This window comes from Lactobacillus sp. UMNPBX19, assembly GCF_002553805.1.
Lineage (GTDB): Bacteria > Bacillota > Bacilli > Lactobacillales > Lactobacillaceae > Lactobacillus.
On the sequence record NZ_PCYR01000002.1, the window covers coordinates 57,672 to 115,342 of the forward strand.

General features: G+C 34.6%; 54 protein-coding genes, 2 tRNA genes, 8 pseudogenes and 2 riboswitches (2 of these 66 cut by a window edge). Of the genes and pseudogenes, 24 read left to right on the forward strand and 40 right to left on the reverse strand.

Features of this window, described 5'->3' with window-relative positions; translation table 11 throughout:
* A protein-coding gene (locus CP370_RS01100) for a CAP domain-containing protein (protein WP_087713384.1) crosses the window boundary here: on the forward strand, window positions 1-1,075 show its 3' portion. 452 nt of this gene lie to the left of the window's left edge; only the last 1,075 of its 1,527 coding nucleotides appear in the window; its start codon lies off the left edge, out of view; the stop codon is at window positions 1,073-1,075.
* A gap of 24 nt (window positions 1,076-1,099) precedes the next feature.
* Here CP370_RS01100 and CP370_RS01105 read toward each other — a convergent pair.
* The 15 genes and pseudogenes from CP370_RS01105 to CP370_RS01175 all read right to left on the reverse strand — a co-directional run bounded on the left by CP370_RS01105 (window position 1,100) and on the right by CP370_RS01175 (window position 14,779).
* Window positions 1,100-1,956, reverse strand: a pseudogene (locus CP370_RS01105) (IS982 family transposase).
* Between the two features lie 80 nt (window positions 1,957-2,036).
* Window positions 2,037-2,330 (reverse strand): annotated as a pseudogene (locus tag CP370_RS01110) (ROK family protein); the annotation flags it as partial.
* A 114-nt stretch (window positions 2,331-2,444) separates the two neighbouring features.
* Complete coding sequence (locus CP370_RS01115) at window positions 2,445-3,803, reverse strand: MATE family efflux transporter (protein ID WP_012845486.1); 1,359 nt, start codon at window positions 3,801-3,803, stop codon at window positions 2,445-2,447.
* Window positions 3,804-3,882: 79 nt separating this feature from the next.
* Window positions 3,883-5,223: an MATE family efflux transporter gene (locus CP370_RS01120; protein ID WP_012845485.1), complete on the reverse strand. Its 1,341-nt coding sequence runs from the start codon at window positions 5,221-5,223 to the stop codon at window positions 3,883-3,885.
* Between the two features lie 126 nt (window positions 5,224-5,349).
* A pseudogene (locus tag CP370_RS01125) lies at window positions 5,350-5,646 on the reverse strand (helveticin J family class III bacteriocin); the annotation flags it as partial.
* A 22-nt stretch (window positions 5,647-5,668) separates the two neighbouring features.
* The gene (locus CP370_RS01130; protein ID WP_012845484.1) at window positions 5,669-6,526 is read right to left on the reverse strand and encodes an IS982 family transposase; all 858 of its coding nucleotides are present in this window, start codon (window positions 6,524-6,526) and stop codon (window positions 5,669-5,671) included.
* 374 nt (window positions 6,527-6,900) lie between these two features.
* Window positions 6,901-7,740 (reverse strand): hypothetical protein, encoded by an 840-nt coding sequence (locus CP370_RS01135; protein WP_087713385.1) that lies wholly within the window; start codon window positions 7,738-7,740, stop codon window positions 6,901-6,903.
* A 21-nt stretch (window positions 7,741-7,761) separates the two neighbouring features.
* Window positions 7,762-8,421 (reverse strand): TetR/AcrR family transcriptional regulator, encoded by a 660-nt coding sequence (locus CP370_RS01140; RefSeq protein WP_087284390.1) that lies wholly within the window; start codon window positions 8,419-8,421, stop codon window positions 7,762-7,764.
* 165 nt (window positions 8,422-8,586) lie between these two features.
* Window positions 8,587-9,936 (reverse strand): amino acid permease, encoded by a 1,350-nt coding sequence (locus CP370_RS01145; RefSeq protein WP_087713386.1) that lies wholly within the window; start codon window positions 9,934-9,936, stop codon window positions 8,587-8,589.
* 146 nt (window positions 9,937-10,082) lie between these two features.
* Complete coding sequence (locus CP370_RS01150; RefSeq protein ID WP_087713467.1) at window positions 10,083-11,264, reverse strand: CPBP family intramembrane glutamic endopeptidase; 1,182 nt, start codon at window positions 11,262-11,264, stop codon at window positions 10,083-10,085.
* A 92-nt stretch (window positions 11,265-11,356) separates the two neighbouring features.
* Window positions 11,357-11,581, reverse strand: coding sequence for a 5'-nucleotidase (locus CP370_RS01155; RefSeq protein ID WP_087713387.1), 225 nt, complete (start codon window positions 11,579-11,581; stop codon window positions 11,357-11,359).
* Between the two features lie 159 nt (window positions 11,582-11,740).
* Window positions 11,741-12,730 (reverse strand): ribose-phosphate pyrophosphokinase, encoded by a 990-nt coding sequence (locus CP370_RS01160; protein WP_004896145.1) that lies wholly within the window; start codon window positions 12,728-12,730, stop codon window positions 11,741-11,743.
* A gap of 82 nt (window positions 12,731-12,812) precedes the next feature.
* Window positions 12,813-13,175: a hypothetical protein gene (locus CP370_RS01165; RefSeq protein ID WP_004896146.1), complete on the reverse strand. Its 363-nt coding sequence runs from the start codon at window positions 13,173-13,175 to the stop codon at window positions 12,813-12,815.
* 86 nt (window positions 13,176-13,261) lie between these two features.
* Window positions 13,262-13,924, reverse strand: coding sequence for an alpha/beta fold hydrolase (locus tag CP370_RS01170; RefSeq protein ID WP_087284378.1), 663 nt, complete (start codon window positions 13,922-13,924; stop codon window positions 13,262-13,264).
* Between the two features lie 24 nt (window positions 13,925-13,948).
* Entirely contained in the window at window positions 13,949-14,779 is an 831-nt protein-coding gene (locus tag CP370_RS01175; protein ID WP_087713388.1) for a glycosyltransferase family 2 protein, read from the reverse strand.
* Between the two features lie 122 nt (window positions 14,780-14,901).
* Here CP370_RS01175 and CP370_RS01180 point away from each other — a divergent pair, with 122 nt between their 5' ends.
* A complete protein-coding gene (locus CP370_RS01180) occupies window positions 14,902-15,870 on the forward strand; it encodes a DUF1002 domain-containing protein (protein ID WP_011161330.1) in 969 nt (322 codons plus the stop codon).
* A gap of 169 nt (window positions 15,871-16,039) precedes the next feature.
* Here CP370_RS01180 and CP370_RS09820 read toward each other — a convergent pair whose 3' ends face one another.
* Window positions 16,040-16,204 (reverse strand): hypothetical protein, encoded by a 165-nt coding sequence (locus CP370_RS09820; protein WP_180707145.1) that lies wholly within the window; start codon window positions 16,202-16,204, stop codon window positions 16,040-16,042.
* A gap of 83 nt (window positions 16,205-16,287) precedes the next feature.
* Window positions 16,288-17,019, reverse strand: a complete 732-nt coding sequence (locus CP370_RS01185; RefSeq protein ID WP_011161329.1) for a ribonuclease H family protein — start codon at window positions 17,017-17,019, stop codon at window positions 16,288-16,290.
* Window positions 17,020-17,107: 88 nt separating this feature from the next.
* On the opposite strand from CP370_RS01185, the gene CP370_RS01190 reads away from it, so the two are divergent.
* Genes CP370_RS01190 through cls form a run of 3 tightly spaced genes read left to right on the forward strand, consistent with a single transcriptional unit; the run spans window position 17,108 to window position 20,239 of the window.
* On the forward strand, window positions 17,108-18,034 hold the full coding sequence (locus tag CP370_RS01190) for an alpha/beta hydrolase (protein WP_087713389.1): 927 nt from the start codon (window positions 17,108-17,110) through the stop codon (window positions 18,032-18,034).
* A 23-nt stretch (window positions 18,035-18,057) separates the two neighbouring features.
* Window positions 18,058-18,765, forward strand: a complete 708-nt coding sequence (locus CP370_RS01195; protein ID WP_012845474.1) for a zinc metallopeptidase — start codon at window positions 18,058-18,060, stop codon at window positions 18,763-18,765.
* A 4-nt stretch (window positions 18,766-18,769) separates the two neighbouring features.
* Window positions 18,770-20,239, forward strand: coding sequence for a cardiolipin synthase (cls, locus tag CP370_RS01200; protein WP_087713390.1), 1,470 nt, complete (start codon window positions 18,770-18,772; stop codon window positions 20,237-20,239).
* Window positions 20,240-20,306: 67 nt separating this feature from the next.
* On the opposite strand, the gene CP370_RS01205 is transcribed toward cls, so the two are convergent.
* Window positions 20,307-20,783, reverse strand: coding sequence for a hypothetical protein (locus CP370_RS01205; protein WP_004898523.1), 477 nt, complete (start codon window positions 20,781-20,783; stop codon window positions 20,307-20,309).
* 126 nt (window positions 20,784-20,909) lie between these two features.
* On the opposite strand from CP370_RS01205, the gene CP370_RS01210 reads away from it, so the two are divergent.
* The 3 genes from CP370_RS01210 (at window position 20,910) to CP370_RS01220 (ending at window position 23,039) form a co-directional block, all read left to right on the forward strand.
* Window positions 20,910-21,623, forward strand: coding sequence for an NAD-dependent protein deacylase (locus tag CP370_RS01210; protein ID WP_087713391.1), 714 nt, complete (start codon window positions 20,910-20,912; stop codon window positions 21,621-21,623).
* Between the two features lie 116 nt (window positions 21,624-21,739).
* Window positions 21,740-22,270 (forward strand): methylated-DNA--[protein]-cysteine S-methyltransferase, encoded by a 531-nt coding sequence (locus tag CP370_RS01215; RefSeq protein ID WP_087713392.1) that lies wholly within the window; start codon window positions 21,740-21,742, stop codon window positions 22,268-22,270.
* The gene (locus CP370_RS01220) at window positions 22,257-23,039 is read left to right on the forward strand and encodes a TerC family protein (protein ID WP_087713393.1); all 783 of its coding nucleotides are present in this window, start codon (window positions 22,257-22,259) and stop codon (window positions 23,037-23,039) included. Before CP370_RS01215 ends, CP370_RS01220 begins: the two co-directional genes overlap by 14 nt.
* On the opposite strand, the gene CP370_RS01225 is transcribed toward CP370_RS01220, so the two are convergent.
* A complete protein-coding gene (locus CP370_RS01225; protein WP_087713394.1) occupies window positions 23,036-23,398 on the reverse strand; it encodes a DUF488 domain-containing protein in 363 nt (120 codons plus the stop codon). The two genes, CP370_RS01220 and CP370_RS01225, sit on opposite strands and share 4 nt — an antisense overlap.
* A 75-nt stretch (window positions 23,399-23,473) precedes the next feature.
* Here CP370_RS01225 and CP370_RS01230 point away from each other — a divergent pair, with 75 nt between their 5' ends.
* From CP370_RS01230 to CP370_RS09915, 4 genes and pseudogenes are all read left to right on the forward strand, one after another.
* Complete coding sequence (locus tag CP370_RS01230) at window positions 23,474-24,100, forward strand: DNA-3-methyladenine glycosylase (RefSeq protein ID WP_087713395.1); 627 nt, start codon at window positions 23,474-23,476, stop codon at window positions 24,098-24,100.
* 47 nt (window positions 24,101-24,147) lie between these two features.
* Window positions 24,148-24,321, forward strand: a riboswitch (Lysine riboswitch).
* Window positions 24,322-24,435: 114 nt separating this feature from the next.
* Window positions 24,436-26,049, forward strand: a complete 1,614-nt coding sequence (locus tag CP370_RS01235; protein ID WP_012845467.1) for an ABC transporter substrate-binding protein/permease — start codon at window positions 24,436-24,438, stop codon at window positions 26,047-26,049.
* Window positions 26,039-26,797 (forward strand): amino acid ABC transporter ATP-binding protein, encoded by a 759-nt coding sequence (locus CP370_RS01240; RefSeq protein WP_012845466.1) that lies wholly within the window; start codon window positions 26,039-26,041, stop codon window positions 26,795-26,797. Before CP370_RS01235 ends, CP370_RS01240 begins: the two co-directional genes overlap by 11 nt.
* A gap of 251 nt (window positions 26,798-27,048) precedes the next feature.
* Window positions 27,049-27,315, forward strand: a pseudogene (locus CP370_RS09915) (hypothetical protein).
* Between the two features lie 81 nt (window positions 27,316-27,396).
* Here CP370_RS09915 and CP370_RS01250 read toward each other — a convergent pair.
* The 8 genes and pseudogenes from CP370_RS01250 to CP370_RS01280 form a co-directional block, all read right to left on the reverse strand.
* Window positions 27,397-28,326 carry an HNH endonuclease signature motif containing protein gene (locus tag CP370_RS01250; RefSeq protein WP_087713396.1) on the reverse strand — a complete coding sequence of 310 codons (930 nt, stop codon included), beginning with the start codon at window positions 28,324-28,326 and terminating at the stop codon, window positions 27,397-27,399.
* Between the two features lies 1 nt (window position 28,327).
* Window positions 28,328-28,972, reverse strand: a complete 645-nt coding sequence (locus CP370_RS01255) for a YfbR-like 5'-deoxynucleotidase (protein ID WP_004896187.1) — start codon at window positions 28,970-28,972, stop codon at window positions 28,328-28,330.
* Window positions 28,973-29,086: 114 nt separating this feature from the next.
* A pseudogene (locus tag CP370_RS01260) lies at window positions 29,087-30,212 on the reverse strand (glycosyl hydrolase family 8).
* A 9-nt stretch (window positions 30,213-30,221) separates the two neighbouring features.
* Complete coding sequence (locus tag CP370_RS01265; RefSeq protein ID WP_012845460.1) at window positions 30,222-31,529, reverse strand: glycosyltransferase family 2 protein; 1,308 nt, start codon at window positions 31,527-31,529, stop codon at window positions 30,222-30,224.
* Window positions 31,519-31,665, reverse strand: coding sequence for a hypothetical protein (locus CP370_RS09825; protein WP_004896191.1), 147 nt, complete (start codon window positions 31,663-31,665; stop codon window positions 31,519-31,521). Before CP370_RS09825 ends, CP370_RS01265 begins: the two co-directional genes overlap by 11 nt.
* Complete coding sequence (locus CP370_RS01270; protein WP_087713397.1) at window positions 31,662-32,522, reverse strand: hypothetical protein; 861 nt, start codon at window positions 32,520-32,522, stop codon at window positions 31,662-31,664. Before CP370_RS01270 ends, CP370_RS09825 begins: the two co-directional genes overlap by 4 nt.
* Window positions 32,523-32,705: 183 nt before the next feature.
* Entirely contained in the window at window positions 32,706-32,846 is a 141-nt protein-coding gene (locus tag CP370_RS01275) for a hypothetical protein (RefSeq protein WP_003649666.1), read from the reverse strand.
* A gap of 78 nt (window positions 32,847-32,924) precedes the next feature.
* Window positions 32,925-33,335 (reverse strand): iron-sulfur cluster biosynthesis family protein, encoded by a 411-nt coding sequence (locus CP370_RS01280; protein WP_087713398.1) that lies wholly within the window; start codon window positions 33,333-33,335, stop codon window positions 32,925-32,927.
* Between the two features lie 176 nt (window positions 33,336-33,511).
* Here CP370_RS01280 and CP370_RS01285 point away from each other — a divergent pair, with 176 nt between their 5' ends.
* The 3 genes from CP370_RS01285 to htpX all read left to right on the forward strand — a co-directional run bounded on the left by CP370_RS01285 (window position 33,512) and on the right by htpX (window position 36,191).
* A complete protein-coding gene (locus CP370_RS01285; RefSeq protein ID WP_087713399.1) occupies window positions 33,512-34,618 on the forward strand; it encodes an SLC13 family permease in 1,107 nt (368 codons plus the stop codon).
* 116 nt (window positions 34,619-34,734) lie between these two features.
* Window positions 34,735-35,292: a LemA family protein gene (locus CP370_RS01290; protein ID WP_012845456.1), complete on the forward strand. Its 558-nt coding sequence runs from the start codon at window positions 34,735-34,737 to the stop codon at window positions 35,290-35,292.
* A gap of 8 nt (window positions 35,293-35,300) precedes the next feature.
* The gene (gene htpX, locus CP370_RS01295) at window positions 35,301-36,191 is read left to right on the forward strand and encodes a zinc metalloprotease HtpX (RefSeq protein WP_087713400.1); all 891 of its coding nucleotides are present in this window, start codon (window positions 35,301-35,303) and stop codon (window positions 36,189-36,191) included.
* A 34-nt stretch (window positions 36,192-36,225) separates the two neighbouring features.
* Here htpX and CP370_RS01300 read toward each other — a convergent pair whose 3' ends face one another.
* Entirely contained in the window at window positions 36,226-37,152 is a 927-nt protein-coding gene (locus CP370_RS01300) for an AraC family transcriptional regulator (RefSeq protein WP_087713401.1), read from the reverse strand.
* A 95-nt stretch (window positions 37,153-37,247) separates the two neighbouring features.
* A riboswitch (TPP riboswitch) is annotated at window positions 37,248-37,338 on the forward strand.
* Between the two features lie 51 nt (window positions 37,339-37,389).
* Between CP370_RS01300 and CP370_RS01305 the strand changes: the two genes are divergently transcribed.
* Genes CP370_RS01305 through CP370_RS01315 form a run of 3 tightly spaced genes read left to right on the forward strand, consistent with a single transcriptional unit; the run spans window position 37,390 to window position 39,939 of the window.
* A complete protein-coding gene (locus CP370_RS01305; RefSeq protein ID WP_087284331.1) occupies window positions 37,390-37,953 on the forward strand; it encodes an ECF transporter S component in 564 nt (187 codons plus the stop codon).
* Window positions 37,928-39,274 carry an ATP-binding cassette domain-containing protein gene (locus tag CP370_RS01310; RefSeq protein ID WP_087713402.1) on the forward strand — a complete coding sequence of 449 codons (1,347 nt, stop codon included), beginning with the start codon at window positions 37,928-37,930 and terminating at the stop codon, window positions 39,272-39,274. Before CP370_RS01305 ends, CP370_RS01310 begins: the two co-directional genes overlap by 26 nt.
* An 11-nt stretch (window positions 39,275-39,285) precedes the next feature.
* Window positions 39,286-39,939, forward strand: a complete 654-nt coding sequence (locus CP370_RS01315) for an energy-coupling factor transporter transmembrane protein EcfT (protein WP_087713403.1) — start codon at window positions 39,286-39,288, stop codon at window positions 39,937-39,939.
* Here CP370_RS01315 and rlmH read toward each other — a convergent pair whose 3' ends face one another.
* The 7 genes from rlmH to yycF all read right to left on the reverse strand — a co-directional run bounded on the left by rlmH (window position 39,940) and on the right by yycF (window position 47,777).
* Window positions 39,940-40,419, reverse strand: coding sequence for a 23S rRNA (pseudouridine(1915)-N(3))-methyltransferase RlmH (gene rlmH / locus CP370_RS01320; RefSeq protein WP_004896221.1), 480 nt, complete (start codon window positions 40,417-40,419; stop codon window positions 39,940-39,942). It abuts the gene before it with no gap.
* A gap of 510 nt (window positions 40,420-40,929) precedes the next feature.
* On the reverse strand, window positions 40,930-42,150 hold the full coding sequence (locus tag CP370_RS01325; RefSeq protein WP_087284322.1) for a S1C family serine protease: 1,221 nt from the start codon (window positions 42,148-42,150) through the stop codon (window positions 40,930-40,932).
* A gap of 83 nt (window positions 42,151-42,233) precedes the next feature.
* Window positions 42,234-43,031 carry an MBL fold metallo-hydrolase gene (locus tag CP370_RS01330; RefSeq protein ID WP_012845449.1) on the reverse strand — a complete coding sequence of 266 codons (798 nt, stop codon included), beginning with the start codon at window positions 43,029-43,031 and terminating at the stop codon, window positions 42,234-42,236.
* A gap of 5 nt (window positions 43,032-43,036) precedes the next feature.
* Window positions 43,037-43,864, reverse strand: a complete 828-nt coding sequence (locus CP370_RS01335) for a two-component system regulatory protein YycI (RefSeq protein ID WP_087713404.1) — start codon at window positions 43,862-43,864, stop codon at window positions 43,037-43,039.
* Window positions 43,854-45,182 carry a two-component system activity regulator YycH gene (yycH, locus tag CP370_RS01340; protein WP_087713405.1) on the reverse strand — a complete coding sequence of 443 codons (1,329 nt, stop codon included), beginning with the start codon at window positions 45,180-45,182 and terminating at the stop codon, window positions 43,854-43,856. Before yycH ends, CP370_RS01335 begins: the two co-directional genes overlap by 11 nt.
* Window positions 45,172-47,022 (reverse strand): cell wall metabolism sensor histidine kinase WalK, encoded by a 1,851-nt coding sequence (walK, locus tag CP370_RS01345; protein ID WP_087713468.1) that lies wholly within the window; start codon window positions 47,020-47,022, stop codon window positions 45,172-45,174. The genes yycH and walK overlap by 11 nt, the downstream gene beginning before the upstream one ends.
* 47 nt (window positions 47,023-47,069) lie before the next feature.
* Window positions 47,070-47,777: a response regulator YycF gene (gene yycF / locus CP370_RS01350; RefSeq protein WP_004896231.1), complete on the reverse strand. Its 708-nt coding sequence runs from the start codon at window positions 47,775-47,777 to the stop codon at window positions 47,070-47,072.
* Between the two features lie 125 nt (window positions 47,778-47,902).
* Between yycF and CP370_RS01355 the strand changes: the two genes are divergently transcribed.
* The 6 genes and pseudogenes from CP370_RS01355 to bsh all read left to right on the forward strand — a co-directional run bounded on the left by CP370_RS01355 (window position 47,903) and on the right by bsh (window position 52,198).
* Window positions 47,903-47,975 (forward strand) — tRNA-Lys (locus CP370_RS01355).
* 136 nt (window positions 47,976-48,111) lie between these two features.
* A tRNA-Lys gene (locus tag CP370_RS01360) sits at window positions 48,112-48,184 on the forward strand.
* Window positions 48,185-48,251: 67 nt separating this feature from the next.
* Window positions 48,252-48,938: pseudogene (locus CP370_RS10255) on the forward strand (1-acyl-sn-glycerol-3-phosphate acyltransferase); the annotation flags it as partial.
* A pseudogene (locus CP370_RS10260) lies at window positions 48,921-49,640 on the forward strand (lysophospholipid acyltransferase family protein); the annotation flags it as partial. The pseudogenes CP370_RS10255 and CP370_RS10260, both read left to right, overlap by 18 nt.
* A gap of 235 nt (window positions 49,641-49,875) precedes the next feature.
* Window positions 49,876-51,233 (forward strand): annotated as a pseudogene (locus CP370_RS01370) (conjugated bile salt MFS transporter).
* Between the two features lie 14 nt (window positions 51,234-51,247).
* Window positions 51,248-52,198: a choloylglycine hydrolase gene (gene bsh, locus CP370_RS01375; protein ID WP_087713406.1), complete on the forward strand. Its 951-nt coding sequence runs from the start codon at window positions 51,248-51,250 to the stop codon at window positions 52,196-52,198.
* Window positions 52,199-52,351: 153 nt separating this feature from the next.
* On the opposite strand, the gene CP370_RS01380 is transcribed toward bsh, so the two are convergent.
* The 5 genes from CP370_RS01380 to CP370_RS01400 form a co-directional block, all read right to left on the reverse strand.
* A complete protein-coding gene (locus tag CP370_RS01380; protein ID WP_004898440.1) occupies window positions 52,352-53,266 on the reverse strand; it encodes a prolyl aminopeptidase in 915 nt (304 codons plus the stop codon).
* Between the two features lie 32 nt (window positions 53,267-53,298).
* Window positions 53,299-54,021: a bifunctional demethylmenaquinone methyltransferase/2-methoxy-6-polyprenyl-1,4-benzoquinol methylase UbiE gene (ubiE, locus tag CP370_RS01385; protein ID WP_087713407.1), complete on the reverse strand. Its 723-nt coding sequence runs from the start codon at window positions 54,019-54,021 to the stop codon at window positions 53,299-53,301.
* 61 nt (window positions 54,022-54,082) lie between these two features.
* Window positions 54,083-55,447: a branched-chain amino acid transport system II carrier protein gene (brnQ, locus tag CP370_RS01390; RefSeq protein ID WP_087713408.1), complete on the reverse strand. Its 1,365-nt coding sequence runs from the start codon at window positions 55,445-55,447 to the stop codon at window positions 54,083-54,085.
* Window positions 55,448-55,538: 91 nt separating this feature from the next.
* Complete coding sequence (locus CP370_RS01395) at window positions 55,539-57,389, reverse strand: flavocytochrome c (protein WP_087713409.1); 1,851 nt, start codon at window positions 57,387-57,389, stop codon at window positions 55,539-55,541.
* A 131-nt stretch (window positions 57,390-57,520) separates the two neighbouring features.
* On the reverse strand, window positions 57,521-57,671 hold the end of the coding sequence (locus tag CP370_RS01400) for a LysR family transcriptional regulator (protein ID WP_012845438.1). Its footprint extends 776 nt past the window's final position; only the last 151 of its 927 coding nucleotides appear in the window; the start codon falls outside the window, past its right edge; it ends in the stop codon at window positions 57,521-57,523.

Here is a 57,671-nt window from a genome sequence, read left to right on the forward strand (position 1 = left end):
CGTCTCTGCAAGTTCAAACCTTAACTTTAATGTAAGTAATCAATCTGCTGGGGACGTAATTACAGATTTATTAACTGATACCTATAATCTTGATGGTTCAGACACAGGACACCGCGCATGGCTTTTATCTAGTCGACTTACAACTACAGGTATTGGCGCCGCTTATGGGGAAAATAATTATCGCTATTCTGTTCAACAAGTTGCCTATCCAAGTGATGGCTATAAAGCAGCTGCAAAAAGTACAGTTGCTTATCCAAATAGTGGCGTTTTTCCAATCGAATTACTTCAGGGAAATAATATTGCTTGGTCACTCTACTTATCTGACAAAACCATTTCTGGTATTCCCAAAATTACAATTACTGATCTCGATACCGGTCAAACAAGTCAAGCAACAAAAGTTAATAACTTTAGTAACAAAGGATACGGTTATTTCGACACTATTCTGACCTATTTTCCTGGAGATATTAAGTTAGTCTCAGGACATGAATATAACGTAAATATTTCTAATGTCTATCAGTACAGCTTTAAGCTTTTTAATCAAGTAGCGGCCAATCAACCAAAATTAGAAGTTTCGGAAGATAGCACTAAGACTAAAAACAAGGTTAAAAATTCATCTACTATCTCATCGTCTCAAAATATTAAAGAGGCTACTGATAAAACAACCCGCAATATCTTAAAACAAGCTGATGATCCTTCTTCAAATACAACTATTAAATCTGCTCTCTTACTTCAGGCAGAAGAGTTACGTGATTCTTTAAATAAAAATCGTCGCATGAACCCGATAATTTTTGGTCGTTCTTATCAAGACGGTTACTCTTACTACAATTTAGGTGAAGATCAATGGTTCCATAATTTCTATGTTTACAGTAATCCAGACCTAACTGCCGGCGTAGTAAATATTGATAAGAGTTCTCTTGATACTCATATTTACACTAGCCCTTATCCTAGTTTACAAAAAACAACTTCTAATCACGTTACCCCTGGAAAAAGCTATGCTTATTGTCAATCTATTACAACCAACCATACAACTTGGTATTATCTTGGTAAAAAGCAATGGATTAGGCAATTTAATTAATAAACTAATACTTTACGCGTGGTGCTAGTTAAATCGTTCTAGGCAATATGCCATGTTGTAAGCTAATATGGCGACTTCAAGCCGTTCTTGAAATCCGGTTAAACTTCTAGCTCGATTATTCTCGGCATTATAGTATGTTAACAACGAAAAATCACTCTCTATTGTTCTTCTAAGTGCCATCAAATAATGGTTATTATGCTTTTTAGCGTTCTTCATATTCTTTCGACAAGGTGTCCAAAGTATATAGCCCATCTTTTTAAGTTGGTGATGTAGATCTTTGCCTACATAGCCTTCGTCACCCAGAAGATAACGATTTTTAGGCTGAGCATTGACAAGCAATTCTATTGTTTCTCTGGCATCATTAACTGAAGCTTTAGTAATTGCATAATCAAGTAAATACCCATCATCACTAACAATCGCGTGAACTTTAAATCCATAATAGAATGTCTTTTTGGTCGCTTTATAACCTATATTGGCATAATCACTAAAGATCTTGGCTTGACAATTACGAACGGGCCGACAGACCGGAACAGGAAAGCTATCAATGATTAAAATATCACCTGACAAATCTACTTCTTCATTTAAGACATGACGAATTCGGTAGATTAATGGTAAAAGCATTCGAGTTCTGCGATTAAAGCGAGAGTGAGATAAATTAACTAAATGATCACAAAATCTTCTTTGAGATTCAATTCCTAGAGAAGCCTGCCAATAAGCATAGCTAAAATAGAGCTATCAGATACTTTGCACTGAGCAATATTTCGCCGATGCTTGATTTCATCAGAAGCGTAAAGCTTATACCAAGTTCGACAAATTATGTTCAAACGGCTAAAACTAACTTGTAAATGATGAGAAAAACGCTTAAGCTTAGGATAGTTCAATCTAGTCAGACTCTTTTCTATGATTATGTTTACAAGTCGAGTCTAACAAGATTGGACTTTTTTAGTAACTAAAACGATTTAACTAGCACCACGCGTAGATCCTTATATATTTCTGAAAAATCAATCCCATCAAGAAATGGCAATGCGCCACCGAAATGAATCTTCGTGTATTCAATTTTACCTGGTGCACAAAAAGCTAGACCCTTGATATCTTTTTCAGCGTAATTTTTAACTACTTGATCAACTGTCGTCAAGAACTTTTCTTTTTCATGTGGTGATTTTGTTTTGCCCTTTTCAATAATATTGCCGGCATTGTCTAACAAAGCATATTTTAAGTTAGTCCCACCAATATCAATACTTAGATAATTTTTCATCTCATATGTATTCGCTTTCATTATCATTACCACAATTGTACTCAAAGCTCAAAAAGCAAACAAGCCAAATATTGATCATAATTTGGCTTGTTTGACATTATTTAGTTTAAAATTTTACGCTTCTTTTCTAGTTTGTTGGCTGATTAAAGCAAAATCAAGATGACGATAAGCATTCAATAAAACTATGGTACTTAAGAACCAAGTAGCCGGATAAATCCAGTTGGCCATCCGAATATCCTGGAAAAATGGCTTGGTACCTAATAAAACTGCTAACCTTACTACAACCCAGCAAAGCATCATTGCTAACATTGGGATCGTCGCTTTCCCTGCACCACGCATTACTGAAGCAATTAAATGCGTAATCGCAACCAAGAAAAAGAAGAAACCACAAACTCTTGCACGCCCAACACCAAAGGCGACGACCGAAGGCGTCGGATCAAATAGCGCGATCAGTTGCGGCGCAAAGGTAAATACGCTTAAGCCGATTATTTCCGCAATCAGCACTGCCAAAATCACTCCAAACCGAACACCCTCTTTAATTCGCTTAATTTTTCCGGCACCAAGGTTTTGCGCCACAAACGTCGTCAAAGCTAAAGTGAAACTAGTTACTGGTAGAAAAGCAAAACCCTCAACGCGAGTATAGGCCCCGATTCCTGCAACTGCATGTGCACCAAACATGTTGATATATGATTGAATAACCACATTAGACACGGAAATTAACGAATTCTGTAATCCTGATGGTAAACCATAATCAATCGTCAGCTTCAACATCGGCCGATATATTTTAAGATGGCGCAGATCTACCCGACTTGGACCTTTTAGCTTACGCAATTTATTATAAGCAAGACAAGCAGAAAATGTTTGTGCTATTACTGTAGCCAAAGCTGAAAAGCCAACGCTTAAATGAAGCCAATAGATAAAAATAATGTCAAAAGCAATATTTACTACTGATGAGGCAATTAGGTAATACAAAGGACCCTTACTATCACCATTGGCTTGAAGGATACTAATAAAAGTGTTGTACATAACAAAGCCCATTGATCCCAAAAAGTATACTCGTAAGAATTCTACTGATTCAGGCATAATGCTTTTTGGCGTTCCCATTAATATCAGAATTTGTGGAGTCAACACTACACCAATGATTATCAACAAAAAGCCACAAATAAAGCCCACAGCAACCACTGTAGCCACTGCTTCGCGTGTGTGTTGATCAATTTTAGCACCAATACATTGTGCTATTACTACTCCTGCACCCATCGCTAGTCCTTGGAATAACCCGATTAGCAACATGATCAAACTTCCAGACGATGAAACTGCAGCTAAAGCATTCGACCCAATTACATTACCAACTACCAACGAATCGGCAGCACTATACATTTGTTGGAATAAATTTCCCAAAAATAGTGGAATTGCAAATTTAATTATCTGACTTCGATATGAGCCTTCAGTCATTACAATCGCGTCATTATCCACCTAATTCCCCCTTACTTATCCAAACCGTTAAATAAATATCATCTTAACTTATAATTTAATTAAATCACAGGGAAAACAACTATACAAACAGTGACTTGGTTCTCCAAGTACCATGATGCCACCGGTAGATCATCAACATTGCGCGCAAACTTTCATCGATCGCATATGCAATCCATACACCTACTAACCCCATATGAAAGACAATTGCCAATAAATATGAAAATGGCAAGCTAATTAGCCATAGCACAGTTAAACTACATGCAAGCGGAAATCTAACATCCCCACTCGCATTTAATGATCCTACCAAAGTCATATTAACCGCTCTTGCTGCTTCAAGAATAATTTCGACCAAGAAAACCCAGCGTGCCAATTCAATGATTTCAGGTTTATTTGTATAAATATGCATAATTGGCGTAATAAAAATAAAGGTCACGATTGAAATTGAAGTTGAAATTCCCACATTTTGTACCATTGACCGAAAGCCTCTTTGATATGCTCCTTCGAAATCTTTTGCGCCAACAGTACGACCAATAACAATTTGATTTCCTTGACATAAGGCTGAAGCCGTTAAAAATACAAATTGGGTAATCGCTGAAACATACGATTTGGTAATCAATACATTAGTTCCTAAAGTAGCAACAATCATTGTGACTACCACTTGAGCCCCAGAATAAGAGACTGATTCACCTGATGAAGGTAATCCTAACTTAAGAATTTGTTTTAAAAATGGTATCGAAAACCGTTTGAAGTTAACTTTTAACACATTGAACTTCACATATCGCTTAACTAAATAAATTGCTACAATCCCCGCACAAAATTGGCCAAAGATACCTGAGATTGCAATCCCTCTAACGCCAAAATTAGGTAAGCCGAATGGTGAGAACAGCACCAAATAATTCCCACAAACCGCAAGAATATTAGCGATAGTTGGCACAATCAAAGCTTGCAAGGTTAAACCATGCGTTCTCAAGCAAGCTAACATGACAGAATTTAACGCCAAAATAATCGTTCCTGTTCCATACAGCTGCATATAAGGGATCGCAATTGCAATTACATCATCTGGAATGTTCAAGAAGCGTAACAGAGGGTATGGCAAAAGAATAAAAATAGCTCCTAAAAGCAGACCAATTCCAATTGCTCCAAAGATTGCTGTATTCATTACCTTAGGAATCTCTTTGTGTTTTTTGGCACCAAGAAATTGCGCAATCATGATTTGTGTACCTACCGTTACAAACCCATAAACATTATATGAAAAGCCAAGAAATTGGTTGCAGGCACCAACAGCAGCTACAGCCACTTCATCAAAGTGAGAAATCATCCATACATTGACGTTTCCCACCATCACATTGAAGAGAAATTCAATAAAAATTGGCCAGCTTAGAATGATTAATTCTTTGTCTGATCGGTTTAAAAACTTCATGGCAATACCTAACCTTTCAAAATAAAATTGAAACCGTTTTATTCGATTTGTACATATTTTATTCTATACACATAAAAGGTAAAGACAAAAGCTATACTTTTTTCAATTAATCTTGATATCTGAAATTTAGTCCCAAGCTAATTCATAAACCTTATTTGAAACAGTTTTATTTTTACCGTTAACATTAGCATGGTATGCAACAATTAAGTAACCGTGATTCTCATCAATGATTTGGATACTTTCAACTTCACTATGTTCACCTGAAATATCTAATCCACCAAATGCACTTAAATTTACATTTTCCCATTGAGATTGGTCATTACGAGCATAAAATGGAATCTTTACAATTTCCTTGTGATAGTATGACCATGAACCATTACTTAAACTTGGTGATTTTTGACTAGTAATATAAATATTACCAGAATTATCTAGATCACGCGTGGTGCTAGTTAAATCGTTCTAGACAATATGCCATATTATAAGCTAAAATAGCTATTTCTAGCCGCTGTTGAAAGCCTACTGGACTTCTTGCTCGATTATTCTCAGCGTTGTAATAACTAAGCAAAGAAAAGTCGCTTTCAATGCTTCTTCTAATTGCCATCAATTGATGATCATTATGCCTTCTAGCTCCTTGCATAGTTTTACGATATGGCATCCAAAGCACATATCCCATGCGCTTTAGATTAGTAGCTAGATTTTTGCCTAAATAACCTTCATCTCCTAAAAGATAATGGTTGGCTGGATGAGCATTGATCATCAATTCTACTGTCTCTTTGGCATCATGTACTGACGCTTTAGTAACTGCATAGTTAAGCAGATAGCCATCATCGCTTACTATTGCGTGGACCTTGAAGCCATAATAATAGACTTTCTTGGTTGCTTTATAACCAATATCAGCTACGCCCCGAAAGATCTTGACACGATAATTGCGAACAGGCTGGCAAACTGGCACTGGGAAACTATCAATAATCAAAAATTCTCCAGCTGTCTTTACTTCTTGATTCCAAGCCTGACGGATACAACGAATTAGAGGCAAGAGCATCCGAGCTCGCCGATTAAAGCGAGAATGAGACAAGCCAACAAAGAATTTACAAAATCTTCGTTGAGACTCAATCCCAATTTCAGTTTGCCAAATGAGCATCGCTAAGATAGAACTATCAGGAAGCTTGGTCTGATCAACATTTTTACGATGTTTAAGTCCATCAGGCGCATAAAGCTTATATAGCGAGCGACAAATTACATTTAACCGATTAAAACTAACTTGTAAATGGTGAGAAAAACGCTTAAGCTTGAGATAGTTCAATTAGATCAGACTCTTTTCTATTTAAATTACTTACAACTTGAGTCTAGTCTAATTGGACTTTTTTATTAACTAAAACGATTTAACTAGCACCACGCGTATACTTTAAAAGATCTTATAAAGTAACTAATTTGCAATTTAAGAATAATTAATGGTTTCAACTTGATTTAAAGCTTAATTACTGTAAAAATAAGTATTGAGAAATGGTTGAGGACCCTTACAAGAGCCATTATGGCTGTTGCATATTACAATTATTTTATACCCTAACTACTTTACACTTACTTTAATACAATTAAGATCATCCAATCCAGCGCCATTTCCCAAAAAAAGGTCTCAGGTTTTAACCTGAGACCTTTTTTTGTGTGCTTATTAAAATTTTATTCAGCGCTAGTAATTTGCCAAGTAATAGTACTAATTACAAACAAAACTACACCAACAATTACTAATTCCAAGAAAATGCCACTAGCTACTTCTAAAAAATAACCAATATTTAAAATAAAACTTTCAACATCAAAAATTGTTGGAATAAATGCTAGTAATCCAAAGATCACAATCATACAAATTGCTGCTCTCATCCCTCCAGCAGCAACCATCTGAATTAAACGTCGAGTTGAAACAATTTCGTGCAATCTTTTAATTTGCTGATAAGCTAAGATACCTACAAAAATAATTATCAAAATGCTCAAAACTAACAACACTATTTCAACGTTTGCCATTAAGGTGGCATTTGCTAAGCCAAAACTCGTTATAATTGCATATAGACCACTATTTTTATTCTTCCTAAGCTTTTCTTGTACTGATTTGGCTTCCATGGAAGAATTATCATCTATTTTTGTTAATATAATTTTTCTAATTTGACCAGCTAAACTTGAATTTTCAGCTCTAAATAGATGGATGCCCAAAGTATAATCAATCATCGCATCTGCAATTGGTCTTGTTTGTTCAACGGTAAGAAGATTATTAGTGCTATTATTACTACTTCTATCAGCACCAATTGCCGCAGCGAAATTATCAAATTTATGATTAATATATCGTTCAGCTACTACTCCGTTGCTTTCCTTTGCAATTTGACTCTTCATAAAAATTGGATTCATAAAAGTTACTAAGCCAAAAAATAAGACCACAATTGTAAAGATTGCAATTCCAAAGGATCTTTTATCATGCACAGTTTGAGCTTGATCAATTCTACGTAACTCACTGCGTGTGCGTACTGCCATTTCCTAGACCTTCCTTAAAAATTAATTGTCAAACATCTCATTAATTGTTTGGGTCAAAGTAGCTAGTTCATATTTTTGTAAAGCAGATTTTGCCTCATCAATTGTTTGATCTATCTTAGACTCATCCATTGATAGAAATGTTGACATAAAAGTTTTTACCATTATATCAGAAATTTGATCTGCATCTAAATCCAATTCAGCACGTTTTATGTATAAACTTCCGCCAGCTGTGACAATAAAATTTAAGCCAATCTGAACCTGACGGTCACTTCCAAGCTCATGCTTAACCCCTTCATTTCTAAGCCAATCGTCAAGAATTTGACTCCAGCAATCTAAGGAATCACTATCACTTAAAATACTTTTAACTACACGCTCTACTCCTTCATCTTGAATACCTTGTTCTAAAATTAAATAAATAAAAATTTTCATTTTAGAATATGTATTTAATTCTTTAAAATCAGTCGCATTTAAACTCTTTAACACAGCGGTCATAAAGTTGGTAACAATTTCTGTAATTAACAAATTTTTATGTGGGTAGTAAGATTGGAGCAATGATTTAGAAATCCCCGACTTATCTGCAATCATTTGCAGCGATACATTCTCCATCCCTCTCTTTTTCAGAAGGATAAAAGTATTGCGTAATATTTCATGCCGTCTTACTAAATTTTTTTGTCTTGCCATATCTTTTTCCTCGTACTATTTATTCTATTCCTATACAGTATAGCGTTTTCATAGTGTTAATTACAATTATTATACCAAGTCCTATTACTAATAACGAATTAGGATTTATTTTTTTAAATTAATCCTATATAAAAAACTGACGCCTTGTCCGTCAGTTTCTTCTCACTATTTACTTTTTCTTCTCGCTAAAAGAGTATAACTTAAGGCTAAAGCCAGAATAAAAATAATTGAAATAATTAATGGTAGTCTAGTTGCTGGAATTAGGGCCAATATTACTAAAATTACTAAATAGAAAATTATTGTAATCCAGCTCGTTATCGGAAAACCGGGCATTCTAAACTTGCCAAGTTGTACCTTATTTTCTGCTCGATACTTCAAGTGAGTCCACATAATGATTATCCAAACCATAATAAAGTTAATTGTTGAAACACTAGAAATAATATCAAAAACTTGAGCCGGCATAATATAGTTAAGAATTACTACAATGAATAGAATCAAAGATGAAAATGTTAAGGCATTATTCGGAACAGCCTTTTTACTTAACTTGCCGAATCTCTTAGGTGCATTATTTCCGCGAGATAGAGCATATAAGGATCGACTAGTTGAAAAAATTGCACTATTTGTCGCTGACATTGCTGCTGTTAAAACAACAAAGTTCAAAATTCCGGCAGCTGCTGGAATACCAATTGCTCCAAAAACTTGTACAAACGGACTTGTTGTAGTAACAATCTTATTCCATGGATAAACTGCCATAATAGCAATCATTGAGCCAACATAAAATAATCCAATTCTAACTGGCAAAGTATTTATTGCCTTGGGAATATCTTTATCAGGATTAGCTGTTTCACCAGCTGTCAAGCCCACAATTTCAATTCCTACAAATGCAAAAACTACCATCTGGAATGACTTCAGAAAGCCCCAGGATCCTGTTGGAAAAAAGCCACCATAGTTTACCAAGTTACTTAGCGAAACGGTTCTAGAATCGATTTTAGTATGCATAATTAAAAGAATTAGCCCCGTAATGATCAAAGCTAAGATAGCTAAAACTTTAATCATGGAAAACCAACTCTCAAGCTCTCCAAATAGACCCACATTAACCATGTTAACTAACATTAACAAAATCACAATTACTAGTGGTCCTACCCATTGAGGCAAATCTTTAAACCAATATTTCAAATAAATTCCCGTTGCAGTTAAGTCAGCCATCGCTAAACTAAGCCAGCATAGCCAGTAAGTCCATCCCGCAACAAATTCCATTCTATTTCCAAGATATTTTTTTACTGATTCAATAAATGAGTGTTGCTCAGGATCTTCTAAAATTAATTCTCCTAAAGCTCTCATCATAAAAAAGCTAATAATACCAACGATCAAATAAGATAAGATAATTGATGGACCAGCACTTTGAATAGCTGTACCAGACCCTAAAAATAATCCAGTACCGATCGCTCCACCAATTGCAATCATTGTTACATGACGGCTCTTAAGTGACCTTTTTAGCTTCTCCTTTTCATCCATTTTGTAGTAGTCCCCCCTTAAAGACAAAAATGCCCCTAGTATTTAACATATACTAGAGACATTTCTTTTTATGAAATTAAAATTCTTGTATAGTCAATTAATTGGCTATTTTATTTGTTTGTATTATAACTTGCATGAGGAAATTGTCAAATTAGGCTTTGGTTTTTAATTAAAATTTGAACGTTATGATTGATTAAATCTTTATTCCTGATAAAAAGCAAAACCGCTAAAATTAACCAACAAGCTAAAGACAATATTGTTTGTTCAAAAAAACTTAAAATAGCAGAATTTCCAATTATTCCTATGGATGTTATAGAAAAAGCCACTACATCTATGAATGCATGGAGCAACATCGTTAACCATAACTTCCCGGTATAGAGTAATAAAACTGCCAAAAAGCACCCGACACCAAAGGCACTAACAATTTGATATCCTACATCTTTTATAGGAGTCTCATAAGGCGGTCTACTTAAAACATTTAAAATGTGAAGTGACGCAAAAATTAAGCTACTAATTATAATTGCCCATTCAATACGTCTTCTACTCTTCCTAAAAATAGCTAAAAGAAGCAGAAGATTAATGTATCGTTCATTTTCTTCAATTATTCCTGCTCGCCCACAACTGAAAAATAATTCCCAAATATTTTCAATTCTGTAAGATTTTGATGGATTAATCAAAGAAAGGTCCCAATTCCAGAAAACTTCACTCCATGAACGCGCCAAATAACTAAAGACAGAGAATAGACTAATCCAAATAGCCAAAACTACAGCTATTATTAATACAATTACGTTTCTTTTATTAGAAAAATTAAAAGGTAAATTAAAATGAAATCTATATCCCCACTCCCTAATTACAACGTATACATAAATAAAGACTGGTAATCCATAAATTATTGCTGAATTATTTAATCCATATAAAAGTGTATTTGGTTCTAAATTTTCCAATTTAGCCGGACTCGATCCAGCTATTACAGTGGTAAACCAAATAGTTGCAAGCAATTGAAAAAGTGGATTTTTTATTACTCCATATGCTTCTTTTGTGACGGGAATGATTACAACTAATAGTCCAGCAAGATAGAGAATATAGATAATTACGCTCATGTTAGGTAAAATTTCAATTAATAAACGCATAGAATAAGTAAGTTGATCAACAAAAATTACCGGAAGAAAAATAATACTTATCAATTGAAATATTTTTTTATTTTTTCTTACTAATAACGCGAGAATTAAAATTACTAAGTATACTTCAAAGTAAATATCATGATATCTAAAAATTAGAAGTAGAGCTAGTACAAGATTGATATAAAGCTGGATTTTTAAAACATTCATTTTCGTCACGAATATCACCTGAATTTTTAGTAAGTAAGAAATAAAGAGGAAAACTTGTGAATTTCCCTCTTTATTTCTCAAGAATATAATATTTATGGGTGACGCCAAGAACCATCGTCAAAGCCTCTACTATATCCTCCACCGCCTCCAATATAACTTTGTGCAGGTCCTAAAATCGTATTTTGCCAACTACCAGCAACAGACTTTACTTCTACTCTACTTACTTGGGCTGCTGAAGCTTTAGTTGCACTTAAACCTAGTGCACATATGCCCAGTCCTACAACACCTACGGCAGTAATAACTCTTGTTAGTTTCATTTTATTACCTCCTATATTTAAATTTTATTAAATTTGTTTTAATTATATTAGCTTTTACTTTAATAATCAATCTATTTTTTCATTTTTATATCAAAAAACGACTGATATCAGCTATAAACTAAGATCAGTCGTTTTTTTAATATTAAATTTTAATGTGAATTAGCCTTGAATTCTGTTTTGTTCATCAAAAATTTGGTGAATTGACTTATCGTTGTAAATGTAATCAATACCTTTAGCAAGTAAACGTGCTACAGATAAACGAACCATTCTATCTGGGTACTTCTTGTGCTTAATAGTATCAGTTACTACGATTTGTTCTACTGGCAATTCGTTCAATACATCGATCGCATTTTGAGAAAGTAGTGCGTGAGTTGCAGCAACATAAACCTTCTTAGCACCGGCAGCTAAGACTGATCTAGTTGAAGAAGCAACTCTAGAACCAGTATCAATCAAGTCATCAACGATAATGACTGTCTTGTCTTTAACGTCTCCAATCATATCATGAGCTTCTGCGTCATAACGTGCACCGCGTTGATCAACAATAGCAATTGGAGCATCGAAGTATGAACCAAAAGTACGTGCAAGTTTTGCACCAGAGTGATCAGGAGAAACAACTACTACATCATCATTTTCCTTACTTGCAATACCATTATCTAAGAAGTATTGAGCTAAAATTGGCATCGCATGTAAGTGATCAACTGGGATATTGTAGAAACCTTGAATTTGAGATGCATGTAAATCAACTGCAATTAAATCATCAATATCAGTCAATTGAAGCAAGTTAGCCAATAATTTTGCAGTAATTGGTTCACGTGAACGATTCTTAGTATCTTGACGAGAATATGCCATATAAGGAATTACTACGTTAACAGAGTGAGCAGATGCACGATGTAAAGCATCCAATACAATCATTAATTCCATGAAGTTTTCATTCACAGGATCTTGAATAGATTGAATTACGTAGACATCACAACCTCTAACACTTTCTGTAATGTTTACTTGAATTTCTCCATCACTAAAGTGTTGAACAGCAGTTTCAAGTAATGGCTTATCTAAAGCAGCCGCAATTCTTTCTGCTAGAGCTTGGTTTCCACCAAGTCCGATTAATTTCATTGGGTGCAACATTTCGTGCAATTCTTCTTTTTTCATTAATTTGCCCTTCCTTGTAAAATTAACAGCTATTCTTATTATAACGAAAAATTCCTATTTTGCTCTACTTTTCAGCTGTAGATTATAAATGATTATTTTCAGCTGCCTTAATTTGATCTAAACGACCAACAACATAAGTATAAAAATCTTCTGCATCTTGTGGGTTTGTATTTTCAAAAGCACGTAAAATAATGGCTAGCTCGTCTTTCCCCATTTGATGTAAGGTGGCAGTTTGATAAAGCATGGGATTATCTCCTTTAGGTACTAATTTTAGAAAGCCGTTAATTAATAGATGTGCTTTTTTATAAACTACTGCTTGCAGACTATGAATATCTAACACTACTTCACGCTTACCTAAAAATAAAGGTCCTGTATGCTTCACAGTAATCTTATCTCCCTCTACTACCATTTCTCCATTCATTCCCTGCACTACTATTTCTTTCATAATCCTTATCCTCTGACTCGTTAATTTATACTTTATATATTAATTCTATCTGATTTAAGTACAAAAAGAAAAAGAGGACTAGTAAACTAGTCCTCTTTACAAAAATCTTTAATTAAATCTAATAATTTTAAGCTATGAACAACATAACTGTAGTGAGTTTGACGCGGCATTAAGACTAAGCGACAATTAGGTAATAATTGACTATACCAACGAACATGTTCGACTTTAACCCAATCTCTTTCTCCAACTACACATAGAGTAGGAGTTTTTATTCGCTTTAGTGTTTCAACAGGGATATGACTTTCTCTTAAAGCAACCTTACTATCTCGATCCCCTTTAAAAAATCCACGAATTGTATTAGCAGCAATATGTTTTGCGTTCACACCATTTCCATTAACATAAGTACCTGCAACTATTACTTTAAAAACTAATTCTGGAGCTTGCGCAGCTAAAGAAAGGGCTACTAAACCACCGGAGCCAAAACCTAAGATATATGGCTTATCTAACTTAAGTGCGTTAATAAAGACCCGTAAGTCTTCTACTTCTGTTTGATAGTGTTCACTAGCCTCTCCTTCACTTAGTCCATGACCACGCATGTCAGGAACTACCACAGTATAATATAAAGAAAGGGGCGCAACTAGCTTATCAAAGATCCCACCGTCTTGATGATGTCCATGCAATAAAATTAAGGGATGTCCTTTACCTAATTTTTGATAGTAAATTTTTACCCCATTAACTTTTACTTTCATATTGATTCCTTTAGTTGTAAGTTCTTATAAATCTTGATGGTCAAAATCGCTTAAAGATGCCTTTTTGACGATTTTTTTACTTTCCTTTTGAGTCTCACGCTCTACCATCAAACTTTTAATAATTTGGCGCCAAACCCGATAATTTGCTCTAAAATTATCAGGTATTTTCTTTGGATTAAGGTCGTGAACCATGCTATCTGCTCGCTGCCAATAATGATAATAAGGCGTTGAGCTATAGTAAAAGCCATTAGTCAAAGACACATATTTAACATTGAAAATCTGATCTTCCATGAATGCCAGATCTTCTACAAATCGCAAGTGATACTTTTTAATGATGCTAATTTTGTATCCCTTATTCCAGGTATAACCCTTAACAGGGGACCCAAATACATTAGTCATCTTTAAATAAGCCTCTCTTTTGTCAATTAGCCCACCACTTTGCTTGTTTCCTACAGGATGACTCTCATGACGTTTTTCTGAATCAATCCAAAAACCACAAGAAACAATATCAACATCTGGATGCTCACCAAAGGCTCTGACAAAGTAGGCAGTATAGCCTGAATCTACCCAATCATCTCCATCATGAAAAGTAAAATATGGTGTAGTTACGTGAGTCATTCCAACATTTCTAGCGTCAGAAAGCCCTCCATTTTTCTTATTAATAATATCAAAATAAAGAAACCGATCCCGGTATGACTCGGCTATTTCACGAGTTCTATCCTTTGATCCGTCATTAACAATTAGTAATTTAAAATTTCTATCTTTTTGTTTAGCTAAAGCGTCAAGTGCCCGACCTAAATACTTTTCCATATTGTAGACGGGCATAATTACCGTTAACATTGGCTGGCGTAACACGGCGTCTGCCTCCTTTTGCTTATGATTATAACATCTTAATACTTATTTACATAATTCAGTTAACTATTTAGGTTATAATATAGCTATCAAATGAGTATATTTCATAAGGAGAAAATTTTATTATGAAAAAAATACTGACTACACTTGTTGCTATCTTATCAAGTGGAATCTTAGGGCTAAGTGCCATTACTAATACTAAAACTGCTAAAGCCGATGATAATGACACTCCTGTTGTAACATTAGGTACATCCCTGACTGCCTCTCAAAAACAAGGCACGATTGATACCTTAACCCAATCATTAAATGGCGCTAATTATACTACCATTACCATTACTGGATCCGATCTTGTAAAATACCTTAATCCGTCTGGTTATGACTTTACTGATAACTCCGGCGTTTGGTCTAGTGCCATGGTTCAAAAGACTAGCTCTGGTAGTGGTATTAATGTTCATATTTTACCTTATAACGGTCATAATAACATTACAACTATTACAGCTAACCAATATAAAAATGCAGCCCTAACTGCCGGAATATCTGATGCAGATATTTATGTAACTTCTGCTACTCCCATTGATGGATCAGGTGCTTTAGCCGGTGTTTATGCAGCCTATGCCAAAAATGGTGATTCTTTGAACCAAAAGCAAATTAATGCGGCACAAACTGAAATGAACACTTTGAGCAAAATTACTAGCCAAAATAAAGGTAAAGACGGCTACTCGGATGCTCAATTAAATAATGCAGTTGCTGGTGCTAAAAAAGAAATGGCTAAGCAAGGTCAAAATATTTCTGATAGCCAAGTTAGAGATATTGTTAACAATCAAATTAACATTAACCACCTTGGTGACACTATTACTAACAATCAAAAAGAACAAATTATCAATGTTCTAATCAAAGTTAAAAATTCCGGTGCCTTAAAGGATAAGAATTTCCAACAACAAGCTAGCCAATTAACTGATCAAATTCAATCAGGGGCTAAAAACATTTTTTCTAAATTTAATACTCCAGAAACTAGAAATTGGTTCCAAAAACTAATCGATTCTATCGTTAGCTGGTTCAGAGGTATCTTTGGCGGTGCAATTATCTTAAACTAAAACCTAAGAAAAAAAGACGACTACTTTGTAGTCGTCTCCGTCGTCAAAACTAGTACCTGCGTGCGTTCTAGTCTTTCACTTATTATTATAGCAACTACTAAAAAAAGTGCATCAAAAAAGTCTGCAAAATTGCAGACTTTTTTTATTTAGCAAGCGGATTTTTTAATAATTAGTTTGTTTCAGTTGACTCAGTAGTCTCAGTCGAATTTTCAGTACTATCATCAGATTCTTCGTCTTCAACTACATCTTCGCCACTATTACTGTTTTTATCTATAAGCTTCTTGGTTACAGCAGCTGCTGCACCAATACCAACTACTTTAAAGAACTTTTTCATAATATCACCTCATTTAAATTGGTTTATGCGCTTTCACTTCTGATTATAGTCTCTCTTAGTGATATTACGAATTTTTGAACTTTCTATTTCATTTGATCCATATATTTATTGAGCTCGTGATCAACGAAATTATTTCCTTGATTGTCAGCATGTCCCTTGGTCCAGCTAAATTCACTGTCAGAAAAGTGTCCCAATAAACTATCTAGTTTCTTCCATTCAGAAGCATTAATCAAAGGCCCATTTGATCTCTTCCAGCCACGCTTCTTCCAGCCCTCAATCCAGTGTTTATTGATTCCATTTAAAACATATTGTGAATCTAAAACAAACAATAAGTGCTTGTCATTGAATTTTAGCTCAATTAATTTTTCCAGTGCATTGATTAGTCCGAGTAGCTCCATTTTATTATTTGTGGCACCAAATTCTCCCCCAGAACCATATGTACGTCCATTATCCCATTCAATTAAATAAGCCCAAGCTGCTTTATCGGTCTCATTGACATGACCGCCTTTATGAACACCAGTATTTCGAGATCCTCCATCAGTGTAAATAGTGGCAAAATAGTCAGCCGAAGTCTTAGAGTTGGCTTGAGATGCTCCACTAGCTGACTTAATTTTTTTAATTGCATTACTTAAAGAATCTTCTTTAACAATATCAGGTTGTGTTTCCTTGTTCCAATCTAGATATTCAGTTGCATCAGTGATTTTTTCAAAAGATTTATACTCTGCACCAGAGAATCCATCTACTTGCTTTTTAGCATCTTCCCATGTTCGATAAACACCTGGTGTGCGGCCATTTTTTACTGCGTAGTATTTCATAATTATTCCCTTCTTCATTTGCTCTAACCTATAAAATGTTAGAATAATTTTAACGCTAAAATTACAAAGAAAGAAGGGAGGAAATAGAGTGTTTTTTATCCAGAAAAAATATAGTGAAGAAGTCGAAAAAAATAATAAGCATAAAAACAAAGAGCCTAGCATTGCTCGAATGACTTTTTTAGGTTTAATGGCTACTTTTACCCCTACTCGCTGGCTCCTACGGATGCACAAAAGAAAAGTTGAAGACAGCTCGACTACTGAAGAAGTAGATTCAACAATGGAGCAGATACCTGTTTTTTATGTGCATGGTTTTCGCGGAGGAGATTATACGACAAATAAAATGGTTCAAGCTGCCTGTGAGGCAAAAGGCACTGATAAGTTTCTTAAAGCTACAATTGATCCATTTGGTAATTTCATCTTAGAAGGAACTTGGACAGCAGATAAGCAGCCCATTGTGCAACTTATTTTTAAGGATCGAATTGCTGGTGTTTATGCTAGTTCTTATTATCTTCGAGCAACTCTTTCTTATTTAAGTAAAAGATATCATTTTAAAAAATATAGTGCTGTCGCCCATTCCTTAGGAGCTCCTTCAGTAATCAAAGCGGAAATGAAAACTAGCTTAAGAAAAAATTTTCCACATCTAGATCACTGTGCCTTGATTGCAGGACCTTTTGATGGAGTAATGTATTTGGGTGATTTGCCTAACGTCAATCGTCTTAATGAAAAAGGGCGACCCATTTTAATGAGTCTGTCCTATATGGGGATGCTTTTTAATCAGAGACGTTTTAACCCCAATATTTCAGTTTTAAATATTTATGGAAATATTTTAGATGAAACTAATACGGATCGGTTTATTTCTGTTGTTTCTGCTAAATCGATTCGCTACATTCTCGCTCCTGTTGCTCATGCCTTTCAAGAAGTAGAAGTGAGGGGAGATGCCGCTGAGCACAGTGTTTTACACGATAATCCTTTTGTAATTAATATTATTAACAAGTTTTTGAAGTTAAGTGATTAATTTTATAAAGAAAGAAAATAATTATGTACTATATGCCATTTTTTTATGACCCATATTTTTGGATGATTATTCTAGGTGTAGCAATTTCAGGCTGGGCCTCAATGAATGTTAATTCAACTTTTAATCGTTATGATCAAGTTCGAAATCAAGGAAACTATACTGGTAAAGCCGCTGCCCGTTATATTCTTGATCAAGCTGGTCTATACGAAGTAGAAATTCGTGAAGTTGCCGGCAAGTTGACTGATAACTACAATCCCACCAATAAAGTTCTAAGTCTTTCACAATCAGTCTATAATTCCTCTTCAATTGCGGCGGTTGGCGTTGCAGCGCACGAAGTTGGCCATGCCTTGCAAGACGCTAGTGATTATGCCCCAATGAGAATGCGTTCCGCATTAGTGCCAATTGTTTCTCTTGGTTCCAATTTATCAATGCCACTAATTCTTTTAGGATTAGTCTTAGGAATGAACCAAACCCTAATTAAAATTGGTATTTGGTGCTTTGCCTTAGTTCTGCTTTTCCAAGTAGTAACATTACCGGTTGAATTTAATGCTTCTCATCGTGCTTTGCGGATGCTAAATAATGGGGCTATTTTATCCCCACAAGAAATGCCAATGGCCCGTAAAGTCTTATTTGCAGCAGCTTTAACATATGTCGCAGCCGTTTTAACAAGCATGTTACAATTGTTTAGACTTCTACTCATTTTTGGAGGCCATAACAACGATAATAATTAATTAGTTGGGAGGGATACCTATTTTTTCGAATGAATTTTGGGCACTTCTTTGGGCTGTCAACACAATCTTAACCTTCTATGTTGTATTCCACCGAAAAAGATCTGTCGCTACTTCTTGGGCATGGTTAATTATTTTACTAATTTTTCCAATTTTAGGCTTTATTTTATATGGTTTTATTGGACGTGGATTATCACAAGAAAATCTTTTTGCCATTAACAATCAAAACCATATTGGTTTAAACAAAGTAAATAAGATGATCCCACGTGTTCCTAAATCCACTGGATCAACAGACACTTCTAAAGAAGCCAAAATTTTAATTGATTACTTTAACTTTAAACACGATTCCCCCCTTTCTAAAAACAACAAAATTAGTTTTTATACTGATGGCGAAAAGAAGTTTGAAGCTCTTTTTAAAGACATCGAACAAGCTCAAGAAACAGTTAATGTTGAATATTATTCCTTCATGAATGATGATTTAGGTAATAAATTTCTTAATTTATTAATCAAAAAAGCTCGCGAAGGTGTTAAGGTAAGACTTATCTATGATCCTTGGGGTTCTTCTGGAGCTTCAAAGACTTGGTTTAAACCTTTAACTGATTTGGGCGGTGAAGTTGTAGCCTTTATCACATCTCAAAACATGATTAAAAAGTATCGGATGAATTATCACCTTCACCGTAAAATTGTCGTTATAGATGGGCGAATATCTTGGACGGGCGGCTTTAATGTTGGCGACCAATATGTCAGTAAAAGCAAAAAATTTGGTTACTGGCGTGACACTCATCTTAGAATAGTGGGCTCTGCCTCTCTCCTCCTGCAAGAGCGTTTTGTAATGGATTGGAATGCTTCAATTACTGATAAAAATCAGACAATTTCATTTAATGAAAAACTATTTCCAAAAATTGAAGAAAATCAGCTAACAGAAGATGATGTTGCAACTCAAATTGTTTCAGATGGTCCTGATACTTCTACGCCATATTTACGTAATGGCATGATTAGAATGATGATGATGGCTAGAAAAACACTCTGGATTCAAACACCCTATCTTGTTCCAGACGATCCAATGATTGCCACTTGGGTTATTGCGGCTCATTCAGGCGTTGACGTGCGTATCATGATTCCTTCAATGCCTGATCATCCCTTTATTTACCGCGCTACACAGTGGTACGCAAATTACCTGCTCCATGAAGGAATAAAGATCTACGTTTATGACAATGGTTTTATTCACGCAAAAACCGTCATGGTTGATGATCGCTTTGCTGCAGTTGGATCAATGAATCAAGACTTTCGGTCATATAGCTTAAACTTTGAGACTGATGCAGTCTTCTACGATAAAAATATTACCCGGGAATTAAATCATATTTTTGAAAAAGATTTAGCTAAATGTACAGAATTGACTTTAGAAATTACCGATAATTGGTCGCGTTATCTTCGATTTAAACAAGCTTTTTCTAGATTACTTTCTCCCATTCTATAAAATAAAAAGGATAGATCCTCCTTACTCGCAATATGAGTACTTAGAGATCTACCCTTTTTTATTAAATTTACATCATTGATTGGACTTCTATTCCAACATTTGAGCCGAGATATTTTCTGATATTAACAATCACATCACTAACCTGCTGTGAGAATCTAAGATAGTAAGCCTGACGATTATTAGTTTGAAAGATGGCCATTACAGTTGGCTTTTTAGGATTGGGAACTGTAATTAATGTAACGTGAGCAATATCGCTATACTTAACTGTTCGCTTAAAATATCCACTTACAACTAGACGCTTCTTAGCTAGCCCACTAACACCATCAATTATGCTCATTAGTAAAAATGTAGCAATAAAAACATTCATAAGAACTGTTGGATCAGTGAAATAATCTAAATAAAAACCGATTAGTAAAAAAATTAGAGCCCAGATAACTGAGGAACTTCTAAAGCGGGCCTTATAATCAATGTTTGCTTGCCAATACCAGCTATAAAAAATATAGCCAATCAGCAAAATATCAAAAGAAATATATAAAAGTGACATAATTTTCCTTCTAAAAGTATTTATTAACGTTAAAAATCTTACTTTAATTATAACAAATACCACTTTTTCTCTCAGCATTCTATAATTGACTTAGCTGAAAATTAATAATAGTAGGAGGTTTTAATTATGAATGTAGATAAGCAAATTGCTGCACTTCAAGCTGATCTTAATGCAGCTAATCATATTACCTACTTAACGGGTGCAGGCGTTTCAACTCCGTCGCATATCCCTGACTATCGTTCAAAAAATGGAATTTACAATGGGATTTCGGAAAGCCCAGAACAAATTTTAAGTGAAGAAACTCTTTTTCATCAACCAGCTAAATTCCATCACTTCGTAATGGGAAATATGTATTTTCCAGATGCAAAACCTAATATTATTCATCAAAAAATTGCTGCTAGTTGCAATAAAAATGGAACTTTAATTACTCAAAATGTAGATGGTTTAGATAAAAAAGCTGGCAATAAACACGTCATAGAATTTCACGGTGATCTTTATAATATCTACTGTACTAAATGTCATGAAAAAATTTCATATGACAACTACAAAAAATCATATCTTCATGAAAAAGATCAGGGAATTATTCGTCCCAGGATTGTTTTATACGGTGAACCAATTAACGAAAAAATTCTCACAAAATCTGTTGAAAAGATTCATGATAGCGATTTAGTTATTATTGCTGGAACAAGTTTTGTTGTTTATCCTTTTGCCCAACTTCTCGCCTATCGGCAAGCTAATGCCAAAATTTGGGTAGTCAACAACACTCCCGTACCAGCTCCCAGAGACGTTTCCACAATTATTTTTAATGCTGAAAAAGTATTTGACAAATTATATATATAACCGCTATCATTTTAACTAACATTTTATTTAATTTGTTTCCCTCCTCCTTATGTTATTTTTTGTTGTACAATATAAGGTACAGTTAATATATCAATTAAAAGAAAGGTTAGAATTAAATGCCACTTGCCCAAGCAAAAGTTTTCTATTATGATTTTGTTGAAATTAAACCATGGATCTATGAACTAGTCATTAGCAACTTGGGATTAGCATTTGTTGGATCAAAGAATAGTAACATTGAAGCATCCATTTTGGGATTCTATCCTAATCATATTTTGATTCAAGACTCAGAAAAACTTGCTCCTTATGTTCAACAATTAAAAGAATACTTTGCTGGCAAGCGCCGTTCTTTTACTGTTCCAATTGATTATTCAAGTTTTGGGACGCCATTTCAAAATAAGGTTGTAAAAACGATTGAAAATATTCCATATGGGACTACTATTTCCTATCGTGACCTAGCAGCTTCCATCAATGGTTCTACTTCAGTTCGATCAGTTGCCCATGCAGTAGCTTTAAACCCATCTTTAATTTTTATCCCAAGTCATCGTGTCGTTTTAGCTCCAGATAAGGTAGGAAGTTATAGAATGGGAGAGAAAGAAAAACAACGTTTAATAAATCTCGAAGAAGGCTATTTAAATGCAGATAATTAAACTTTATCAACCTTTTTTTGATGCTAATAATTGGGCTCACGTCTTAACTAGTGGTCAAGATTGGATGATGATTCTTACCCTAATTTTGATGGAATGCTTACTTTCCGTTGATAATGCCGTTGTCTTAGCCGCTCAAACACAGGTATTGCCTACTAAAGATGAACAGAGAAAATCCCTAGTTTATGGTTTATGGGGAGCCTATTTATTTCGTTTCATTGTAATCGGAATTGGTACTTACTTAATTAATTTCTGGGAAATTAAGTTATTAGGGGGCTTATATTTACTTTACTTAGTTTACAAGTACTTCTATGACGTTCGGCACCCTGAACTAGTTGCTAAAAAAGAAGAGGCTAAGAAAGAAAATCATAAGAAAAAGAACTCCAAAAAAAGAAAGCACCGTCTTTCCTTATTTTGGAGAACTGTGATCTCAATTGAGTCAATGGATATTGTTTTCTCAATTGATTCGGTTTTAGCTGCCTTAGCCATGTCAAATAACCCAGTAGTAGTTCTGGTTGGTGGAATGATTGGAATTTTATGCATGCGTGGCGTAGCCGAAATTATTATTAAGTTAATGGAAATTATTCCAGAGCTTCAAACTATGGCCTATGTCTTAATCTCAATTATTGCGATTAAATTGCTTATTTCATTACCACCATTAAACTTCAAATTACCTGATGCAATCTTTGCTGGTATTGTATTTGGCACGGTTATTTTAACAATTATTTTTCACTATGTACGACAAAATGTACATGGCAAGAAAATGCCTTAACTTAATTGTTGATCAATAAATTCCTTAAGTACAACTGCTTGGTTGTACTTTTTATTTTTAGCTCCATATAGGAAAAGAACATTTTCTTTGGCTAGTTTTTCTTTTATGTCTTTAATAAAAGCTGCTGTTGCTGGATTAGCTTTCAATTGCGCTATATACTTAGACTTGAATTCAGGATATTTATTATCTTCATGATTGAACCATTTTCTCAAATCATTAGTCGGCCCAATTTCTTTATCCCATTCATCCAAATGAGCCTTTACCTTGCTCATTCCTCTAGGCCATAATCGATCTACTAAAATTCGATAACCAGCTGGTTGTTCATGGTCATATATTCTAACTACCTTTATTTCATTCATGGTTACATTCCTCACTCTCTGCTAGTATTTCCCTTCAAATATGAGTGTACAACTTTTTTAGAAAGAAAAATTGATATGAATTACACAGAATTTTTCACTAATCGTTCTACAAGTGAAATCAGTAAAGACCTACTAGGTAGATCCTTGTCTTACAATAACGGAAAAGAAATTTTATCTGGTACTATTGTTGAAGCAGAAGCTTATGTCGGTATAAAAGACCGAGCTGCTCATTCTTATGGTGGCAGACGTACTCCTGCAAATGAGGGCTTATATCGTCCGGGTGGCAGTTTATATATCTATTCCCAAAGGCAATATTTTTTCTTTGACGTTTCTTGTCAAGAAGAAGGTGAACCGCAAGGAGTATTAATCAGAGCTATCGATCCTCTAACAGGAATTGACACGATGATTAAAAACCGTAGCGGTAAAACGGGGCCGCTTTTGACTAATGGACCTGGAAAAATGATGCAAGCCTTAGGGATTACTAGTCGTAAATGGGATTTGGTTGATTTGGCCGATTCGCCTTTTGATATTGATATCGATCACAAACGCGAAATAGAAGAAATTGTTGCCCTTCCAAGAGTAGGAATTAATCAATCAGATCCTGAATGGGCTCAGAAGAAATTAAGATTCATCGTTAGCGGTAATCCTTATGTTTCAGACATTAAGAAAAAAGACATCAAAAAAAATCACGGATTTATTTGACAAAAGATTAAAAATCGTTTAATCTTTTCATCAGTTAAATAAATCCCCAATGCAATAGAGGTTGCGATAATCACAGAATCTACTTGAGTACGCGAATACAGTGAGAGTATATTTTAGGATTACCGCCGAAACAAATTTTCTTTCGTGAAGTTAATTTGTTGGGATGTAAGAGAATATCTTACATACTGTCCTGGTCGTTCCCAGGGAGCGCTATATGATTTGGTTTAATTACTGATGATTTTCAAGCCTCGTTGTTTTTGGCAAACAACGAGGCTTTTTATTTACGCTTTTATTGTATTGGCTTTATTTGAAATAATTTTTGGAGGTATTTCAAAGTGAAGTCAAAAATAAGATGGTTTGGTGCTTTATTAGCCCTAATTTTAAGTTTAGTTATCGGTTTTAGCTTTAATTCTACTCAAACCGAAGCGGCTAAAAAAGAAGCACCCCTAAAAATCGGTATGGAAGCTAACTATCCACCATACAATTGGACTCAAACAACTGATGCAAATGGTGCGGTTCCAATTGATGGATCTAAGCAATATGCAAACGGATATGATGTCCAAATTGCAAAAATCATTGGTAAAAAGCTTCATCGTAAAGTAGTAGTAGAAAAAACCGAATGGGATGGATTATTACCAGCCTTAACTTCTGGAAAGATTGATTTAATTATCGCTGGTATGTCTCCTACTGCTGAACGTAGAAAGGCTATCAATTTCTCTGAACCTTATAGAAAAAGTACTTTCGTAGTAATTACCAACAAAGATGGGAAATTTGCTCAAGCAAAAGGCTTAAATGACTTTAAGGGAGCTAAATTAACTGCTCAACAAGGTACTCTTCACTACGACTTAATCAAGCAATTACATGGTGCTAAGCGTGAACCTGCAATGAGAAGCTTTTCTGCAATGCGTCAAAGTTTACAATCAGGTACTATTGACGGTTATGTTGCTGAAGATATTGAATATCAAAGTTACAAGACTGTTAACCCTAACATTGTTGCTGTTAACCTTAACAAGATGCAAGGATTTAAAGTTAGTCATGATGACTCAATTACTTCAATTGGTGTTAAGAAAGGTAACAATGAATTATTAGATCAAGTTAACAGTATCTTAAAAGGTGTTTCTAATAAAAAGCGTGACCAATTAATGGCCCAAGCTGTTAAGGAACAACCTCAAGCAGGCAGCAGTAAGAAGGAAAATTGGTTTATGTCAATTATGCGTCGCTACGGTTCAATGATCCTTGGCGGTGTTGGTATGACCCTTCTTTTAGCCCTAGTTGGTACTATCGCTGGTTTCTTCATTGGTTTACTTGTTGGTATTGTTAGAACTATCCCAACTCCTAAGTCTACTGGTAAAAGATGGGGTTTAAAGATTGTTAACTGGCTTTTAGCAGTTTATATCGAAGTATTCCGTGGAACTCCTATGATGGTTCAAGCAGCTGTTATTTACTACGGAATTGCTCAATTATGGCATCTTAACCTAAACCGTACCTTAGCTGCCTTAGTTATTGTTTCAATTAACACAGGTGCTTACCTAGCCGAAGTTATCCGTGGTGGTATTAACGCAACTCCTAAGGGACAATTTGAAGCAGCTTCTGCTCTTGGTATGACCCACTCTCAACAAATGTGGCACATTATTTTACCTCAAGCAATTAGAAACTCTCTACCATCAATTACTAATGAATTTATTGTTAACATTAAGGATACTTCAGTATTAAGTATTATTTCAGTTTCAGAATTGTTCTTTGTTGGTACAACCGTTGCCAGTCAAACCTTCGAATTCTTCCAAACTTACTTCATTATTTCAATGATCTACTTAATCTTGACATTCTCAATTACTAGAATATTTAATTTTATTGAAAGAAAACTTGAAGGTCCAAAGAACTACAACTTAATGGCTAACCAATTACAAGTAGAAGATCCAAAGGAGACTGGATTTGAACATGAACAATAATAACGAAGAAAACATTTTACAAGTACAACATTTACAAAAAAAATATGGTGATCATACAGTATTAAAAGATATTTCTTTTAATATTAACAAAGGAGAAGTAATGACCATTATTGGTCCATCTGGTGGTGGTAAATCAACCATGTTAAGATGTATTAATCTTCTTGAAGAACCAAGTAATGGAAAAATTCTCTTCCATGGAGAAAACATTCTTGATCCTCATTTTAATCGTAATACCTTCCGGTCTAAGGTCGGAATGGTATTTCAGCAATTTAACTTGTTTAACAATAAGAATGTCCTCCAAAACTGCATGATTGGCCAAGAAATGGTTCTTGGTCGCTCCAAAGAAGAAGCTAAAAAAGTTGCTATTGAAAACTTGAAGAAAGTTGGAATGTATCCATTTCTTACTGCAAAACCTCACCAGTTATCTGGTGGTCAACAACAACGTGTAGCAATTGCTCGGGCAATTTCTATGGATCCAGAAGTTCTGCTCTTTGATGAACCTACTAGTGCCCTTGACCCAGAAATGGTTGGTGAAGTACTTAACACCATGCAACTACTAGCTAAGACTGGACTAACAATGGTGATTGTTACTCACGAAATGGGATTCGCTCGTGATGTATCTGATCAAGTTGTCTTCATGAGTGATGGGGTTATTACTGAACAAGGAACACCACAACAGATCTTTAACGATCCCCAAGAAGAAAAGACTAAGAAGTTCCTACGTAACTTCAGAAATAATGAACTTTAAGCAAAATAATACAGAATTTGCTTTTACCCTATAAATTTAAAAAGGCTGATACTCTTTGTTATAAGCATTGAGATATCAGCCTTTTTATTAGTATATTATTATCTACCTATTTATTTTCAGCTTTAGCCTTTTAGCAAAGCATAAATTATTAAAATCATGATTTCTACGATCCATACTATTCCCGAAAAGAGCGAAAAGTCCCAATATACTAATTGAAACTTTATTAAATGTAAAAGAAAGGAAAATACATAATGTTTGATTTTGTATTTTGGGTTTTAGTAATCTGGTTTATTATAAATGTTATTTGGATGTGGTTTGTATTAAACAAACAATCATATCAAAAATCCTTTGCCTAGATTAATGTAGCAGCAGTGATTATTGGTTTTTGGGTTTACTAAGGTACTGGTGCTCACTCCGGTGGATTAGCTGATTGTTTCTTATGGCTAAATTGGCTTAACGTAGTTTTAGCTTGTCTTCAATTCTACTTTGGCTACCGAAAACTTAATAGTACTAATTAAGCTCTCAAAAAATACTTTAATCATCTAGAAAGGTTAGTATTCCACTATCAGTGTTATACTAGCCTTTTGTATTTATTAGAATTAAATAATTTCGCTATTTTCTCGCTCTTTTTCTAATTTCCAACCAATATCAAAGTATGTTTTGCGTTCATTACGCAAGGCACCATAGTCACTTTGCAAACTATCAATCGCGTCCTGTAATTTTTTATTTTGCTTCCGAATTGCATTTAATTCCGGATCATTCACAATTCCTTTTAAATGAACCTTGCCAGCCAAGTCTCTTTTAGCAGCTTGAAACTCTTCCTTCAAATTAGATAAAGCATCTTCATACTTAACTAACTTTTTATTTACGATAGTTAATTGATCGTTCAATTTAACAAATAATTGATATGGCATATTCGATTTAATCTTATTGCATTCACTACACGACAAAATTAAATTATCAAAGGAATTATCATGTGATAAAGAAACGGGATCTTTGTGATCTACACTCGTTCCCCGTCGGCCGCAATACTGACAGCGATAATTATACTTATGCCGAATTCGTTCCCGATCTACAAAGTCAACTTCATTTAAAGAAAAGTCAACTTCAATCCCCATCTTTTTCATATTTACTGCAAAATCAACATTATTCTCAGGAACATAGTCTATTTCATTATCTTCACTTTTAATAATTGCTAAATTAAACTCACGACGTGAAATTTGTTGCAAAGCAACTTCATTGCCATCATAATCTTGAATGAACGACTCATACTGTCGTCTATTATTATTGTCTACAATATAATGCTTTAAAGAATCCGGCTTAATCTGACCATTATTTTTCTTTCCTACAAAGCTATAAAGCATTACCTGGGAAATACTTTCAACTACCGGATTTTCATAGTTCTCTGCATCCAAATTTCTTGTTAAACAAATATCACAAATACTTGTCAACTTAGGGTTCATTAACCCTTCTTGCTTAAAATGAAGACTATCAAGTCGTAAACCACAGGATGCACACTGTAATTTCAACCTATTCTTCCCCCATTAACAAAATACTAAATGCAATTCTTTGCATTTTATCTTTACCGGCAAAATCGCCCTTAAATAAATCTGGCAAAATTTTCTTAATAAAATATTGAACACAAGTTAAATCATCAAACTTTTTAATAGTTTCAAGACTTTCTTTAAACATCTGCATGAACACAGGATTTGGATTTCCTAATTCAATTTCACCATAAGCTTCATAAAGTAAATCCAACTTATCACAAATAGATAAGATCTTACCTTCTAAAGTATCATCTTTTCCTTCAGATAGGCGTTTTGTATAAATTTTTTGAAATTCTTTTGGAATTTCATCCTTAATAAATTTAGCAGTCATGGTTTCTTCAACATCCCCAATCATCTTACGTAATTGTGGAGTTGCATACTTAACCGGTGTCTTGATATCACCAATAAAACGTTCAGTATAATCATGGTTAAGACTCTTTTCATAAAGAGCTTTCCAATTTACTTTTTGCTTACCAATGACTTCTTCGATATCTCCCATCATTTGAGCAAGTTCTGCTGTTCTAAAGCTATGATCAGCTACAGAATGGTGTTGATATTTAAAATATCCTGGTGCACGGTCAATCGACTCTAAACTATTAAAACCTTGAATATAGGCATTTAATCCCATAAAAACTTACCCCTTCCAGAAATATAAAAATGTCTAAAATTTCTACTATCATAGCAAAACCACTCTACTCTTGCAAATCAAAAATAGAGAAAGATTTAACACCTTAATCTTTCTCTATTTCTCTAATCCCGTCAACTCATTTGTATTTAAAGCAGCTAAAACAATCAATGTTGCATCGTAGTAATTATTAGCAGGAAGCGGTCTTGAAAAAATATATTTTTCATGTTCTACCAAAGTACCATATCCTTCATTTTAATACTTACTTGCGGCTACAAAGATCGGTGCACTAAAGCTCGCAGACTTATATGGATATAGGGGTTTTCCACTCAAGGTAAACCCACTCGATATTTCTTCTTTTTGCTTAAAAAACTTCAGCATTTTCTTTACGATATTATTGGCTTCTTTATCATTACTTGCTGCTAAGAGCATCGGAACTCGGCAAGCATTGGCGCTGTAATTACCATCATCTTTAGTTGCTACATCATTAGCCTTAGCAGGAGACGCCTGTTTTTGCCTTGAAATCCAGGCAAAATCCGGAACTAGTCCTGTTTTATGTTGGCTGCTAAGCTGTTGTAAATAAGTCAGCATCTGTGATTTTATTTCTATCCAGCTGTGGTCTCCAGTTGCTTGATAAAATTCTTCAAATGCTTCTGGCATTACATCCGATGTTCTCATTACATTATAAAAATGTGATTTCTTATTTGCCCAATTTCCTACAGTAATTATTTTAGCCGAACGATTGCTTTCTAACTTTTTGATATCACTGATTAGTTTAAAAGCTTGAGCTTTATATCCATGTCCTGGCCAAACTTTATCAGCTTCAAGCAATGCTTGGGCAATCATCATGTCGCCGTCACTTGCACTCACTGGATTATCCTGTAAGCTTCCCTTTTTATTTTCTTGTCTCCAGCTCATTAAGTTTGAATTAGACAATCGATGCCTTAAATAATAATTATCCAATTTTTGAAAATCAGTTTGGCTTCCTAAGTGCTTCTGTCCTGCCTTTACAGCTAGTAACATTCCATATCCCTGTGCTTCAGACAAGGCAAACGATGTCTTATTTTTTCCAGCTGCGTTAACATACTGCTCATTTTCACTTTGATTTTTTATATAATCCTCTCGCCAAACCTGATAGTATCTTTTTTCTATCGTGCGATCATTGCTTAATCCTTACATATACAATAATTCCTAAATAAGCTACTATCACACCTAAAATCAAGATTAAATTTTTAACTCTCATGCCCTATCCCTAATCTGCAAATCTCTTTGTTTTTACCCATTTACTACTGTCTCGCTTAAAAATTTTATCCCCGATAACTGAACAAACTGCTTGGATAGAAATAGCAATAAATAACTGTGAATAGGTAAAATACGAACCCAATGCTAACCAAATTTGATCACTAGTGGCTTGTCCATACTGTGTAGCTAAAGCCAGATTGATTTGAGTTACATATAAAAGAATCATCAGTAACCAATTAATTAATAAAAGTTGCATCAGTAAGAGATTGGAATCCATTGCGAAAATAATTGGTATCTTAGGATTTAAAAATCTTGCTACTACACATCCTAAATCTACGAAGAAGATAATATCGGAAAGAACAACCGCTAAGTTAAACCAAAAGAAAATACAGGTTAAATAAAATGTTTCTAATTTAACCCGCCAATTACTCCTATCAAATAAATGCTTAAAATTATTTATCACAACTTGATAGTTACCTTTTGCCCAGCGCAATCGTTGATAATAATAATCACGTAAGTGCTCAGGCTCTTGTTCAAACGCTTCTGAATTATAAGCCAAAGCAATCAAGTATCCATCTTCCATAATCCGAAAAGAAATCTCTGTATCTTCAGTTAAAGCACCCTGTTGCCAACCACCAATACTTCTTACATACTCGGTATTAATGATGAAATTTGTTCCTGGAATTCGTCCAATTTTAAATAGATTCCAGACCCCAACATGTTGAATACGTTGAGAGACAATAACTTCTTGATTGATACATCTAGTTAAAAAGTTTTGCTTTGCATTACGTGTTTTATTTCTTCCAAAGGTGGCCATGTAGCGACTTGGATTTTCTAAAACTTTTTTAACTAAAAAATATAAGGCATTTTGTTCTGGTAATGCATCTGCATCATAGACACAGATATATTCTCCTTGAGCTATTTCTAAGGCATCATTCAAAACCCCAGCTTTTCCTCCCGAACCCTGTCTTTCAATAATCTGTACGTTTCGATACCTATATTCAGGCATATCAACTGCCTTCCGCATCTCCGCAGCTGTCTTATCTTGACAATTATCCGCATATAAAAGTACTTCTATTTTTGAAGCAGGATAGTTTAAATCAAGGATTCCTTTTGTCGTTTTAGCAATTACAAGCTCTTCATTATGGGCTGGTACTACAATCGTAATCGTAGGGTAGCGTTTTAGGGGGGTAATAAAAACAATCTTTTTACTATGTTTAATCCAAAAACGAATCGCACCATAAAGCGTTACTAGTGACGCTAAAAGAGAAAACCAAATAGATACTAAAGTTGAAAATGCTAAAACATTATTTAACATGATGATTCTTTCCTAAATGAAGGACTGTATGTTCAGTTTGATGATAAATCGTCCAAACACTATAAATCATAGCAAAAAGCGCAATTAAAAATATTAATGTAACTAAAATCGCCAAAATAAAGAAAACGTCTATCATGCTTCTGCTCCCTTTAAATATTCAACAACTAAATCTGTTTCAAGTTTTCGTTTTAAATGTTTAAGAATTGCATCAAGATCTGGGTATAATATCAAATCTTCCTCAACAATATGCTGAGTAGCCATTTTAAATGCTGGGTGATAGTCTTCATATTTTAAAGCTCGAAGTTCTGCTTTTAATTCATCATTCAAAACCATCAAAGTTCCAGGTGCAATTGTATTAGAAATAATTAAAAATTCACCATTTCCCAGGTAATATAAATTCTCATCAACTAATATGCTCTTTTTAAGCACTTTAGCTATTTGTTTCAAAATTTGACTGTGCTCTTCTAAATTGAACTGAGCAAACTGTTGCTCATGCTCCCATTTAATGATGGTAAAGTCACCCCACAAAGGTAAATAGCTTTTCTCTCTTAATATTCTACTTATCTTCTGGTATAGCTTCTGTGCGTTATAGGTCGTTTGCAGTTTTACATTTTGATCGTAGTGGGTAATATAGCGATAAACACTAGCTTCATTTTTCTTATAGATACTCCACCTAAAAATGCATTCTCTCAACTGACTCGCTAGATAGGCTTCTATTGGAAACGAAAGCAATAACATTGTCTTAGCATAAATATCTAATCTCACATAGCCAAGGGTTAAGCCACTGATTCCCAATGCAGTTAAAATTAAAATAAGCCACGTACTAACAATATTTGGCAAAATTAGGCCAACAAGTGCGCCTAATACCAGAAGCATCGCAACTCCCCAAAAAACATTATCTGAAAAATTATCTGCTACTCCTAAAAAAAGAGACGGCAAAATAAGGGCGAAAATTGCTTTTAATTCTAGTCCTTTTATCGAAATGTTATTCATTTTAAAATTTATATCCTACGCTTTATTACTTTGTCCTCTATAAGACAATTTATATAGTAATATAATTTCAAATATAATTTCAAATATAATGAAATGTTATTATATTAATTTCGATTTATATAATGATACAAAAAAGGAGAGACGCTAAATAGCGTCTCTCCTTTTATTGAGTAGTAAATTTAATTACTTGTTTTCGTCTTTAGCAGCTTTGTTTAAGAAAGCAACTACTTCAGCAGCTCTCTTAACACGAGCCTTAGAATTCTTCTTGTTCTTAGGTCTTAAGTTTGGTGTAACACCTGTGTTGTAGTTTTCACCTTTACGCATAGATCTATACTTCCTCTCAAATAAAATTTTCGAAAATCTTTTATTATCATACCACGAAGAAGCACGTCACTTCAATACCTAGCAGATCTTTCCACCTAATTTTTTTATCTCATCTGCAGATAATTTTTCACCTTTAAATTCAGAAATGGTAACTCCGCCATCAATAATCCCTTCATTTGAAGATAAAGATAGAACAGCATCACGAGCGTTAAGGACTAATCCATCCTCTAAAAATGCTAATTCTTTATCAGATGTATACATATTTAAGTCCATATTATTTTTAATTTTAATAGAAAAATCCGGATCCTCATGATCTAATAAAACAAGCTGAAAATTAGCACCGATTGTACAAGTCCCACCTAATTTAGAATAACCATTTGAGCCATCATTTAAGGCTAATAAAACAACTTGTCCCGGTTTAATCTTCTTTTCTAAGGCCTCTTTAGCACCATCTTTTATTTTTAGTTCAATATTTTTTGAATCAAGCATAATCTATTCCTCCTATCTTATCTACTAACTTAAATATAGCACTTCTCTTTCTTCTTCACCTAATAAAATGCTCAAAATAAATATTAATAGGAAAGTTTAATCCGAAAAAAGCGTTGCGAACTTACGCTAAAGAGTTCAGAATAGTAGTGTTGATTTAATTTTAAGAGGGGACATTAATGACCGTCATCAAAAATATTGCTAAAGACCGTATTTTACAAATTACGGTTGTCATAACGATCATAAGCTTATTCTTCGCCCGACCACGGATTGAAGATATTAACTTCCACACACTATACTCAATTTTAGCGATGCTAACTATTATCCAAATTTTTTCTTACTTACACGTTTTGGATGTATTAGCTTATAAGCTCACAGCTAGCGCTAGAAGTACAAGAAGATTAACTGCAATTTTTACAATCTTATCAATTGTATCCGCAATGTTCTTAACTAATGATATAACTGTTTTAACTCTTATACCATTGTATTTAACAATTGCTAAACGCCACAATTTACCTGAAATACTGCCTGTCACCTTAATTGGGATGGGAGCAAATATTGGAGCTGCTTTTACCCCATGGGGTAATCCTCACAATATTTTTGTAGTTAATAGCTATAACGTTTCACCACTTAAATTTTTTAGTTGGTCACTTCCATTATTGCTGGTCAGTTTAATTATCGTTTTATTGTTCATCTTTTTTGTTAAAGATAAACCGATTCCTACAGTACCTTTAGAAGATATTAGGATTAGTGTCAGACCGATGGTTTTGACTATTGCTGTTTCAATTTTCTTCTTCTTTGGTGTTTTTAATATTGTTCCAGCATATGTTCCAGCAATTGTTGCCGTAATTTTGGCTCTTATTATTAATCCTTCAATTATGTTACACGTGGATTATGCTTTACTCTTAACTTTCACATGCTTCTTTATTTTTATTAGTGATATCCAGCAAATACCATTTATCGTTACACTTATTTCAAAGACCATGTTCTCTGAACATTCTGTCTTCTTAACTTCAATCATTTCAAGTCAGTTTATTTCTAATGTTCCTTCAACCATCCTAATTGGTAAATTTACTAATTATGCTGAAGCCTTATTCTTGGGTTCAAATATTGGAGGATTTGGTTCACTTGTTGGATCAATGGCTAACATGCTTGTTTTCAAAAGTTTCGTTGAAAACGGAACAGTATCAAAGCGCAAATTCTTCTGGATATTTTCAGTTCTCGAATTTGCTGGTTTGATTCTTTTGACAATCCTTGGATGGATCGTCTTAGACTTTGTTATTTAGATATCGTAAAAAAGCACAAAACTGTGCTTTTTTTATGTTCTAATTTTCTGTTATTTGGTACAATATTCCTAACATTTTTAGCTTAATATTTATGATATAGAGAAAGGATTCAGTTTATGAGTTTAACCTGGATTATTATCATTATTTTAATTTTATTGGTAGCTATTTATATTGGCATCTATAACGGCTTACAAAAAGCTAAGGTGCATGCCGATGAAGCTTGGAGCCAAATTGATGTTCAATTGAAGCGTCGTAATGACTTAATTCCTAACTTAGTTGAAACAGTTAAGGGTTATGCTAAACACGAAAGCGGCACTTTAGAAAACGTAGTTTCATTAAGAAACCAATTAGTAAACCTTCCAGCTTCTGATCACGAAGAAGCTAATAAACTTTCTAATCAAATTACTGATTCGTTGAAGAGTATTTTTGCTTTAGCTGAAAATTATCCTGACTTAAAAGCCAACCAAAACTTCTTAGCACTCCAAGAAGAACTTACTAACACCGAAAATAAGATTGCCTACTCACGTCAACTTTATAACTCAACAGTTGCTATGTTTAATGAGAAGTTACTAACTTTTCCATCTAACTTAGTAGCTAAGATGCATGGCTTTAAGAAATTGGACTATCTTCAAACACCAACTGAAGAAAAGGCCGTTCCTCAAGTTAAATTTTAGGTTAATTAATGCTCTATCAACAAATAGCACGCAATAAGCGTAAAACAGCATTTTTGCTTGTTATATTCGTTATTATTCTAGCTCTTGTTGGTGGTGGGTTAGGATACTTAATTAATGGCGAACCTTTTTCCGGAATCGCCATTGCTCTTATTGGTAGTTTAATTTATCTTTTTATTATTCTTCAAAATCCTGGAAACCTAGTGATGAGCATGAATCACGGCCGAGAGATTCATGAAGAAGATGATCCAGAACTTTGGCACATTGTTGAAGATATGGCTCTGGCTGGACAAGTTCCGATGCCAAGAGTCTTTATTATTGATGATCCGAGCCCGAATGCTTTTGCGACTGGACGAGATCCTAAGCATAGCTACGTTGCCGTTACAACTGGCTTACGAGAACGATTAAATAGAAGTGAGTTAGAGGGCGTTTTAGGCCATGAAATTTCTCATATTAGAAATTATGATATCTTAATTTCAACTATTGGCGTTGCACTAGCGGCAGTAATTTCTTTTATTTCTAACTTCGCTTCTCGCATTTGGTGGTGGGGCGGTAATTCAGACCGCGATGACCGAGACTCAAGTCCTTTAGAAGCAATTTTTAAGGTAGTAGCAATTGTTTTTACCTTAATTTTAGGTCCACTTGCTGCAGGGCTTGCCCAAATGGCTCTGTCTCGTAATCGAGAATACCTGGCTGATGCGGGCTCAGTAGAACTTACTAGAAATCCACAAGGCCTAATTTCAGCCCTAGAGAAGATTTCTAACAGTGAGCCAATGAAAGATCCAGATCCATCAAGTGCTGGGCTCTACATTGAAAATCCACTTCATAATCGTGGGTTAAGCTCACTCTTTGATACTCACCCGCCTACTGCGGATCGAATTAAGAGATTAAAAAATATGTAATAAAAGGGATGCAATTGCATCCCTTTTTATATACCTATTTCAAATTAATATGAGCTTCTCTAAATAATCTCTTTCTCATTTCTGCTGGCGTCATCCCATAATAATGCTTAAATTTTTTATAGAAAAATGACTTACTTGAATAACCAATAGTTTCAATTATGTCTTTTAACGATACATTTGGCTTAGCGAGTAATCTTCTAGCCTCTCTCATGCGCCTATCGTCAACATGTTCCACAAAACTCTTACCAGTTTTTTCTTTTACCATTGTAGAGAAGTAATTTCGATTAAAACCAAAATATTCAGCCGCTTCTGCTAGCGTAATGTCATTATAGTGCTGGTCAATGTACTGATCTAACGTCTCATCCTTAAACTTATTTTCTCTTTTTTCACTCAATTTAAAGTTCTGCTCACGTAAATTGCGCAAAATCACTACTTTAAGTAACTCTAATCCGATTGTGCTATTAAATGCCGCATGATTAAGATCATCTTGCACTATCTCTCTGATACTTTGGCTACTCCACATTACTGACGTCGTTGTAAATAAAAAGGCTTTATCCTGAGATAAATTCTTTAAAAATAGGGTGCTTAGTTTCTCTTCAGTGGGAGTATCAATTGTTACGTTTTCTATTTGCTCATCCCATGAAAAATCGCTACTCAGCTTAAATTTTATAATTACTGTATTCTTGTCACTAAGCTTGATTGCATAAGCGCTATCTTTTTCAATTAATAAGATGTTTCCACTTGTTAAATAAAAGCTTTGCGTTCCTATCTTTACCTCGCATTTACCAGTAAGACAATATAGCACTTGATTGCTTCCGGACTGATATTCAATAAAGTCATAATGCATTCCCTCTAAATAAAGACGGTAGGACAAAAAATTCTGGGTTCGAAGCTCTACTTCACTAGCTTGATTATTTTGCATTAAACTTAATAAATAATTTTTTAATGTCGCTGTTGCCATCTCAATCAGTCCCCTTTGATTCTATTCTGTTTTAATTATAACCTTTTTATTATTTTTAATTGTCTTTTAGTCTTATTAAGCGTAAGCTTAAACTGTAAATACATCTGGGGTGCCTATCGGGCTGAGAATATACCCATTGAACCTGTTTGATTAATATCAGCGTAGGGAAAATGACTATTTTTAGACTTTTATTTAAGTCACCTCTTTGAGGTGGCTTTTTATTTTTTGGAGGAAAAAATGAAAAAATTACATGTAAGAGATATCATCTTAATTGCCTTAATTGCTATTATTTTTGGTTTTATTTATTTAGCTAGTGACGGCCTCTATAATGCTCTAACCGCTCTCCTAACTCCAATTGGCTATGGGATGTTAGCAAATGATATTATGATGGGAATCTGGTGTATGGCAGGACCATTAGCCGGCTTTCTTGTTCGCATTCCTGGCTCTGCTTTCTTAGGAGAGTTCTTAGGTTCCTGCGTTGAATTGATTGCCGGAGAACAGTGGGGAGCTGTTAATTTAATTTCTGGTGCTGTTCAAGGGCTAGGTAGTGAATTAGGTTTTACCTTTACTAGCTACCGTCGATACGATTGGTTTACTCTTTTCTTATCTGCTACAACCACGACTATTGTCACTTATTTGTACGATTTCATAAAAAACGGCTATAGCTTTTTTTCAACCTTTAATATGATTCTCTACTTTGTAGTTCGCTGGATCTCCATGCTCCTATTTACCTGTGTATTAGTAAAATTAATCGTAAACCTTCTAGAAAAAGCCCATGTCATCCAAACAAATCAAAATTAACCAACTTTCCTTTCAATACCAATACAAATTAATTTTTAAGAATTTAGATTTTACTATTAACCAAGGCGATTTTGCCTTATTAACTGGTCCAAGTGGCAGCGGAAAATCTACCCTTTTAAAATTAGTTGCTGGTCTTGAACCTACTTCTAACAGCAAAATTACTACTGGCTCTTTAAATCAGCCATTTACTAATTGGGGGATGGTCTTTCAAGACCCTAATCGTCAATTCACGATGGCAACTCCAAGAGCAGAATTAATTTTTGCTTTAGAAAATAAACTAATTGATCGAGTTACTGCTCAAAAGATTATCGATGAAGTTAGCCATAAAACGAATATTTCGCATTTGTTAGACTGTCCCTTCCTTCATCTCTCAGGCGGTGAAAAGCAGCGTGTAGCCTTAGCCGTCTTAATTGCAATGCAAAGTGACCTCTTCTTATTAGATGAGCCATTTGCTAATTGCGACTCTCATAATCGAAATTTTCTGCTTAACTGTTTAGATTCACTCCATCAAGAAGGTAAAACGATTTTGATTAGTGATCATAACTTTGCTAATTATGAAAAAATTGATCCCAAAGTTTTTGCTATCAAAAATCAAAGAATTCAAACTACTCCTCTACCTTCTCAAGAAGAAGTAGTAACCAATTTTTCTCTTCCTCATACAAATCAAGAATCAGTATATTCTTTTAATTCTTTTTCCCTATCATTCCCAGAAAAAGAGTTACTTTCTTCAACTAATTTAAAAATCTATTCTGGAAAAGCAACCCTCCTAACTGGAGAGAATGGTAGTGGTAAAACTTCTTTATTTAAGGCCTTAAGCAAGGTTATTACTTATCAGGGAGAACTACTCTTTAAAGATAAAGAGGTTAAAAAATGGCGTCGCCGGCCTTATTTGTCAAAAGTAGGACAAATTTTTCAAAATCCAGACGATCAATTCTTAAATGTTACGGTAAAAGAAGAATTAGATTTTAGCTTAAAATACAATCAAAATCCTTCTCTCAATGAGTCTAAGCTTCAGTCTATCCTAACTAAACTCAATTTAGAAAATATGGATGAACAAGTTGTTTATTCTCTCTCTGGTGGTCAAAAAAGGAAGCTTCAAATTCTCGTCATGTTAATGGCCTATCCGGACGTTTTATTACTAGATGAACCATTTAGTGGTTTAGATCAAAAAAGCGTCTCAGAAGTCATTTTTTTACTAAAGAACTACTTCTTAGATGAAAAGCATAGCTTAATCGTAATTAGTCACCAGCTCGATCAGATTCAAAATCTATGTGACTATCATCTTGTTTTAAAAGGCCAACAACTTTTCTACGCTAAATAGAGGTAAATAAAATGAATCCCGGACTAAAATTATTTTTAATCTTAATTATTTCTCTGGAAATATCACTTGTGCCTAATTTAGGAGCAAACCTCATTATCATTGGGGCTTGCCTTCTCTATCTTCTGTTTAAGCACATTAACCTTAAGAAGCTGTTTTTATTATTTATCATTCCTTTATTCGCAGCTTCCGTAGTTTTTATTACAATTTACTACTTCACTCCTAGCCGTAGTCTTTATAAAGCTTGTGTCTTATTTACGAGAATTTACGCCTATGTCTTTTTAGGAGCCGCTTTCACTGAAACGACTTCTTTTCTTGCTCTAGCTCGTTCACTAGAACAAAATTTTAAATTACCTAGTAAGTTTGCTTATGGAACTCTAGCTGCCTTTAATGTTATTCCCAAAATTCATGCCGAAGTAAATAGAATCCGCCTAGTTGGGGATATGAGACACTACCACTTATCTTTCTACTCACCGGCCTTATATTTTAAAGCAATTTTAGCCGCAATTTCTTGGTCTAATAGTTTAGCTGATGGAATGATTTCACATGGCTATCGTGAAGGCAAAGAAAGGAGTGTAATTGTTCCGATCGCCTTAACAAAAAAAGATTGGCTTATTTTTAGTAGCATCATAGTACTACTTCAACCAATCTTGTTTCTTCTCAAATAATTATTTATGGTATGGACTGCCGCTATTAATCATAAATGCACGGTAAATTTGTTCAATTAAAACCAAGCGCATTAATTGATGAGGCATTGTAAATTTACCAAAACTGATTAAATCATCTGCTCGCTTATTTACCGCGTCACTTGTACCGAGACTTCCTCCAATAACAAAGGTAATGTCAGAATGCCCATAAGTAGTTAAATTCGATAGCTCTTTCGCAAAAGCCTCGCTAGTTCTTTCTTTCCCCTTAATCGCAGTTACATAAACATATTCTTTATCTTTTATCTTATCTAAAATTCTTTTTCCCTCGATTTCTTTGACCTGTTCCATTTCAGCAGGACTTAGTTTTTCGGGGGCTTTTTCATCTGGAACTTGAACTATTTTTACTTTTGCAAAACGACTCATTCTCTTTACATATTCTGCAATTCCATCTTTAAAGTACTTTTCCTTTAATTTCCCTACACAGACAATTTTTATATTCATGCTAATTTATCCCTTTCACACATCTAGATTTTTATTTTATCCCCTAATTGACATAGCATCCACATGAGTTTTCCCCTGGTTGTGGATTACTAAAAACTATATTTAGTGGTTCTCTCAATTACTTCTCAACAAATTGTGGTTTATAAAAAAGTGGATAACTTTTTTACAAAATTTATTCCACATTTTTATAAATTTGATTAATTTTCCAAACTTTTCCCTCTATCCCTTACAGACTAGGCTTGAACAGCCGTTCAACTTTTATAAAATCAGGACTTTATTTACACATAATTCACAAGTTTTCCACATTTTTATTTTTATTATCGCCAACTTATGCACAATCCACAGAGTTTTCCACATTTTCCCACAATCCATTCGATAATTCTAAGATCTTGACAATTTTAAAATGCGAACTTTATTAGGTTTCACACTTTAAATATTAAGAAAAAGCTATGATTACCGCTTACAAATCGTATAGTCATAGCTTTTTTATCTCTATTTAATAATACTCAATTAACTTAAGGTAACTTTGATGTACTGTGATTTTCCATCTCTAACCACCTGAAGGGTTACTGTATCGCCAATCTTATGTGCATAAAGAGCTGTATGTAGTGAAACAACGCTATCCACATCTTTGCCATCAATCTTAGTAATTACATCACGAGCCTTGATACCAGCCTTCTCTGCGCTACCATTCTTGGTCACACTAGCAACATAGACACCAGACTTAACACTGTCAGGCAAACCAAGTTTCTTGCGGCCATATTCTGTTAATTCATCAACGGATACAATTCTTACGCCTAATTTAGGACGCGTAATTTTACCATTCTTAACCAATTGATTAATAATTGAAACAACTTCATCACTAGGAATTGCAAAGCCCATTCCTTCAACGGCAGTCCCATCACTAGAAGAGGACAATTTCATTGAGTTAATACCAATTACTTGACCAGACATATTAACTAATGGACCACCTGAATTACCAGGGTTAATAGCTGCATCAGTCTGAATAACGGTTGCCTGGTTAATTACTTGGCCAGATGAATTAGTTACATCTACTGTTCTATTCTTAGCAGAAATAATACCTTGGGTTACACTAGTTGCATATTCGCTCCCAAGTGGAGAACCAACAGCAATTACTTGTTGACCTGGCTCTAAGTTCTTAGAAGAGCCAAATTGGGCAGTTTGAGTAACATATTTACCATCAATAGTTAAGACGGCCAAGTCTGTTTCTGCATCAGTTCCGACTTTTTTAGCCGTTACCTTTTTACCATCACTTAAAATAACTTGGATTTCATCACTTCCAGAAACCACGTGATTATTGGTTACAATGTAGCCTTTACCATTAGATTTCATGTAAATAACTCCAGAACCTTCACTGTAAGTTTCTAAATCTGATTTAGAATTCTTCTTTGAAGAACTGGAACTATCAGACCCAAAAATACCAAATGGATCACTAGTTGAAGAAGAACTTTGTCTCTTCAAGTTTACAACAGAAACAACAGAATTCTTTACCGTATTAAAGGCATTAGTCATTTGACTGCTGTTCTTACTGTTAGACTTCTCAACCTTAGCTGTTGGCGCAACAGTTGTTTGTGGAGCATTCTGTCCGTTAATTTGAGACAAACCTGCATAAGCTACTCCACCACCGAGTAATCCTGCAACCACTCCTATAATACCAGTTTTAATTAGAGCATTATGCTTATTAGAGTTCTTAGTATTATTTTCTGCCATAAAAATTCTCCTTTTCTATTCACTCTAGCCTAATCACAAATTTTGAATTTTTTATGAATTCAAGTCAAATTATTTGCTAAAAATTATATTTCTGTGAGTGATCCGGCTTCTAGTGGATTGGTATCAATAATTTTAACATCTGCGGGCAGATTTGCATCCCCCGCAACCAATAAATCATGTGCAGTCTCATGAGCTAAATACTGAGTATTATTATGTTGACTACGGTGGGCCAAAAAGATGTTTTTAGTTTTTGGAGAAACAACATCAAGTAGCGTATCAGCTGCCTGATCATTTGAAAGATGCCCAACATCCGACATAATTCGATGCTTTAAAGACCAAGAATACGGTCCATTTCTAAGCATCATATCATCATAATTAAACTCCATTAAATAGCCATCTGCATCCTTAATTTCGCCTTTAACAGTGCTTGAAACATATCCTGTATCTGTTAAACAAGCAAATCTTTTGCCGCCACTGCTAAAAACATAATATTGGGGTTCAGCTGCATCATGACTAGTAGCAAAACTAGTCACATCTAAGTCACCAAAAGTTTTCGTTACCCCAGATTCAAAAGTATTGATCTGTTCAACAGGTAAGTTACCGATTTTCTTACTTTCAATTAAATAATTCCAGGTACCTGAATTTGCATAAGCTGAAATTTGTGGATACCGTCTCATTAAGACTCCTAAACCTCCTGAATGATCGGTATGGTCATGACTAATAAAAATCATATCAATATCTTTAATATCAACCCCGACTTGAGCTAGTAAGTCCTTGGTCTTTTTTCCAGATAAACCTGCATCCATCAAAATTTTGTGTTGCTCAGTTTCTATTAAAGTAGAATTACCTGTTGATCCGCTTGATAAAACTGATACTTTCACATTTTTCACTCCTTAGAATCATCAGTCGTAACATTATTTTGAATAATTGTTCCTGTAAATGCATTTACCCGCTTCAAAGTAACTGTCTTAGAAGTATTATTTTCAATTGCTGCTAACCAAGTTGGAATATAAATAGTATTTCCCTTAACTGTTAATAATTTAGTATAAACTTGCTTCAACAAGATAACCTTAGAATTATTTGGTAATTCACTGTAAGTATATAACGAGTCAACCGCTGCTTTTGAACTAATTGTATTTTGTCGCTCACGAACAGGATTTAAGTCATCAACATAGCTTTGGGAATAAGAGACAATTTGATTATCTTTTACAATAATATGAAGCCGAGCTGTTGCAGCAAAGAATTCTCCATATTTATTTTTTTGGTTAAAAATATAATCGTCCCCCTCAGATAATTCTGAAAGGTAAGCATAATTTTTACCTTGATATACATTTTGGCTGTCATCCTTAAAACGCATAATTTGTCTCAGGGCTTCTTTTTTATTTTTAGATAAAGTAATTGGTTTATCTAAATGAACATAAATAAGATTTTCACTTGAATTATTTTCTACTTGTCCCTTTACCTGCTGAGTAGCTTTTTTGATCCAAGAATTATCAGTCTTGGCAGCCAAATAATATCCATCTTCTTGTTTATCGTTAACCTTTGGAATAGTAATTTGATCAGCACTTGTTTCGCTCTTAATATCAGTCTGAGTCTGAGTCGGAGTAGAACCAGCAGATAAGAGAGTTGGCGTTTGCCATAATTCAATTCCCAAAAAGATATTAATTCCGATAAATACAATTAAAAATATCCATTCAATTCTTTTAAAGTCCATCTACTAGTCCCTCCTTTCCTGTATTGTCTAATTGATTATTTGTATTAAGCCACCCATCTAAGGTCTTCCACTGCTTATTAATCTTTACATAGTAAGCAGGCTCTAAATCTACTAGTTTCTTATTTTTACTGTTAGAAGATTTAGCCGTATAGCCAATAATAATTCTTTCGATATCTTTTCGGTGATATCCCTTTTGGTATAACTCATCCATGGCTACAATAGTTGGAATTAAAGTTTTCTTTTCCCCACTAGTTGGAATTGGAATCTGTAAGTCTAAACTATTGAAGTTAATCGTCATCCCATTAGATGCAAATTTCACCTGTGCTCGCATCTTATATTTTCCTGGTAAAAAGATTGGATATTCTTCGACATAATTTTGATAAATAACTGTATTATCATCCGCATCAAAGAATTTTAAATCTGGTTCTGATAAACCAATCTTTCGCACAAAATACAAACTATCATTTAATTTACGACTAATTATCTTAGGAATTTGATCTTGTTGATAATCAGTATATTCATAGTTATGAGTATGTTTAGCAGCAATTAAACGCTCATATACTCCATTAGAGTATGTAATCGTATCGCCATTACTATGCTGGGTAGGATTGTTTGATCCTAACAAACGATAAACAAAATATGAATCAGATTCCTCATTAGTTAAGTAGCTATAAACTGGTAAGCTTATATTTTTTTCATAGAAAGGTAAATAGTCATCATGCACCTTTTCAAGAGTGACTGGCATTTGAGTTTGAGCGTTTCTAATATGCTCAATTAGGGTCTTAAATGAAACATCGTTTAAACGAACACGATAGATTGTATGGTCCTCATCATTACCTAAATAAATGTAGTCACTAGAAGTCGTTGAGACAAAAAAGCGATTAAATTTCCGACTATCAGTTTTTCTTACATTAGTTAAAAATAATGAGATCGTTATCTGATCTGGGTATGTTAGCTGAATATAGTTTGGATTTCTCAACATTTTTTCATACTTAGTTTGACTAGACCAGATTCGGATTGGCAAAAGCGGTCTTAAAGACTGAGTTAATTTAGAAAACTCCAAAGGTAAATTATTCTTTGTATCATAGACTTGATACATCTGTTTATTTTTAAAATAAAAAGTTTGCGTTGGTAGATAGATATCTCTTAAAGAACGTTGACCCAGATCCTTAGTTTGCGTTTGATTAGATGTTTCTTCAATTCTAGAAAATCGAGCATCTGATCCCCAAATGACAGCCGATAGAATAATTGATAAGACAACCATTGCAATTAAGCTAACACGCAGTGCCACTTTAGAAACTTTATCTTTAAACCTCATCCCAGTTTTCTCCTTCCTCACTAATTGCTTCATATGGCAAAGAAATGTAGAAAGTTGATCCGGAACCTTCAGCACTATCTGCCCAAATCCGGCCATGGTGTGCTTCTACTATCTCTTTAGAAATAGCTAATCCTAGTCCAGTTCCACCTTGCTTACGAGAACGAGCCTTATCAACACGGTAAAATCTATCGAAAATCTTATTTAAGTCTTTTCTTGGAATTCCCAATCCTTGGTCAGAAATACTTAAGATGACATGCTTTTGGGCTTGAAGAAGGCGAACTGTTATAACGCCCCCATCAGGTGAATACTTAATCGCATTGTTCATAATATTATCGATTACTTGCATCATCTTATCAGTATCAATTTCTACCCATAAAGCTTGATGAGGAAATTCACGCTTGATTGAATACTTCTTTTTATGCGTTTTATCTGTATCAGACTTCAGCATCATATCAAAACGGTTTAGAACATGGTTAACAAAGTCATTTAAGTTTACCCACTCTAAGTCCATTTTGGCTACACCACGATCCATTCTTGATAAGCTAAGGAGATCATTAATCATCCTAATCATTCGTTCAGTTTCATCTTGGATAACATGTAAAAATTGCGGTGCAATATTTGGATCCTTCCATGCACCATCATTTAAGGCTTCAACATAGGCTCTTAAGCTTGTTAATGGGGTCCTAAGTTCATGTGAAACGTTAGACACAAATTGCTGTTGTTCCCGTTCATTTTTTTGCTGTTGCGTAATATCATGCAAAACACAAACTAGACCTGAAACAAAGCCAGTTACACGCTGAATCAAAGAAAAGTTAGCATGTAAAATCATTTCATCTCTTGTATTGTCATTTACCCGCACAACTAATTCTTGTTGCGTACTTAAAAGATCTTGAATTGTAACATCTTTTAAGCCAAGCAAATTAGTAATCGGTTTTCCAATAACATCTTTTTCAGTTTTGCCTAAAAAGTCTAAGGCAGTTTCATTAATGATAGTAATATTTCCGTGACGATCAGTCGCAATAACCCCATCTGTCATATGGGTCAAAACATTATCTAACCGTCTTCGCTCACTATCAGAAATCTCTTGAGTTCTCTCAATTCGTACCGACAAAGTGTTAAATGCTTCAGCCAATTGCCCTAGCTCATCTTGTGCGTAAACTCGGACGTGTCCCGAATAATCTCCATTTGCGACCCGTAAAGCTTGCTTACGCATTTCTTCAATCGGCCGAGTTATGGCCCGGGAAATTACCAAAGCAACTATCGCACCTAAGACAGCCGCAATTAGCGAGGCAATCAAAAAGTAAATAGAAACTTGCCGCAAATTGTTGAATACACCCTGTAAACTTGCTCTTACATAAATAGCTCCCACAGGTGTATTAGTTCCATTAGCAGACGTCAATGGCGAAATTTGCACCATATAGTTTCCATTATCATTAATTACCTTAGAAACTTGTTTTCCATTTGAAAGCACACTTTTTATATCCGCATTACTAGTCCGCTGGCCAATTCGATTCTGATCATTAACATTTGAAACAGCTCGGATCACGCCTTTATTATCTACTACCATTAATTGACTAATATCGCCAAGATTATAATTTGAAATAATCTGGCTTAGTTGTTGATTTGCACTCTTACTATTTGCCCTACTCAATTGACTAGCAATTTGGTTAGTAATAATGTTTGGTACTTGAATTGAAGACTCAAAATTCTGAATTGAATTTTGTTCAAGTTGTCTAGTAAAAGATGCTCCAACTACTTCAATCGTTGCTAGTAATAACAACATAAAAATGATTGCGATTTTAAAATTAATAGAATTTAATACACTTTTTATTTTCTTCATTGGTCCTAATTGCAAAAAAAAGCCACTATCACTAGTGACTTTGATCCTTATTCATCTGATGGGTTTTTAACGTAATATCCTACTCCACGTCTGGTAACTAAAATTGTTGGTGAACTTGGATTGTCTTCGATCTTTTCCCGCAAGCGTCGAACAGTTACATCCACAGTTCTAACATCTCCAAAATAGTCATAGCCCCAAACGGTTTGTAATAAATGTTCTCTAGTCATTACTTGTCCCATATGCTGTGCTAAATAATGAAGTAATTCAAATTCACGATGCGTTAATTCAATTTTTTCACCATTTTTTTCAACCATATAAGCTTCCGGCATAATCACAAGATTGCCAATGGTAATATTCTTATCTTCATCATCTTCAGTAGCTTTTTGGGTCAAGTCACGTCTACGCAAGTTTGCCTTTACTCTAGCAACTAATTCACGGTTAGAAAAAGGCTTGGTAACATAATCATCTGCTCCCATTTCAAGACCTAATACCTTGTCAATTTCAGTGTCTTTAGCTGTTACCATAATAATTGGCATATCATGAGTTTGGCGTACTTCACGCGCAACCTCTAAGCCGTCTTTTTTTGGTAACATCAAGTCAAGAATCATTAAATCGGGATCATATTCCTCAACTTTTTTAACAGCTTCTTCGCCGTCATATGCAGTGTCGACATCAAAGCCTTCCTTAGTCAGATTAAATTTAATAATGTCAGAAATTGGTTTTTCATCGTCAACGACTAAAATCTTCTTTGGCATACTGATGCCTCCTCAATATTAATAACTCTATTATACTGTTTTCCCCACTTTTTTTAAACTTATGCAAAAAAAAGCTTGCACTTTCTTTACTTTACTGGCATAATACTATTTGTTGGTTATCCAATGGGTGGTTAGCTCAGCTGGCAGAGCAACGGACTCTTAATCCGTGGGTCCAGGGTTCGATCCCCTGACCACCCATATTTTTGAAAGGCATCGCATCTGCGGTGTCTTTTTTGTTTCTAATTTTCTTCAATTTAATTTATATCAATTTTATCAAAAAAGTTCTTGCATTTTTATTTTTTTTTGGCATAATAGTATTTGTTGGTTATCCAATGGGTGGTTAGCTCAGCTGGCAGAGCAACGGACTCTTAATCCGTGGGTCCAGGGTTCGATCCCCTGACCACCCATATTTTTGAAAGACATCGCATTTGCGGTGTCTTTTTTTGTTTCTAAATTTTTTCTATAATTAATATTATGAATAATAAACCATCTAAACATCATACTATCTACTATAATTCCACAACCGATGACGTTGTTAAAAGTAAAAAGCAAGACTTTACCTTGCCGGATGATTACCAAATCATTAAACATACACCCCTTAATTATCTGATCCGTTTTTTAGCTAGCGGATTTGCTTATCTTTTTACTTATGGCGTAATGCATGTCAAAGTAATAGGTAGAGATAAGCTATCTAAATATAAAGATGAAGGTTATTTTGTTTACGGAAACCATACTCAAATGGTTAACGACGTCTTCATGCCTCTAACCTTATTTGGCTGGAAAAATTACTATGCTATTGCTAATCAGGCAAATTGGGGAATTCCTGTTATTGGAAAAACGCTCTTGCCTTACGGGGGATTATCAGTAGGTAAAAATATTAAACAAGCTATTAAATTACTTAAAGCTGTTAAAACCTTAACTAAAGAAAATGCTCATATTGTAATCTACCCAGAAGCTCATGTCTGGCCTTACTATACCGGCATTCGACTATTTCCAGAAACTAGCTTTAATTTTCCAGTTCAGGCAGACAAAGCAAGTTTTGTAATGACTACAACTTATCAAAAATGCAAATTTGGCAAGCATCCCAAAATCACTGTCTATATTGATGGTCCATTTTTCCCAGACTCTACCTTGACCAAAAAAGAGCAACAAAAAAAGCTGAGCCATAAATTTAAAAATATTATCGCCCAAACTATTATCAATCTTGATACTTTAGTCTTAATGGCTCATACCCAAATTAAAAATAAACATAGAGCTAAAGGGCCGCAGCATGGCGCAATTGTAACAACTAATCACTTTAAGCAAACTGATAGCCTGCCAATTAAAAAATTAGCTAATCGCTGCCATAAAAAGCTCTATGTTGTAATTGAGGACTCTAACTTAAAATTACCGGGTTTCTTCGGCTTTTTAATGAATAATATCAATGCTATTCCAATTGTTCAAAGTTACCAATATCTGGGGCGAGAATTTCCAAAGCACTTGCAGAAAGTCTTTGATAAAAAGGGATGGGTCTTAATCTACCCTGAACAAGAAATATGGTATAACTACCGTAAGCCTCGTCCCCTTCAAAAAGGTGCTTATTACTACGCAGCTAAGGCTAAAGTTCCGATTATCTCCTGCTTTGTAGAAATTCAAGACCTTCCAGAAATGGAAAAAAATAGTAGAGAATTCTACAAGACTCGTTATATTCTCCATGTCTTACCAACAATCTACCCTGCTGATCGCCTGACAGTTGATCAAAACGCTAAAAGACTGCGGGACATTGATTATATGCAAAAGAAAAAGGCTTATGAAAAAGCCTATGGTAAGAAATTAACCTATGATTTCGACTACGATGATATTGCGGGTTATGTAAAAGAATAAATATTTAAACAAAAGAATGCTATACAAAGCTAAGAACATCAATTTTTTTAATGTTTTTATTACAATCACTTTCCTAAGTATTGTATTACATTAATTAAATAACATAATAAGCTGTTATTTTTGATTTACTCAATTAAGTAGACCACAATATAAGCGGCTATAGTCAAAGCTCATGTGTTTAATAATATTTAAGTTATAAAGTTAATAGTATTTTATCAGAAAGAAGAGAGATACGATGTCAAACGATCTATCAAGCGATAGGCACAAGGTGGTCAGTAAAAGCTACAAATACTTTATGGTATTTCTCTGTATGTTAACTCAAGCTATTCCTTACGGAATTGCTCAATTAATTCAACCTTTATTTGTTCACCCTCTGGTTAATACTTTTCAATTTACATTAGCTTCTTATACCTTAATTTTTACTTTTGGGGCTGTCGTAGAATTTCTAGTTTCACCAATGGTTGGTAAAGCTTTGCAAAAAGTTAATTTTAAAATTTTGTATTTGATTGGTATTTGCCTTTCAGCCGGAGATATGTAATTTTTGGAATTAGTACGAAGCTACCTGGTTTCTATTTAGCCGGAATTATTTGTATGGTTGGTTCAACCTTTTATTCTGGTCAAGGTGTCCCTTGGATTATCAATCACTGGTTTCCATTCAAGGGCCGCGGGGTTGCCCTTGGATTAGCCTTTTGCGGGGGATCCATTGGGGATATTTTCTTACAACCTATTACCCAGGCAATTTTGAAGCACTTTATGACTGGTAATACCAAGACTGGTCATTTAACTTCCATATCTCCATTCTTCATTTTTGCCGTTGCTCTTTTAGTTGTTGGTCTAATAATTTCCGCTTTTATTAGAGTACCAAAGAAAGATGAAGACGTAGCTTCTGCCGAAGAAATTAAAAAGAATCGACATGAAGCTGCTCAAAAACATTCTCATGAATTTCAGGGTTGGAACGGTAAACAAGTTCTTCACATGAAGTAGTTCTGGATCTTTAGTATTGGATTTTTAATTATTGGCCTAGGGCTAGCTTCTTTGAATGAAGATTATGCGGCCTTTTTGGATACTAAATTATCCTTAACAGAAGTCGGAATGATTGGTTCAGTATTCAGGATTGCTGGTATTATCGGAAATATTTCTGGTGGTTTCTTATTCGATAAATTTGGTACAGCAAAATCAATGGCCTATGCTGGTTGTATGTATATTTTATCTATTCTAATGATGATCTTTATTAGCTTCCAGTCATATGGCTCATCTATTAGCAGGGCTGCTGGTATTGGCTATGCTATCTTTTGCGGCTTAGCTGTATTTAGTTACATGTCAGGCCCAGCCTTCATGGCAAAAGACCTCTTTGGTTCAAGAAATCAAGGTGTCATGCTTGGATACGTTGGTTTAGCTTATGCAATCGGCTATGCAATTGGCGCTCCACTCTTTGGTATTATTAAGGGAGCTGCGAGCTTTACAGTTGCTTGGTATTTTATGATTGCCTTTGTTACAATTGGTTTTATTATTTTAGTATTTGCCGTTATCCAAATTAAGAGATATCAAAAGAAATATATTGCAGAGCAAGCAGCAAAAACTAATGCTAAATAAGGAGGATTTTAGAAATGTGTACTGGTTTAAGATTCACAGATGATCAAGGAAATTTATACTTTGGCCGTAATCTAGATGTTGGACAAGATTATGGCGAAGGCGTTATTATCACGCCGCGTAATTATCCTCTTCCATATAAGTTCTTAGATAACACCACTACTAAAAAGGCAGTTATTGGAATGGGAATTGTGGTTGATGGTTATCCATCATACTTTGACTGCTATAACGAAGATGGATTGGGTATTGCCGGTTTAAACTTCCCACATTTTGCTAAATTTAGTGATGGTCCTATTGATGGCAAAATCAACTTAGCCTCTTACGAAATTATGCTCTGGGTTACTCAAAACTTTACTCATGTTAGTGAAGTAAAGGAAGCCTTAAAGAACGTTAACTTAGTCAATGAAGCTATTAACACATCATTTGCGGTTGCCCCTCTTCACTGGATCATTAGTGATAGTGACGAAGCCATTGTTGTTGAAGTTTCAAAGCAATATGGAATGAAGGTCTTTGATGATAAAGTTGGCGTTTTAACTAATAGCCCTGACTTTAACTGGCAGCTTACTAACCTTGGTAACTACACCGGTTTAAGCCCACATGACGCTACAGCCCAAAGCTGGAACGGTCAAAAAGTTGCTCCTTGGGGTGTAGGAACTGGTAGCTTAGGCCTGCCAGGTGACAGTATTCCAGCCAACCGTTTTGTTAAAGCGGCTTACTTAAACGTAAACTATCCAACTGCCAAAGGTGAAAAAGCAAACGTTGCTAAATTCTTCAACATCTTAAAGTCTGTTGCCATGATCAAAGGCAGCGTGGTCAACGATCAAGGCAAGGACGAATATACTGTCTATACTGCCTGCTACTCTTCTGGAAGCAAGACTTACTACTGTAATTTTGAAGATGATTTTGAATTAAAGACTTATCAACTAGACGATAAAACGATGAATTCAACTGGTCTTATTACTTACTAATTTTTATTATTTATATCCTATATTCCTAACAAATTTACTAAAAACAAAAAAGCCACCTATTTCAGGTGGCTTTTGTCGTATACAAGTGTTTAATTTTAGAAAGGACTGTCATTATAGCATGATATGTAGCTACGGTCAATATAATTTTCTTTTTTATTCACCTTTAAAACTGCCATCTTCAACTTCACGAATAAAGTCAGCCAAATGTTTGTAGTAAACATCTGGATTATCAACCATATGATGGTGACCTCCATCAGGAGTAGTAACTAGGCGTGAATTTGGAATTTCTTTTTGCATAATTTTAGCAGTAGAAATTGGCATAGTTTCATTTTCACCGAAAGTAATTAAAGTTGGTACTTTAATATTCTTAAGTTGGTCTCTAAAGTGCCAATCTTTAAGCTTACCAGTAATAACAAATTCATTATCACCTTGGAAGACATTGTAAACAGCACTTCCACCAAGATCCTTTAAGTGATAAAGCTTTGAAGGTTGCTTTCTATCAACAAAATTAATATTTAAAATTTGTACATCATCTTGGTAACGTTGATTATCATAGTCATTATTCTTTTCACATTCATGCATGAAATCAATTTCTGTTTGAGGAAGAACTTCTTGTCTTCTTCTATTTACAGAATCAACATACTCATCAATTTCATCAACCATTGAAGAAATAATGGCGCCCTTTAAATGCTGGCCATATTTAACTGCATATTCTTGCACCAAGAGTCCGCCCCAGCTTTGACCAATTAAGTAGAAATTATCTAAGCCAAGTTTTTCACGCACTTCATCAACTTCATCTAAGAAATATTCATAAGTTAAATACTTCTTAGCAATTTCTGGATCTGAGTAATCTGGTTGATCAGAATAAAGTGACCCTAGTTGATCATACATAGTTACTTGAACATTAAGTCCCTGTTTCTTTAATTGTTCTGCAGCATCTTCCCAATATTCATGATTTCCACCAGGACCACCGTGAAGTGCTAATAAATGAATATCACCTTCGCCTTGAGTATTAGTCCACAAGTGATAACCGTTGTCTAAAGTAATAATTTTAGTACCAGTTCTCATAAAATTCTCCTTTTTAGTTTTTATTTTATATTTTATCTCATTTTCTTTTTAATTCCGATATGAATTGCACCAGCACCTAAATTTAATTTGGTTATTATTACATTTTTAAAGCCATCTTGCTCAAGCATTTCCTTTAAACGCGTAGCTGAAATAAATTTAGCCGTAGTATGCGATAAGTACTTATAATCGTCAACATTAGCACCCAATAATTTAGCAAAATTAGGAAATAGTTTGAAGTAACTCTCCCACCCTAACTTAATAATTGGATTAGTTGGCTGTGAAGTCTCTAGAATTCCAACTTTTCCATCTGGCTTTAAAACCCGATAAATTTCTTTCAAAACTTGATCTGCATCAGGAACATTACGTAAGCCAAAACCAATTGTTACAATGTCAAAGCTTTGGTCCGGATAAGGCAGATGCATTGCATCCCCTTGCTTTAGCTGAATTTCTTTTTGTAAATTTTGCGCCCTGACCTTTTTATCAGCTAAGTCGAGCATTTTTTGATTAAAATCTAGTCCAATTACATTGCCAGAAGGGCCCACTTGTTTTGCTAAGGCAATTGTTAAGTCACCCGTCCCGCAACACAAGTCCAAAGCAAAATCTCCAGCTTCTACTTTTAATTCTTTAAAGAACTTTTTCCGCCAGCCATTTTGTGTTCCTAAGCTAATTAGATTATTCATCTGATCATAATGCGGAGCAACTCGTGTAAATAAATCATGAACGTCTTTTTCAGGTACTTTATTAGTTAAACTCATTTTTATCACCAAATTTATTATCCCAAAAAAAAGCTATGATTCAAATGAACCATAGCTTTTCTTAAATTCGATTAGATTTACGACGCCAAATGTGAATTAAAATCCCAATAACTAACCCTAAGATCGTCGGTACAACCCAGGCTAGACCAATATTAGCAAATGGCAAATACTGAAGTCTAATACGACTAGCAGCATTGTAGAATGACGTTCCAGCAATTGGTGCTGGCAAGTTTGTAATTAAATCAAAAGTAGCTGGTATTAAAGTTAATGCCATTGTTATTTGATAGATTACCCTATCTTTTTTGAAAAATGGTGAAAATAAAGACAAGATAATCAAAACAATTGCTAAAGGATATAAGAACATTAAGACAGGAAGCGACCAGTGAATAATTTTATCGAGTCCTAGATTTGCAGTTGCAAATGATCCGATACAAGCGATGGTTAACCATCCCTTATAACTAAATTTTGTATAATGAGCGGAAAAATCTAGTGCAAAAGCGGCTAAAACCCCAACCGCTGTCGTTAAACAAGCTAAAAATACTAAGACAGCTAATAAAGCCTGGCCAAAGATGCCAGCATAGTATCTGACGATATGGGATAACAGAACTCCGCCGTCACTAGTTATTCCAAAATGTCCTAATGACATTGCTCCTACCATAATCAACAAAGTATAAATTACTCCGATAGCAATAACGGCTATTAAGCCAGACTTTGCTATAATTTTTGCTGTTTCACTTTCATTATTACCAATTAATTCTTTAATAGCTGTTACCACGGTTACGCCAAAAGCAAGACCAGCTAAAGCGTCCATCGTGTTATATCCTTCTAAAAATCCTTTTACTATTGTTCCTTGAGCATAAGTTTTGCTAACGGGAACAGTTCCTAAATTACCTAACGGACGGGCAAAGGCAATAACAAAAACTAGAAATAGTAAAACTAGAAAAATAGGATTTAAAATTTTACCCAAAGAAGACAGGATGTCACTTTCGTTATATGCAATAACAAAAACAATCGCAAAAAAGATAGCGGTAAAAACAATTAATCCGCCGCCTTGAAAGTGCTTAGGAAGAAGTGGGGCTACCCCTACCGTATATGCTACAGTCGCATTTCTTGGTGCCGCAAATAAGGGGCCCATGGTTAACTGGATCAAAGTCATAAACAAAAGAGCAAAGACTTTTCCTACCGGTAAACTTATTTGATAAACACCATTACTACGAGTAATAGCAACTGCTAGGAGTGAAAGTAGCGGTAAAACTACCCCAGTAATTGAAAAACCAATTGCTGCTGGTCCCCAATTTTTACCAGCAAGCTGGCCTAAATGAAGTGGGAAAATTAAGTTTCCTGCACCAAAGAATAGTGCAAAAATCATTGATGCTACAATTAAATATTGTTTTGTCGTCAGCTTCTTTTCCCGCGCTTCCTTCAATTATATTCCTCCAAAAAAATCAATTATTTTTAGTATTTTAGCAAAAAAACGCTGTAAACTCTAGTGTTTACAACATTTTAATGGATTAATACTATTTTTCTAATTCATCATTTGCGCTATTTGCGGCAATTCTACCAAAAGTAAAGATATCAGCAAGCGAATTTCCACCTAAACGGTTACCTGCGTGAATTCCGCCAGCTACTTCCCCAGCAGCATATAGACCAGGAATTTGCTGACCATCTTTATCTAAGACATGAGCACCTGTATCAATCTTCAAACCACCCATAGTATGGTGGATGGCTGGCTTTCTCGGTGTTGCATAGAATGGAGCAACTTCACATTTTAGATTAAAGGCTGATTTTTCAAAATCTGGATCTTTTCCTGCTTCAACATAAGAATTATATTTCTCAATGGTCTCAACTAAAGTATCAGGATCCATTCCAACTTGCTTAGCTAAATCTTCTAAACTATCAGCTCTAAACAAGGTACCGGCCTTAACCTGTGCATCAATTGATTCTTGAGTTGTGTTATAAGCCGTATCTTTAATCTTGTCATCAGCAATTAAATAGAACAAGCCACCATTATCAATAGCTGCCTTGGTTAAGACATCACGTTCTGCAAATTCATTTACGAAACGCTTCCCCTTTTGATTAACCATAATATAGTTTTCTGGTGGAGTTTGTAGACCAGTAAATAGTTCACCAGTCTTTGGATCAGAAACGGGCATCATCTGAATAAAGCCCATTCCAACCAAGTCTGCACCTGCCTCTTTACCAAGATTAATTCCGTCCCCAGTAATTGCAGGAGAATTAGTAGTGGCAATATTATCATCAATATGCTTCCAGTAAGTATTGTATTTTTGAACCATTGGTGTATTTGCCCCAAATCCACCAGCAGTTAAAATTACAGCCTTAGCATTAACAGTGATTGTACTGCCATCTGGTCTTTTAGCAATAACGCCTTTAACTTGACCATCTTCAATAATCAAGTGCTCAGCTCGAGTATCGGTCAGAATTCTTCCACCATGATCCTTTACCCAATCACCTAAAACATGAATAAAGGCATAACCCATTGGTTCAACTGGCTTGTGCCCTCTTCTCCATAAGGCACCTACTGGCATTGTTACTTGACTGCGATCGAATTTGACTCCTAAATCGCTTAACCAATGCACTGAGTACAAGGCATTATCAATTAATTCTTTGACTAAAGCATAGTTACCATGAATTTCATTTCCATTTAAGTCGGTTCTCTTACCACCTAAATAGGTTTGAATTTCATGAAGTAATTTTGAATCAAATAGATAGTCAGCACCAGAAGCTACATATCCTTTTATTTGTTTTTGTAATTTTTTAAAGTCTTCTTGATACTCTGGATCGATCTCTTCAAGTGGAGTTGCTGCTAGTTCTTCTAAGGTTTCTTTTTCACCGGCTAAAGCTTTAAATTTATTTTGCCAATCTGGTTCTGCAGCATTCATTGGACCCCCAGCACGACTAGTGTTTCCTCCAATTTGTGGGAACTTTTCAAGTATAATGACATCTTTACCATGTTGAATACTTCTAGCAGCGGCAGCTAGACCTGCACCACCAGCTCCAACAACTACAACATCAGTTGTATAAGTCTCATTTTTAGCTCTTTGTTTTTTGGGTTTAGCTCGGTTTTTCCACTCATCTGGATCTCCACCAGCTTCACTAATTGCCAATGCTACTCCATCAATAACACCATGACTAGAGATAGTAGCACCACTAACTGTATCAACATTTAAAGTCTGATTTTCAACAATTTCTTCAGGCAAACGTCTAAATACTTCGTCAGCTACTCCCTTAGTTTCACCTTTAGCGTCTACCTTAATATCTTCAATCTTATTTTCGGAAAGAGTAACTTCCATAGGCATGAAACTTGCACCATGTCCTTGAGCTTTTACGTTATATTTTCCTGATTTCATAATTTCCCTACCCTTTCTTAAATATTTTCACCTAAATTATAAGTTATTAAATCTACAGGCTTAAATATCTTTTTTACAAATTACTAATAACAAATTTGTTATAGCGGACACAGTATGACGTTTTATTTACCTTATCTAATAATGGGCTGTAAATTTTTCTTTTTAAATTCTTCAACTAAATTTTTTAAAGCTTGCGATTTTGTTTTTTCAGCTTTTGTTGCAATAAAGAAAGTAACGTTAATTAAGTCATAGCTTAAGGGAAAAAGGTTAATTGGCGTTTCA

Bases quoted from the DNA above. Each gene is read 5' to 3' on its own strand.
- CP370_RS01155 (WP_087713387.1), bottom strand. From the start codon at position 11,581: ATGAAACTAACAAGAGTTATTACTGCCGTAGGTGTTGTAGGACTGGGC.
- CP370_RS01325 (WP_087284322.1), bottom strand. From the start codon at position 42,150: ATGGCAGAAAATAATACTAAGAACTCTAATAAGCATAATGCTCTAATT.
- CP370_RS01140 (WP_087284390.1), bottom strand. From the start codon at position 8,421: ATGGCAAGACAAAAAAATTTAGTAAGACGGCATGAAATATTACGCAAT.
- CP370_RS01305 (WP_087284331.1), top strand. From the start codon at position 37,390: ATGAAAAAATTACATGTAAGAGATATCATCTTAATTGCCTTAATTGCT.
- CP370_RS01215 (WP_087713392.1), top strand. From the start codon at position 21,740: ATGCCACTTGCCCAAGCAAAAGTTTTCTATTATGATTTTGTTGAAATT.
- CP370_RS01275 (WP_003649666.1), bottom strand. From the start codon at position 32,846: ATGCGTAAAGGTGAAAACTACAACACAGGTGTTACACCAAACTTAAGA.
- CP370_RS01265 (WP_012845460.1), bottom strand. From the start codon at position 31,529: ATGTTAAATAATGTTTTAGCATTTTCAACTTTAGTATCTATTTGGTTT.
- CP370_RS01225 (WP_087713394.1), bottom strand. From the start codon at position 23,398: ATGAATGAAATAAAGGTAGTTAGAATATATGACCATGAACAACCAGCT.
- CP370_RS01180 (WP_011161330.1), top strand. From the start codon at position 14,902: ATGAAAAAAATACTGACTACACTTGTTGCTATCTTATCAAGTGGAATC.
- yycF (WP_004896231.1), bottom strand. From the start codon at position 47,777: ATGCCAAAGAAGATTTTAGTCGTTGACGATGAAAAACCAATTTCTGAC.
- rlmH (WP_004896221.1), bottom strand. From the start codon at position 40,419: ATGAATATAAAAATTGTCTGTGTAGGGAAATTAAAGGAAAAGTACTTT.
- CP370_RS01270 (WP_087713397.1), bottom strand. From the start codon at position 32,522: ATGAATAACATTTCGATAAAAGGACTAGAATTAAAAGCAATTTTCGCC.
- CP370_RS01255 (WP_004896187.1), bottom strand. From the start codon at position 28,972: ATGGGATTAAATGCCTATATTCAAGGTTTTAATAGTTTAGAGTCGATT.
- CP370_RS01120 (WP_012845485.1), bottom strand. From the start codon at position 5,223: ATGAAGTTTTTAAACCGATCAGACAAAGAATTAATCATTCTAAGCTGG.
- CP370_RS01285 (WP_087713399.1), top strand. From the start codon at position 33,512: ATGACCGTCATCAAAAATATTGCTAAAGACCGTATTTTACAAATTACG.
- CP370_RS01135 (WP_087713385.1), bottom strand. From the start codon at position 7,740: ATGGCAGTACGCACACGCAGTGAGTTACGTAGAATTGATCAAGCTCAA.
- CP370_RS01395 (WP_087713409.1), bottom strand. From the start codon at position 57,389: ATGAAATCAGGAAAATATAACGTAAAAGCTCAAGGACATGGTGCAAGT.
- CP370_RS01380 (WP_004898440.1), bottom strand. From the start codon at position 53,266: ATGAGAACTGGTACTAAAATTATTACTTTAGACAACGGTTATCACTTG.
- CP370_RS01150 (WP_087713467.1), bottom strand. From the start codon at position 11,264: ATGAATGTTTTAAAAATCCAGCTTTATATCAATCTTGTACTAGCTCTA.
- CP370_RS01165 (WP_004896146.1), bottom strand. From the start codon at position 13,175: ATGAAAGAAATAGTAGTGCAGGGAATGAATGGAGAAATGGTAGTAGAG.
- CP370_RS01335 (WP_087713404.1), bottom strand. From the start codon at position 43,864: ATGGACTTTAAAAGAATTGAATGGATATTTTTAATTGTATTTATCGGA.
- CP370_RS01145 (WP_087713386.1), bottom strand. From the start codon at position 9,936: ATGGATGAAAAGGAGAAGCTAAAAAGGTCACTTAAGAGCCGTCATGTA.
- CP370_RS01185 (WP_011161329.1), bottom strand. From the start codon at position 17,019: ATGAAATACTACGCAGTAAAAAATGGCCGCACACCAGGTGTTTATCGA.
- CP370_RS01170 (WP_087284378.1), bottom strand. From the start codon at position 13,924: ATGAAAGTAAAAGTTAATGGGGTAAAAATTTACTATCAAAAATTAGGT.
- CP370_RS01160 (WP_004896145.1), bottom strand. From the start codon at position 12,730: ATGAAAAAAGAAGAATTGCACGAAATGTTGCACCCAATGAAATTAATC.
- CP370_RS01195 (WP_012845474.1), top strand. From the start codon at position 18,058: ATGTACTATATGCCATTTTTTTATGACCCATATTTTTGGATGATTATT.
- yycH (WP_087713405.1), bottom strand. From the start codon at position 45,182: ATGAGGTTTAAAGATAAAGTTTCTAAAGTGGCACTGCGTGTTAGCTTA.
- CP370_RS01220 (WP_087713393.1), top strand. From the start codon at position 22,257: ATGCAGATAATTAAACTTTATCAACCTTTTTTTGATGCTAATAATTGG.
- htpX (WP_087713400.1), top strand. From the start codon at position 35,301: ATGCTCTATCAACAAATAGCACGCAATAAGCGTAAAACAGCATTTTTG.
- CP370_RS01210 (WP_087713391.1), top strand. From the start codon at position 20,910: ATGAATGTAGATAAGCAAATTGCTGCACTTCAAGCTGATCTTAATGCA.
- CP370_RS01290 (WP_012845456.1), top strand. From the start codon at position 34,735: ATGAGTTTAACCTGGATTATTATCATTATTTTAATTTTATTGGTAGCT.
- ubiE (WP_087713407.1), bottom strand. From the start codon at position 54,021: ATGAGTTTAACTAATAAAGTACCTGAAAAAGACGTTCATGATTTATTT.
- CP370_RS09825 (WP_004896191.1), bottom strand. From the start codon at position 31,665: ATGATAGACGTTTTCTTTATTTTGGCGATTTTAGTTACATTAATATTT.
- CP370_RS01310 (WP_087713402.1), top strand. From the start codon at position 37,928: ATGTCATCCAAACAAATCAAAATTAACCAACTTTCCTTTCAATACCAA.
- CP370_RS01230 (WP_087713395.1), top strand. From the start codon at position 23,474: ATGAATTACACAGAATTTTTCACTAATCGTTCTACAAGTGAAATCAGT.
- walK (WP_087713468.1), bottom strand. From the start codon at position 47,022: ATGAAGAAAATAAAAAGTGTATTAAATTCTATTAATTTTAAAATCGCA.
- CP370_RS01240 (WP_012845466.1), top strand. From the start codon at position 26,039: ATGAACAATAATAACGAAGAAAACATTTTACAAGTACAACATTTACAA.
- CP370_RS09820 (WP_180707145.1), bottom strand. From the start codon at position 16,204: ATGAAAAAGTTCTTTAAAGTAGTTGGTATTGGTGCAGCAGCTGCTGTA.
- CP370_RS01205 (WP_004898523.1), bottom strand. From the start codon at position 20,783: ATGTCACTTTTATATATTTCTTTTGATATTTTGCTGATTGGCTATATT.
- CP370_RS01280 (WP_087713398.1), bottom strand. From the start codon at position 33,335: ATGCTTGATTCAAAAAATATTGAACTAAAAATAAAAGATGGTGCTAAA.
- CP370_RS01315 (WP_087713403.1), top strand. From the start codon at position 39,286: ATGAATCCCGGACTAAAATTATTTTTAATCTTAATTATTTCTCTGGAA.
- CP370_RS01300 (WP_087713401.1), bottom strand. From the start codon at position 37,152: ATGGCAACAGCGACATTAAAAAATTATTTATTAAGTTTAATGCAAAAT.
- bsh (WP_087713406.1), top strand. From the start codon at position 51,248: ATGTGTACTGGTTTAAGATTCACAGATGATCAAGGAAATTTATACTTT.